This window comes from Actinomyces sp. 565 (genome assembly GCF_010365615.1).
In the GTDB taxonomy this organism is placed as follows: domain Bacteria; phylum Actinomycetota; class Actinomycetes; order Actinomycetales; family Actinomycetaceae; genus Actinomyces.
Window position 1 is genome coordinate 82,457 of sequence record NZ_PIZD01000058.1, and the last position, 45,672, is coordinate 128,128.

40 protein-coding genes and 1 pseudogene are annotated in these 45,672 nt (G+C 68.1%); 27 read left to right on the forward strand and 14 right to left on the reverse strand.

What is annotated here, in order from left to right; genetic code table 11:
- Positions 1-32: 32 nt before the first annotated feature.
- Together GZ997_RS09275 and GZ997_RS09280 are read right to left on the reverse strand one after the other, a co-directional pair.
- Positions 33-1,031: a sugar phosphate isomerase/epimerase gene (locus tag GZ997_RS09275; protein ID WP_162679664.1), complete on the reverse strand. Its 999-nt coding sequence runs from the start codon at positions 1,029-1,031 to the stop codon at positions 33-35.
- Positions 1,032-1,144: 113 nt separating this feature from the next.
- The gene (locus tag GZ997_RS09280) at positions 1,145-2,347 is read right to left on the reverse strand and encodes a Gfo/Idh/MocA family oxidoreductase (protein WP_161924702.1); all 1,203 of its coding nucleotides are present in this window, start codon (positions 2,345-2,347) and stop codon (positions 1,145-1,147) included.
- 383 nt (positions 2,348-2,730) lie between these two features.
- Here GZ997_RS09280 and GZ997_RS09285 point away from each other — a divergent pair, with 383 nt between their 5' ends.
- On the forward strand, positions 2,731-3,786 hold the full coding sequence (locus tag GZ997_RS09285) for a LacI family DNA-binding transcriptional regulator (protein WP_162679665.1): 1,056 nt from the start codon (positions 2,731-2,733) through the stop codon (positions 3,784-3,786).
- A 77-nt stretch (positions 3,787-3,863) separates the two neighbouring features.
- Here GZ997_RS09285 and iolG read toward each other — a convergent pair whose 3' ends face one another.
- From iolG to GZ997_RS09300, 3 genes are all read right to left on the reverse strand, one after another.
- Complete coding sequence (gene iolG, locus GZ997_RS09290) at positions 3,864-4,853, reverse strand: inositol 2-dehydrogenase (protein ID WP_162679666.1); 990 nt, start codon at positions 4,851-4,853, stop codon at positions 3,864-3,866.
- 209 nt (positions 4,854-5,062) lie between these two features.
- The gene (locus GZ997_RS09295; protein ID WP_162679667.1) at positions 5,063-6,139 is read right to left on the reverse strand and encodes a transaldolase family protein; all 1,077 of its coding nucleotides are present in this window, start codon (positions 6,137-6,139) and stop codon (positions 5,063-5,065) included.
- Between the two features lie 322 nt (positions 6,140-6,461).
- The gene (locus GZ997_RS09300; RefSeq protein WP_162679668.1) at positions 6,462-7,208 is read right to left on the reverse strand and encodes a GntR family transcriptional regulator; all 747 of its coding nucleotides are present in this window, start codon (positions 7,206-7,208) and stop codon (positions 6,462-6,464) included.
- Between the two features lie 257 nt (positions 7,209-7,465).
- Between GZ997_RS09300 and iolC the strand changes: the two genes are divergently transcribed.
- From iolC to GZ997_RS09350, 10 genes are all read left to right on the forward strand, one after another.
- Positions 7,466-8,455 carry a 5-dehydro-2-deoxygluconokinase gene (iolC, locus tag GZ997_RS09305; protein ID WP_162679669.1) on the forward strand — a complete coding sequence of 330 codons (990 nt, stop codon included), beginning with the start codon at positions 7,466-7,468 and terminating at the stop codon, positions 8,453-8,455.
- Positions 8,456-8,468: 13 nt separating this feature from the next.
- Positions 8,469-9,347 carry a deoxyribose-phosphate aldolase gene (locus GZ997_RS09310; protein ID WP_161924697.1) on the forward strand — a complete coding sequence of 293 codons (879 nt, stop codon included), beginning with the start codon at positions 8,469-8,471 and terminating at the stop codon, positions 9,345-9,347.
- Positions 9,344-10,243: a 5-deoxy-glucuronate isomerase gene (gene iolB / locus GZ997_RS09315; protein ID WP_162679670.1), complete on the forward strand. Its 900-nt coding sequence runs from the start codon at positions 9,344-9,346 to the stop codon at positions 10,241-10,243. Before GZ997_RS09310 ends, iolB begins: the two co-directional genes overlap by 4 nt.
- Before the next feature lie 100 nt (positions 10,244-10,343).
- Entirely contained in the window at positions 10,344-12,251 is a 1,908-nt protein-coding gene (gene iolD / locus GZ997_RS09320) for a 3D-(3,5/4)-trihydroxycyclohexane-1,2-dione acylhydrolase (decyclizing) (protein ID WP_162679671.1), read from the forward strand.
- A gap of 81 nt (positions 12,252-12,332) precedes the next feature.
- On the forward strand, positions 12,333-13,826 hold the full coding sequence (locus tag GZ997_RS09325; RefSeq protein ID WP_162679716.1) for a CoA-acylating methylmalonate-semialdehyde dehydrogenase: 1,494 nt from the start codon (positions 12,333-12,335) through the stop codon (positions 13,824-13,826).
- Between the two features lie 237 nt (positions 13,827-14,063).
- Positions 14,064-15,005: a sugar phosphate isomerase/epimerase gene (locus GZ997_RS09330; RefSeq protein WP_162679672.1), complete on the forward strand. Its 942-nt coding sequence runs from the start codon at positions 14,064-14,066 to the stop codon at positions 15,003-15,005.
- Positions 15,006-15,084: 79 nt separating this feature from the next.
- Positions 15,085-16,095 (forward strand): Gfo/Idh/MocA family oxidoreductase, encoded by a 1,011-nt coding sequence (locus tag GZ997_RS09335; RefSeq protein WP_162679673.1) that lies wholly within the window; start codon positions 15,085-15,087, stop codon positions 16,093-16,095.
- 37 nt (positions 16,096-16,132) lie between these two features.
- Positions 16,133-17,005 carry a sugar phosphate isomerase/epimerase gene (locus GZ997_RS09340; RefSeq protein ID WP_161924692.1) on the forward strand — a complete coding sequence of 291 codons (873 nt, stop codon included), beginning with the start codon at positions 16,133-16,135 and terminating at the stop codon, positions 17,003-17,005.
- Positions 17,006-17,282: 277 nt separating this feature from the next.
- On the forward strand, positions 17,283-18,737 hold the full coding sequence (locus GZ997_RS09345; RefSeq protein WP_162679674.1) for a sugar porter family MFS transporter: 1,455 nt from the start codon (positions 17,283-17,285) through the stop codon (positions 18,735-18,737).
- A 627-nt stretch (positions 18,738-19,364) separates the two neighbouring features.
- A complete protein-coding gene (locus GZ997_RS09350; protein WP_162679675.1) occupies positions 19,365-20,981 on the forward strand; it encodes an MFS transporter in 1,617 nt (538 codons plus the stop codon).
- 145 nt (positions 20,982-21,126) lie between these two features.
- Here GZ997_RS09350 and GZ997_RS09355 read toward each other — a convergent pair whose 3' ends face one another.
- Positions 21,127-22,143: a LacI family DNA-binding transcriptional regulator gene (locus tag GZ997_RS09355; protein ID WP_162679676.1), complete on the reverse strand. Its 1,017-nt coding sequence runs from the start codon at positions 22,141-22,143 to the stop codon at positions 21,127-21,129.
- Between the two features lie 305 nt (positions 22,144-22,448).
- Here GZ997_RS09355 and GZ997_RS09360 point away from each other — a divergent pair, with 305 nt between their 5' ends.
- Positions 22,449-23,603, forward strand: a complete 1,155-nt coding sequence (locus tag GZ997_RS09360; RefSeq protein WP_162679677.1) for a zinc-binding dehydrogenase — start codon at positions 22,449-22,451, stop codon at positions 23,601-23,603.
- Positions 23,604-23,621: 18 nt separating this feature from the next.
- On the opposite strand, the gene GZ997_RS09365 is transcribed toward GZ997_RS09360, so the two are convergent.
- The 4 genes from GZ997_RS09365 to GZ997_RS09380 all read right to left on the reverse strand — a co-directional run bounded on the left by GZ997_RS09365 (position 23,622) and on the right by GZ997_RS09380 (position 27,609).
- Entirely contained in the window at positions 23,622-24,128 is a 507-nt protein-coding gene (locus tag GZ997_RS09365) for a pre-mRNA-splicing factor (protein ID WP_162679678.1), read from the reverse strand.
- A gap of 73 nt (positions 24,129-24,201) precedes the next feature.
- On the reverse strand, positions 24,202-25,128 hold the full coding sequence (iolE, locus tag GZ997_RS09370; protein WP_162679679.1) for a myo-inosose-2 dehydratase: 927 nt from the start codon (positions 25,126-25,128) through the stop codon (positions 24,202-24,204).
- 75 nt (positions 25,129-25,203) lie between these two features.
- The gene (locus GZ997_RS09375) at positions 25,204-26,400 is read right to left on the reverse strand and encodes a Gfo/Idh/MocA family oxidoreductase (RefSeq protein WP_162679680.1); all 1,197 of its coding nucleotides are present in this window, start codon (positions 26,398-26,400) and stop codon (positions 25,204-25,206) included.
- Between the two features lie 201 nt (positions 26,401-26,601).
- Positions 26,602-27,609 carry a LacI family DNA-binding transcriptional regulator gene (locus GZ997_RS09380; RefSeq protein WP_308807177.1) on the reverse strand — a complete coding sequence of 336 codons (1,008 nt, stop codon included), beginning with the start codon at positions 27,607-27,609 and terminating at the stop codon, positions 26,602-26,604.
- A 331-nt stretch (positions 27,610-27,940) separates the two neighbouring features.
- On the opposite strand from GZ997_RS09380, the gene GZ997_RS09385 reads away from it, so the two are divergent.
- Positions 27,941-28,204, forward strand: coding sequence for a mandelate racemase (locus tag GZ997_RS09385; protein ID WP_162679681.1), 264 nt, complete (start codon positions 27,941-27,943; stop codon positions 28,202-28,204).
- Between the two features lie 164 nt (positions 28,205-28,368).
- Here the strand turns inward: GZ997_RS09385 and GZ997_RS09390 are convergent, their stop codons facing one another.
- Positions 28,369-29,742: an MFS transporter gene (locus tag GZ997_RS09390; protein ID WP_162679682.1), complete on the reverse strand. Its 1,374-nt coding sequence runs from the start codon at positions 29,740-29,742 to the stop codon at positions 28,369-28,371.
- 100 nt (positions 29,743-29,842) lie between these two features.
- Here GZ997_RS09390 and GZ997_RS09395 point away from each other — a divergent pair, with 100 nt between their 5' ends.
- The 7 genes from GZ997_RS09395 to GZ997_RS09425 all read left to right on the forward strand — a co-directional run bounded on the left by GZ997_RS09395 (position 29,843) and on the right by GZ997_RS09425 (position 36,317).
- Complete coding sequence (locus tag GZ997_RS09395) at positions 29,843-30,580, forward strand: sulfite exporter TauE/SafE family protein (protein WP_162679683.1); 738 nt, start codon at positions 29,843-29,845, stop codon at positions 30,578-30,580.
- Positions 30,581-30,713: 133 nt separating this feature from the next.
- Positions 30,714-32,312, forward strand: a complete 1,599-nt coding sequence (gene guaA / locus GZ997_RS09400) for a glutamine-hydrolyzing GMP synthase (protein WP_162679684.1) — start codon at positions 30,714-30,716, stop codon at positions 32,310-32,312.
- Between the two features lie 258 nt (positions 32,313-32,570).
- Positions 32,571-33,566 carry a glutamine-hydrolyzing GMP synthase gene (gene guaA, locus GZ997_RS09405; RefSeq protein ID WP_162679685.1) on the forward strand — a complete coding sequence of 332 codons (996 nt, stop codon included), beginning with the start codon at positions 32,571-32,573 and terminating at the stop codon, positions 33,564-33,566.
- Positions 33,567-33,692: 126 nt separating this feature from the next.
- Positions 33,693-34,511: a Fic family protein gene (locus tag GZ997_RS09410; RefSeq protein WP_203234154.1), complete on the forward strand. Its 819-nt coding sequence runs from the start codon at positions 33,693-33,695 to the stop codon at positions 34,509-34,511.
- Between the two features lie 28 nt (positions 34,512-34,539).
- Entirely contained in the window at positions 34,540-34,770 is a 231-nt protein-coding gene (locus GZ997_RS09415) for a hypothetical protein (protein ID WP_162679687.1), read from the forward strand.
- 195 nt (positions 34,771-34,965) lie between these two features.
- Positions 34,966-35,430: an Rrf2 family transcriptional regulator gene (locus GZ997_RS09420; protein ID WP_162679688.1), complete on the forward strand. Its 465-nt coding sequence runs from the start codon at positions 34,966-34,968 to the stop codon at positions 35,428-35,430.
- A complete protein-coding gene (locus tag GZ997_RS09425) occupies positions 35,427-36,317 on the forward strand; it encodes an NADP-dependent oxidoreductase (protein ID WP_162679689.1) in 891 nt (296 codons plus the stop codon). The genes GZ997_RS09420 and GZ997_RS09425 overlap by 4 nt, the downstream gene beginning before the upstream one ends.
- A gap of 171 nt (positions 36,318-36,488) precedes the next feature.
- Here GZ997_RS09425 and GZ997_RS09430 read toward each other — a convergent pair whose 3' ends face one another.
- Together GZ997_RS09430 and GZ997_RS09435 are read right to left on the reverse strand one after the other, a co-directional pair.
- Entirely contained in the window at positions 36,489-37,127 is a 639-nt protein-coding gene (locus tag GZ997_RS09430) for an SDR family oxidoreductase (RefSeq protein ID WP_162679690.1), read from the reverse strand.
- 47 nt (positions 37,128-37,174) lie between these two features.
- A complete protein-coding gene (locus GZ997_RS09435; RefSeq protein ID WP_162679691.1) occupies positions 37,175-37,510 on the reverse strand; it encodes a nuclear transport factor 2 family protein in 336 nt (111 codons plus the stop codon).
- A 195-nt stretch (positions 37,511-37,705) separates the two neighbouring features.
- Between GZ997_RS09435 and GZ997_RS09440 the strand changes: the two genes are divergently transcribed.
- Positions 37,706-37,981 (forward strand): helix-turn-helix domain-containing protein, encoded by a 276-nt coding sequence (locus GZ997_RS09440; protein WP_203234155.1) that lies wholly within the window; start codon positions 37,706-37,708, stop codon positions 37,979-37,981.
- 778 nt (positions 37,982-38,759) lie between these two features.
- On the opposite strand, the gene GZ997_RS12795 is transcribed toward GZ997_RS09440, so the two are convergent.
- Entirely contained in the window at positions 38,760-39,173 is a 414-nt protein-coding gene (locus GZ997_RS12795; RefSeq protein ID WP_238994386.1) for a hypothetical protein, read from the reverse strand.
- Positions 39,174-39,417: 244 nt separating this feature from the next.
- Here GZ997_RS12795 and GZ997_RS12800 point away from each other — a divergent pair.
- The 6 genes and pseudogenes from GZ997_RS12800 to GZ997_RS09475 form a co-directional block, all read left to right on the forward strand.
- Positions 39,418-39,654, forward strand: a pseudogene (locus GZ997_RS12800) (ATP-binding protein); the annotation flags it as partial.
- A complete protein-coding gene (locus GZ997_RS09455; RefSeq protein WP_238994387.1) occupies positions 39,600-40,319 on the forward strand; it encodes a DUF4143 domain-containing protein in 720 nt (239 codons plus the stop codon). The pseudogene GZ997_RS12800 and the gene GZ997_RS09455, both read left to right, overlap by 55 nt.
- A gap of 100 nt (positions 40,320-40,419) precedes the next feature.
- A complete protein-coding gene (locus GZ997_RS09460; protein WP_162679695.1) occupies positions 40,420-40,794 on the forward strand; it encodes a zinc ribbon domain-containing protein in 375 nt (124 codons plus the stop codon).
- Between the two features lie 439 nt (positions 40,795-41,233).
- The gene (locus GZ997_RS09465; RefSeq protein ID WP_162679696.1) at positions 41,234-42,493 is read left to right on the forward strand and encodes a DUF4143 domain-containing protein; all 1,260 of its coding nucleotides are present in this window, start codon (positions 41,234-41,236) and stop codon (positions 42,491-42,493) included.
- Between the two features lie 171 nt (positions 42,494-42,664).
- Positions 42,665-43,675 (forward strand): aldo/keto reductase, encoded by a 1,011-nt coding sequence (locus tag GZ997_RS09470; protein ID WP_162679697.1) that lies wholly within the window; start codon positions 42,665-42,667, stop codon positions 43,673-43,675.
- A gap of 408 nt (positions 43,676-44,083) precedes the next feature.
- The gene (locus GZ997_RS09475; protein WP_162679698.1) at positions 44,084-45,574 is read left to right on the forward strand and encodes an ATP-binding cassette domain-containing protein; all 1,491 of its coding nucleotides are present in this window, start codon (positions 44,084-44,086) and stop codon (positions 45,572-45,574) included.
- Positions 45,575-45,672 lie beyond the last annotated feature (98 nt).

A 45,672-nucleotide genomic window follows, 5' to 3' on the forward strand; every position in this document is an offset into this window, starting at 1 on the left:
GTTCTTGGGCGGTCGTGTTTGGCTCTCGGTGCTCAGAGCTTGGCGGCCGCCGCAAGCAGGTTGGTGGCCGACAGCCGCAGGCCCTCGACGTTGCCGTACTCGGCGTCCTCGTGCTCGATGTTGACGTTCATGTCTGGGTTCACCGCCGCGATGGCGCGCAGGAACTCGGCCCAGTAGTCCGTGTCATGCCCCAGGCCGAAGGCGACGAAGCGCCAGGCGGGATCCTGCGGCCAGGCGGTGGTCCAGTAGCCGTAGGCCACCGGCGTCTTGTTCTCCGCCTCGGCGGGGACGTGCCCGAAGTCGGTGTCCAGCACCCCGCGGTAGGCCACACCGGGGAACACCCTGGTGTCCTTGGCGTGGACGTGGCCGACCAGGTTCCCCAGCCGCTTGGTGGCGGCGATCGGGTCCATCTGCTGCCAGAACAGGTGCGAGGGGTCCATGTTCACCTTAATGTTCGTGGCCCCGGTCTCCTCAATCAGCCGCTCGAAGGCGGGGATGTTGAACACCAGGTTGCGGGGGTGCAGCTCAAGGCAGACCTGCACGTCGTTGTCCCGGGCCAGGGCGTCAATCTCCTTGAAGAAGGGCACGACCACGCTCCACTGGTATTCGAGGATCTCCATGTCGATGCCGTTCCATGGGTTGACGACCCAGGTGGGGTACTTCGCCGTCGGGTCGGTGCCGGGCGTGCCGGACATGGTGACGATCTCCCCGACGCCGAGCAGGCCCGCCAGCTTGATGGCGTTGCGCAGGTCCGCGGCGTGCTTGATGCCTTCGGCGGGCAGCGGCGATGTGGGGTTACCAGAGGTGTTCAGGCCGGACAGCCGCATGCCGCGCTCGGCGAAGATGCCCAGGTAGTCCTCCCGGGCGGCCTGGGAGGCGAGCAGCGCGTCAACGGGGCAGTGGGGCGAGGGAATGAAGCCGCCGACGTTGACCTCGGCGCCGGTCAGCCCTGCCTCCTTCAGGACATCCAGGGCGGCCGGAAGCGGGCGGTCGGAAAGGCAGGCGGTGTAGGCGCCGTAGTTCAGTGCCATGAGGCTTTCTCCTTGTAGTTCTTGGGTGTGGCTCGTAGGTGTGGTTCTTGGGTGCGGCTCTCGGCTACCTGCGGTGAGGGCCGAGCCGCCTGGTGCAGCGGGCGTCCCGGGGATCACTTGTTGAAGGGGGTGATGTCGACGGCGGCGCCGCCATTGGCGGCCGAGGTGGCCACGGCGTCGGCGATGAGCATCTCGCGGTAGCCGTCGGCGAAGGTGGCGCACGGAGGCAGGGCGCCTTCGGTGACGCCGGCTACCTGCTGGAGGAAGGCGTAGGCCTGGTAGGTGAACTGCTCGATCTGGGTCAGGCCCACGCCGCCGAAGGCCATGGAGGAGCCGCGCTCGAAGTAGGGGAAGGTCGGGTTGACCAGCACCTGGCGGGCGCCGCCCAGGCCGGCGGGGGAGTTGACGTCGTCGACCTTGATCTCGCCGGCGCGGGCCAGGTCCCAGGAGGCCCGTCCCTTGGAGCCGAGCACGTCCAGCATCAGCGCGTTGGGCATGTTCCAGGCCACGCGCGAGCAGGAGAAGGTGCCCACCGCGCCGCTGGCGAAGTGCCCGGTGAAGGTGGCGACGTCGTCGTTGGTGACATCGGCCATCTCCACATCCGTGGTGTCCAGGGCGGTGCCGCGGGTGACGTGCCCCTTGGCTACGGGGCGCTGCTTGATGGAGGTCATCATGGCGCCTCCGGATACGGAGACCAGGGGGCCACAAATGGTCTCGGCGGTGTCGATCAGGTGGCTGCCGACGTCGCCGAGCGCCCCGGAGCCCATGGGGCCGGAGTAGCGCCAGGCCATGGGGGTGTTGGGGTCGACGCCGTAGTCGCACCAGTAGCGGCCCTCGAAGTGGTTGATCTCGCCCAGGTGCCCCTCCCGGACCAACTTGGCGATCTCGGCGATGGCGGCGTTGCGGCGGAAGGTGAAGCCGACGGAGGTGACGGTGCCGGCGGCCTTCTCGGCCTCGGCCATCGCCTTGGCCGACTCGAGGGTGTCCGCCAGGGGCTTCTCACACAGGACGTGCTTGCCGGCGCGGATCATGGCCTCGGCGATCTCGCGGTGCAGGGCGTTGCCCACCACGATGGAGACGATGTCGATGTTGGGGTCGTCGGCGATGTCGCGCCAGTCGGTGACGGCCTTCTCGTAGCCGTAGCGCTCGGCGGCGTCCTTGGCGAAGGGCTCGTAGGCGTCGGCGATGGCGGCCAGGCGGATCTTGGGCAGGCCCAGGTCGTAGACGGTGCCGACCTGGCGCCAGGCGTTGGCGTGGGTGGTGCCGGCCATGCCGGCGCCGATGACTGCGACTGACAGGGGTGAGCTGGAATTCATGGTTGGTGTCCTCGTTGACGGTGGTGGTGAAAGCGGGTGCTGCACCCTGTGCCGGCCGTGGGGCGCATGGCATGCCGTATCGCATGCGGTGCCGCACCGGACGCCGGCAGGCGGTCGGTGACGTCGGCCAAGGGAACGGACCCACATTAATTCACGCGCGTGAATTGGTGCCACAAGTGTGTTCTGCCCGCGCGTCGGAGTCAAGGGGGTGCGGGAAAGAAGTTCAAATTAGTCCGGACATTCGCCGGTATCGTGTGCGCGTGGAGTCTGTCGCCGCCGCTCCGGACGTGCGCCCCTGCCGGCTTCGGCCGACCCATAGAATGATGGCCGGGTGCCGCCGGTCGTGGTTGGCATCAGGGAAGTAGCTCGTGGAGAGGAGCCCTATGCCCGCCGGTGCCGTCTCGCGGGTGACCATCGCCATGGTCGCCGCACGCTGCGGCCGCTCGGTGTCCACGGTGTCCGCGGCGCTGAACGGTGCGCCGGGTGTGGCGGCCGCCACCCGGGAGGAGATCCTGCGGGTAGCCGACGAGATGGGCTACGTGGCCGATCCTCGCGCGCGCCTGCTGCGGCGCAGCCACTCCGGGCTAATCGGAGCGGGCTTCGCGGTGGGGCAGGCATTCCAGGGTCTGATCGTTGACGGCCTGTACCGTGCCTGTGCCGATCTGGAGCACTCGCTGGCGCTCGCGGCCGTGACCGCCCACCGTGACGGCGTGGCGGGGGTAAGGGCCCTGCTGGCCGATCACTGCGAGGGGCTGGTGCTGGTGGATCCGGCCATCCCGGACCATGAGCTCGGCCGCGCCGGCGCGCGGGTGCGGACCGTAGTCGTGTGCCAGACCACCGCGGTGGCGGGCATCGACGAGGTGCGCTCACGCGACGATGTCGGCATTACCGCCCTGATCAAGCACCTGGTCGCAACCGGACGGCGCCGCATCGTCTACCTTGACGGCGGTGCGCAGTCGGCCTCCGCGCCGCGCGCGGCCGCCTACCGCGCCGCCATGGCGGCGCACGGGCTGGCGGATGAGGTGCGCGTGGTTCCCGGCGGGGCGGATGAGGACGCCGGCGCTCGCGGCGCCGCGGCGCTGGCCGAGCTGCCTGAAGCGCTGGTGTGCTTCAACGATCATGCCGCGGTGGGCGCGCTTATGGAGCTGCGGCGACGCGGCGTCCGGGTACCGCAGGACGTGGCCGTGTGCGGCTATGACGGCATCCCCGTAACCGCCGCCACCGCATTCGACTTGACCACCGTGCGTCAGGATGCCGCCCTGATCGCCGAGGTGGCGGTGCGCACGCTACTGGCCCGGGTGCACCCGGAGCTGGCGGGGGTCCCGGCTGGGCAGGTGCCGGGGGAGCTGCCCGCCGGCGTCATCCGCGAGCCGCGCCCGCAGGGCGGTTGGGCCTACCTGGTGGCTCCTGAGCTGATCGTGCGCGAGTCCACGGCTTGACCCGGCCGCGCCCGAGGGGCGACCGGGTCAAGCGTGAGGCCGTGATGCGGGATAGGCGCCGGCGCGGGGCGGGAGTGTCAGGCCAGCCGCACGGGCTGCCCGGTGTGGGCGGACTCGGTGGCGGCCTCGGCCAGGCGCAGGGCGGCGACGGCGTCGGCGATGCCGGTCGGGGGAGTGGTGCCCGCCTCAACCGCCTCGATGAAGGCCGACAGCTCCAGCCGGTAGGCGTCGGCGTAGCGCTCCAGGAAGAAGTCCAGGTAGGGCTCCTGGGCGTCGGTGACCTCCGCGTTGGACAGGCGCACCGTGTGGGCGCGCACGTTCTCCGCCAGCAGCGCGCCCTCTCGGCCGGAGGCCTCCAGGCGCTGGTCGTAGCCGGAGGCGCAGTGCCGGTTGTTGATGATCGTGGCCACCGCGCCGCTGGCGGCCTTGAGGGTGACGACGGCGGCGTCGAAGTCGCCGGTCGCGGCGATGGCCGGATCCAGGTGCTGGCCCACGGCGTGGACCTCGACGATGTCGCCGAGGAAGAAGCGGGCGGTGTCGAAGTCGTGAATGGTCATGTCGCGGAAGATGCCGCCGGAGACCTTGATGTACTCGGCCGGCGGGGCCGCCGGGTCGCGGGAGATGATGGTCAACTGCTCCAGCTCCCCGATCCGCCCCTGTCGCACTGCGGCGCGGACGGCGGCGAAGGACGGGTCGAAGCGCCGGTTGAAGCCGAACATGACGGGCGTGGTTACGGCGTCAAGCTCGGTGCGGGCGGAGTCGACGTCCTGCATGTTCAGGGCGATGGGCTTCTCGCAAAGGACCGCCTTGCCCGCCTTCGCGGCCGCCAGCAGGTGGGGGATGTGCAGCGGCGTCGGGGAGCCCACGACGACGGCGTCGACCTCCGGGTCGGAGAAGACCTCCTCGGCGTCCTTGCAGGAGCGGGCGCCGTACTGGGAGGCCAGTTTCTCCGCGGCGTCACCGAAGGGGTCGCACACCAGTGCGAGCTTCGCCTGCGGGTGTGCGGCTACGGTGCGGGCGTGGACGTGGCCGATGCGGCCGGCACCGATGATGGCGATGTTGAGCATCTGCGAACTTCCTTTGAGAGCTTCCTTGGTCGTGGGCGCGGGGTCGTGGGTGCGCGGCGGCGGCACTGTCTGAGCGCGCGCGTTAGCGACGGGTCTGCGGTGGCCCGGATGTGATTGAAGCGGGGTGTGAACCGGCGGTGCGGGAGGAGGTGGTGGCGCGAGCGCCGGTTCCGGGAACCGCCCGCGTTCGGCTCCCGGAACCGGTCGGCTCACGGCTGCGGCATGATGACGTCGCGCACCAGGGCCTCCAGGTCGGCGTCGGCCTGGAGGAACCCGCGCAGTGTGCGGCGCGTGGCGCCGTAGGAGTCGAACTCCTCCGGGGTCATGCCGTCCGGCTCGTAGGCGCGCACGAACTCGGGGATCGACATCAGCGTCTCCATGATCTCCGGGGCCACGGGCACGTCGATCCGGGGCTCAACCTTGTAGCCGGAGTCGTTGATGAGCTTCTGCCACTTGAAGGGCGGGGAGACCACCAGGTCACCGCCAACCAGCTCCGACCAGTGCATGACGTTGCGGAAGGCGGCCGAGAGCACCCGGGCGCGCAGCCCGCGGGACTGGAACTCCCGGTAGGCGCGCTTCAGGGCGGCTACGCCGCCCCACTCCAGGTGGCCGGGATCGATGAACAGGTTGTCCCGCTTGGCGACGATCTTGAGCCAGTCGTCCAGGCGGCCGCCCATGAGCGTGACGACCGGACCCATGGTGGAGGTGTCCTTGCCCTCGGCCTCGCGCCGCTTGAGACCGCGCTCAATCGCCTCGCCCGCGGTGACTGCCTGCGGCACGGAGAAGGACACGGTCACGTTCACGGACACTCCGCGGTAGGTGGCCTCCTCGATGGCCTTGATGCCGGTGGCGGTGGCGGGGATCTTGACGATGATGTTCTTGGCTAGCTTGGAGAACTCCTCCGCCTGGTCGGCCAAGGCCTTGGCGGAGCGGGCCAGGCGCGGGTCGGTTTGCATCGACAGGCGGCCGTTGCGCCCCTTGTGCTCCTCGAAGATCGGCTCCAGCAGCTTGGCGGCGTCAATGCTCAGCTCGCGCACCACCTGCCAGCCGATCTCGGACTCGCTGGCCTCGGGCATCTCCTCGGCGAGCTCGGCGATGCGGGGGAGCCAGCGCTCCTTCTTCTGGTTGATGCAGGTGTAGGCGATCGTAGGGTTGCAGGTGGCGCCTACGCCGCCGAAGGAGATGGACTGGCGCAGCTCGTCGGGGTCGGCGGAGTCGTTCCACAGTGCGGTTGGGGTGGTGCGGGCGGCCTCGAGAAGGGGCCCGGGGGTGTATTCAGTGCTCATCGGCGTGCTCCTGGGTGAGGGGTGGGCCACCGGCGTCTTCGACTGTGTGGTCCGTTGGCTCAATTCAAGCGCTGAGCGCCGCCGCTGTCAAGCATTTGTAATGACAAATCTAGGGAGGTTTGTACTGGCAGTGCGATGGGTGCCGACTGGTGCCGGCGGGCGTCGGCAGGTCTTGGTGGCTGCGGGCGGCGTCTTGCGCGCCGCGGAGCTCGCGGGCACAGGTGGCCCGAACCGGTCACCGCCCGGCGCCAGGCGCCCCGTGGTGGCGGGGGCGGAGCTTGCGCGGCGCCGTCCCGGGGCGTGGCCAGAGGGCGGGGCGGCTTCAGCCGGTGAAAAGGGAGGTCTCGAAGGAGTAGCGCGAGGCGCGGTAGATGTGGTTGCCGTACTCGATTACCCGGCCCGTGGCGTCATAGGTGGTGCGCTTGGCGGTCAGCAGGGCGGCGCGGCGGCGCTCGTCGAGGGCATCGGCCTCCTTGGCGGTGGCGTTGCGGGCGCCGATCACCTGCTTGGCGGTTGCCGGCACGATTCCACGCGCGCGCAGGAGGTCGTACAGGCCCGCGTGCTCGAGCTCTTCGCGAGTCGGTGCGATGGCGGCCGGCAGCAGATTGTCCATCAGGGCGATCGGCTCGCCGTCGGCGCTGCGCAGGCGGCGCAGATGAGTGACCTCGGTGCCGGGGGCCACCTCAAGCTGCTCGGCCTGCTCCTCTGTGGCCGGCGCGGTGGTGTACTCCAGCAGCGTGGTCTCGACTCTGTGCCCGGCGGCAGTCAGGTCTGACAGCAGGCTGGACAGCTCCATGGGGCGGCGCACGTGCGGTGAGGCGACTACCGTGCCGGCGCCCCGCCGGCGGGAGACCAGGCCGCGGTCCGCCAGGGACTGCATGGCCTGGCGGGCGGTGGGGCGGGATACTTGCAGGCGCTTGGCCATGGAGACCTCGTCCTCGATGCGGGTTCCCGGCGCCAGCTCGCCCTCCAGGATCAGCGCGCCGAGAGCTTCCGCTATCTGGGCGTACAGCGGGAGCTCGCTGGAGCGATCAATGGTGATCTCTGGCTGAAAGGGCGTATCGGACATGCAGGCTCTCTGAAAGGACGATCGATAGACACATGGTACGGCGCCGGGGTGGTCTGCGGGTCGGGGGCTGGGGATCGACTTTGACTCGTTCGGGTCGCGGCTTTGCTGGCGCGGCCCGGGCGGACAGTCGAAACTGCTTCATTTTGTTCGGACAAACCGCTTGACTGGTGGAGCGGATCTGGGCCAGACTTCGAGCAGCGGGCCCTCGCGGGCGCCCGGATGCGCCCCGCCCCGATGATGTGGAAAGGGAGACCAACATGACCGCTTCGTCGAGCACGCCGCCGCTCGATGTACTGACGATCGGACGCTGTGGGATCGATATCTACCCGCTCCAGGTCGGCGTCGGACTGGAGGACGTGGAGAGCTTCGGCAAGTTCCTGGGCGGAAGTCCTACCAATGTGGCCGTGGCCGCGGCACGCTACCGGCACCGCTCCGCGGTCATAACCGGGGTGGGCGACGATCCCTTCGGGCGCTTCGTGTGCTCGGAGATGCGTCGGCTGGGCGTGTATGACGACTACGTAGTCACCAAGTCGGACTTCAACACCCCGGTCACCTTCTGCGAGATCTTCCCCCCGGACAACTTCCCCCTGTACTTCTACCGTGAGCCCTCCGCCCCCGACCTGGAGCTGACGGATAACGACATCCCGGGCGACGCCGTACGTGACGCCGCGATCTTCTGGATCTCCGCCACGGGCCTGAGCAAGGAGCCCTCCCGCTCGGCCCACCACGCCGCCCTGGACCTGCGCGGGCGCAAGCGGCACACCATCATCGACCTGGACTACCGGTCCATGTTCTGGAAGGACGAGGCCACCGCGCACCGGGAGGTAGCTGCGGTCCTGCCCAAGGTCACCGTCGCGATCGGCAACCGCGAGGAGTGCCGCGTCGCCGTCGGCCAGACCGAGCCGGACAAGGCGGCCGACGCCCTGCTGGAGGCGGGCGTGGAGCTGGCCATCGTCAAGCAGGGCCTGGAGGGCACGCTGGCCAAGACCCGGCAGGAGCGGGTGGAGATCCCCGTGACCCCGGTGGTCACCAAGAACGGCCTGGGGGCGGGTGACGCCTTCGGCGGCGCCGTCTGCCACGGACTGCTGTCCGGCTGGTCGCTGGAAAAGACGATCTACGCCGCCTCCACGGCCGGCGCGATCGTCTCCTCGCGCCTGGAGTGCTCCACGGCGATGCCGACCGAGCCCGAGCTGCTCGCCCTGATGCGCACGCACCGTGACCTGGTGCCCACCCTGCAGGACCTGTGAGGAGGGGATGAGCATGTCTGAAACGCCGCTGACCGACCGGATCGTTGAGATCCGCGCCCACGCCCCCGAGCGCATCGCCCAGGTCCTGGCCGACCGCCCCCGCGGCACCCTCCCCGAAGGGGACGGCAAGCTCATGATCATCGCCTGCGACCACCCCGCCCGCGGGGCGCTCGCGGCCGGTGACGACCCCATGGCCATGGCCTCGCGGGAGCAAGTGCTCGCCCGCTGCGTCACCGCCCTGTCGCGGCCCGGCGTGAACGGCTTCCTGGGCACCGCCGACCTGATCGAGGACCTGGCCCTGCTCGGCGCCCTGGACGGCAAGCTCGTCTACGGCTCCATGAACCGCGGCGGCCTTGCGGGCTCCGCCTTCGAGATGGATGACCGCTTCACCGGCTACGACGCCGCCGGGGTGGTGTCCGCAGGCCTGGACGGCGGCAAGATGCTGCTACGCATCAACTACTCCGACCCCGCCACGGCTGACACCATCGCCGCCAGCGCCAAGGCCGTTGACGCCCTGGCCGAGCGCGGCGTCATGGCCATGGTGGAGCCCTTCATCTCCCGCTGGGAGTCGGGACGCGTAGTCAATGACCTCAGCCCCGACGCCGTCATGACGGCCATGGCCATCGCCTCCGGCCTGGGACGCACTTCCGCCTACACCTGGTTGAAGCTGCCGGCAGTCCCGGAGATGGAACGGGTTGTCGAGGCCTCCACGCTCCCCGCCCTGATCCTGGGCGGGGCCGTCTGCGCGGACGCCGACGCCGCCCGTGAGTCCTGGGCCAGGGCACTCGCCCTGCCCACCGTCAAGGGGCTGGTCATCGGCCGCTCCCTCCTGTATCCGCCAGACGACGACGTCGCCGCCGCCGTCGACCACACCGTAGGACTGCTCTCATGAACACGACCGCCCCCAGTGCCGCCCCCAGTGCTGCAGACATTTACGTGCCCGCCGGTACCTCCGGCCATGACACCTTCACTGTCGACGTCGATCCCGCCCGCGCCGGCTGGACCTACTCCGGGCTGCGCGTATGCGTGCTCGCCCCCGAGCGCTCCACCACCCTGGAGACCGGCGGGAGCGAGCTGCTGGTACTGCCGCTGGAGGGAGCCGCCACCGTCCTGGTGGACGGTCGCAGCTACGAGCTCACCGGCCGCACCGGCGTGTTCGAGGAGGTCACCGACTACCTGTACGTGCCGCGCGGCAAGACCTTCACCATCACCTCCCACGGGCGCGGCCGCTTCGCCCTGCCGGCGGCCGTGGCCTCCCGCGACCTGCCGGTGGCCTACTACGGGCGCGACCAGGTGCGCACCGACCTGCGCGGTGCGGGGGACTGCTCCCGGCAGGTGAACAACTACGCCCTGAACAACGGCGTGGAGACCTCTCACCTGCTGTGCTGCGAGGTGCTCACCCCCGGCGGCAACTGGTCCTCCTACCCGGCCCACAAGCACGACGTCGCCTCCGCCGATGAGCGCGAGCTCGAGGAGATCTACTACTTCGAGATCCGCAACGCCCCGGATGGGACCGCCGGATTCGGGCTGCACCGCACCTACGCCTCCAGCCCGGAGCGTCCCATCGACCTGTGCACCGAGGTGCACCAGGGGGACGTCGCCCTGGTGCCGTACGGCTACCACGGCCCCTGCGTGGCCGCGCCCGGCTATGACATGTACTACCTCAACGTCATGGCCGGCCCGGCCGAGGACCTGGTCTGGCTCGCCCCGGACGACCCCGCCCACCACTGGATCCGGGGCACCTGGGAGGAGCAGGAGATCGACCCGCGGCTACCCATGACGCACTGACGTCCAGGCCGGCCTGCGTCCCGTGCGCCCCGCCGATAAGCCAATCAAGCAACCAGCAAGTAAACCAGCCAGCAAACCTGCACAGATTGAGAACCCACCCATGAGCAATGAAGCCTACGCGGGCACCATCCGCCTTACCGTCGCCCAGGCCACCATCCGTTTCCTGTCCAACCAGTACTCCGAGCGTGACGGCGTCGAGCAGCGCCTGATTGCCGGCGCCTTCGGCATCTTCGGCCACGGCAACGTAGCCGGTATCGGTCAGGCGCTGCTGCAGAACGAGGTCGCCCCCCTGGAGGGCGAGGAGCCGATGCCCTACATCATGCCCCGCAACGAGCAGGGGCAGGTGCATGCGGCCGCCGCCTTCGCCAAGACCAGGAACCGGTTGCAGACCTACATGTGCACCGCCTCCATCGGCCCCGGCTCGCTCAACATGGTCACCGGCGCCGCCCTGGCCACCACCAACCGCCTGCCTGTGCTGCTGTTCCCCTCCGACCAGTTCGCCACCCGCGTGCCCGACCCGGTGCTCCAGCAGCTGGAGGACCCCACCACGCTGGATGTCACCGTTAATGACGCCTTCCGGCCGGTGTCCCGGTTCTTCGACCGCATCAACCGCCCCGAGCAGCTCATCCCCTCCCTGCTGAACGCCATGCGCGTGCTCACCGACCCGGCCGACACCGGCGCCGTCACCATCGCCATGCCGCAGGATGTCCAGGCCGAGGCCCACGACTGGCCGGTTGAGTTCTTCCGCAAGCGCGTATGGCACGTGCGTCGCCCCGTGCCCGAGCCGGCCGCCCTGGAGCGCGCCGTAGCCCTGATCCGCGCCGCCAAGCGGCCACTGGTGATCGCCGGCGGCGGAGCGATCTACTCCGAGGCCTCCGAGGAGCTGCGCGCCTTCGCCACCGCCACGGGCATCCCGGTGGCCGACACGCAGGCCGGCAAGGGCGCCATCAACTTCGACCACCCCTGCGCCGTGGGCGGGGTCGGCTCCACCGGCGGCGACTCCGCCAACCACTTGGCGGACAAGGCCGACCTGATCATTGGCGTCGGCACCCGCTACTCCGACTTCACCACGGCATCCAAGACCCAGTTCAAGAACCCCGACGTCAAGTTCGTCAACGTCAACGTCGCCGCCTTCGACGCCGCCAAGGAGAGCGCGGAGATGGTCGTGGCCGACGCCCGCGAGGCACTGGTGGCGCTGACCGAGGCCCTGGCCGACTACCACGTGGAGCCCGCTTACACCGCGGAGATCGCCCGCGAGCGCGAGGCCTGGTTCGCCGTCACCGACAAGTGCTACCACCTGGACCACCAGCCGCTGCCGGCGCAGACGGAGGTATTCGGCGCCCTCAACGAGCTGCTCGGCGACGAGGACGTGGTCATCAACGCCGCCGGCTCCATGCCCGGCGACCTCCAGGCCCTGTGGCAGGCCAAGACCCCCGTCCAGTACCACGTGGAGTACGCCTTCTCCTGCATGGGCTACGAGATCCCGGCGGCGCTGGGCGTGAAGCTGGCACGGCCGGAGAGTGAGGTCGTCTCCATCGTCGGGGACGGCACCTACCAGATGCTCCCCATGGAGCTGGCCACGGTGGCCCAGGAGGGCATCAAGGTCATTTACGTACTGCTGCAGAACTATGGCTTCGCCTCCATCGGGTCGCTGTCCGAGTCCCACGGCTCCCAGCGCTTCGGCACCAAGTACCGCCGCCGCGGCCAGGGCGGCCACCTGCAGGACGAGGACAAGATCGCCGGGGTGGACATTGCCGCGAACGCCGAGTCCTGGGGCCTGAAGGTCTACCGGGTCTCCACGATTGCGGAGTTCAAGGAGGCCTACGCCCAGGCGCACGCCGGGGACGAGGCCGCCATGATCCACATCGAGACCGATCTGTACGGCCCGAACCCGCCGTCCTCCTCCTGGTGGGACGTGGTGGTCTCCGGCGTCTCCAACCTGGAGTCCACCCAGAAGGCCTACGAACAGTACGTCGAGGACCGCAAGCCACAGCGCCACTACCTGTGAGCGGCGGCCCCTACCTGAACGAACCTGAACCGAGAACACACGAAGGAGTCAGCGATGACACAGAGCACCTCAGCGTCCGACCTGCGGACGATCACCCACTGGGTTGACGGCAAGCCCTACGAGGGCAGCCCGATCGGCCGCTTCCCGGTGGAGAACCCGGGCACCGGCCAGGTGGAGGCCGAGTTGCTGCAGGCCTCGGACGCCGACCTCGACTACGCCGTCGAGGTGGCCACCCGGGCGCAGAAGGAGTGGGCCAAGTACTCCCTGGCCAAGCGCACCGCCATCATGTTCCGTATGCGGGACCTCGTCCTGGAGCACCAGGATGAGATGGCCCGGCTGATCGTAGCCGAGCACGGCAAGAACTACTCCGACGCCATCGGGGAGATCCAGCGCGGCCGGGAGACCCTCGACTTCGCCACCGCGATCAACCTCGCCTTGAAGGGGGAGTACTCCTACGACATCTCCACGGGTGTGGACATCCACACCCTGCGCCAGCCGGTCGGCGTGGTCGCGGGCATCTGCCCCTTCAACTTCCCGGCCATGGTGCCCATGTGGATGCACCCGATCGCCATCGCCACCGGCAACGCCTTCATTCTCAAGCCCGCATCCATGACGCCGTCGGCGGCCCTGCTGACCGCCCAGCTGTACAAGGAGGCCGGCCTGCCCGACGGCGTGTTCAACGTCGTCGCCGGCAACCGGAAGATGGTCACCAAGGTGCTGGAGCACCCGGGGATCAACGCCATCTCCTTCGTGGGCTCCACCCCGGTGGCCCACATCGTGCAGGACACCGGCGTAACCCACGGCAAGCGGGTGCAGGCCCTCGGCGGGGCCAACAACCACGCCATCGTCATGCCCGACGCCGACCTGGACTTCGCCGCCCAGCACATCTCGGCCGCCGCCTTCGGCGCCGCCGGCGAGCGCTGCATGGCGCTGCCCGTCGTCGTCGCCGTCGGCGGGATCGGTCCGGACCTCGCCCGGCGCGTCAAGGCGCACGCCGAGAAGATCAAGGTTGGCTACGGCATGGACGAGGGCGTGGAGATGGGGCCGGTCATCGACGCGAAGTCCAAGGAGAACATCATCGGGCTGATCAATGAGGGCGAGTCCAAGGGCGGTGACGTGGTCCTGGACGGCCGGGGGCTAGTGGTTCCCGGGCACGAGAACGGACACTTCCTGGGCCCCACCATTGTTGACAACGTGCCGCTGGACTCCGAGCTGTACCAGCAGGAGGTATTCGGGCCGGTGCTCTCCATCGTGCATGCCGACACCTACGAGGAGGCCATCGAGATCGTCAACTCCTCGCCCTACGGCAATGGCTCGGCGATCTTCACCAACGACGGCGGCGTCGCCCGCCGCTTCCAGCTGGACGTCGAGGCTGGCATGGTCGGCATCAACGTCCCGATCCCGACCCCGGTGGCCTACTACTCCTTCGGTGGCTGGAAGGAGTCCCTGCTCGGGGACACGCACATTCACGGTCCGGAGGGCGTGAAGTTCTACACCAGGGCCAAGGCGATCACCTCCCGCTGGCCCAGTGAGAAGACCTACGCGGCCACGATGTCCTTCCAGCGCGAGGAGTAGGCGAGGCTAGACGGCGCGGTCCCCGCGCGTGCGCCCCCGCAGTGCCGTGGCTGCGGGGGCGCACGGTGCGCGCCGGTCTCGCACCGCGTCGGGCCGTTCTCACCACCAAATTTGTCAGTACAAATCTCTGGTGTTTTCGGGTGCCGACCGTTACACTCGTAGTTGTCCGAAACGATTCGGACGCTCGGGTCGGCCGCCGCCGGTCCGAGCGATCCAGCTGAACTCCTAGGAGTGACAATGACGTCTACCGCCTCCAAGGCCGTCAACACCAACGACCCGAAGTACTCCAAGCTCACCATCGGAGTGTGTCCGGACCAGTGGGGTGTCTGGTTCGCCGACGATCCCAAGCAGATGCCGCCCCGCCAGGCGTGGGAGGAGATGGCCGAGGCCGGCTTCGAGGTCATCGAGACCGGCCCCTGGGGCTACTTCCCCACCGACCCCAAGGAGCTCCAGAAGTGGTGCGACGAGTACGGCATGCGGGTCGTCGCAGGAACCGGCTGGGGCATTCTGCACAAGGCCGAGGCCTGGCCCGAGACGGTCAGGCACTTCCGGGAGATCGCCGAGACCCACGCCGCCGTCGGCGCCGAGTACATGGTTCACCTGCCCCCGCTCTACCGCGATGACAAGACCTGGGAGTGGACTGACGACCGCGTCCTGAGCGACGAGGCCTGGAAGCTGTACGTCGAGCACGCCAACGCGCTCGGCCAGATGCTGCTGGAGGACTACGGCCTGAAGATGGTGCTGCACCCCCACGGCGACTCCCACATTGAGACGCCCGAGGAGATCGCCCGCATCTTCGACGCCACCGACCCCAGGTACGTCAACCTGTGCCTGGACTCCGGTCACGTGGTCTACGGCGGCGGCGACCCGGTGGAGCTGTGCAAGAAGTACCCCGAGCGCATCACCTACGTGCATATCAAGGCCTTCGATGAGGACATCACCCGTGAGGCCCATGAGAAGGACTGGCCCTTCGGCGAGGCAGTCACCAAGGGCGCCTCGGTCTGCCCGCCGGCGGGCCTGCCGGAGATGCACGCCTTCGTGGACGCGCTCGCCGAGCTGGACAAGCCGATCTACTGCATCTGCGAGCAGGACTGCTACCCCTGTGACCCGTCCTTCCCCAAGCCCAACGCCATCAACATGCGCAAGTACCTGGCCGAGTGCGGCCTGGGCCTGGCCTGAGCGGCGCGGCCGAGCCCGCCCGCAAAGCCTCAACCACAACGAAGCCTCAGCGAAGTCTCAAGGAAGAGAGAGAAGAGTAATGACTGTTCGCATTGGTCTCATCGGCGCCGGCGGCATGGGCCGCGCCCACCTCGCCCGCATCACCAACGACCTGTCCGGCGGCAAGATCGTCGCCGTGGCGGACATCAACCACGATGCTGCAGTGTCGGCCGCCGAGCCCTACGGGGCGAAGGCCTACCACACCTCCGACGAGCTGATCAATGACCCCGATGTCGACGCCGTCGTCATCGCCACCTTCGGCAAGGTGCACGCTCCTGACGTCATCAAGTGCATCGAGGCCGGCAAGTACGTCCTGTGCGAGAAGCCGCTGGCCACCACCGCCGAGGACTGCCTCAAGATCATGCAGGCCGAGCAGAAGGCCGGCAAGAAGCTGGTCACCGTCGGCTTCATGCGCCGCTTCGACGCCGCCTACAACGAGATGAAAGCCGTCCTGGATGCGGGGGAGAACGGGAAGGCGCTGCTGGTCCACAACCGCCACCGCAACCCGTCGGTGCCGGAGTCCTACACCTCGCGCATGGCCATAGATGACACCGCCATCCACGAGATCGACACCATGCGCTGGCTGCTGGGGGAGGAGATCGTCAAGGTGCGCGTCGAGCGCCCGAAGTCCACCACCCACCGCTTCGACCACCTGATCGACCCGGTCGTGGTGGTCATGTACACCGAGTCCGGCGTGCGCATCGACGACGAGGTCAACGTCAACCTGCAGTGGGCATACTCCATCGAGTGCGAGCTCGTGCTCGAGACCGCGGCGGTGCGCCTGGGCGACCAGGAGAAGATCCACATCCGCGACGCCTACGGCAACCGCAACGCCATGTGCCAGTCGCACATCGACCGCTTCCAGGGTGCCTTCAACCGCGAGTTCCAGGAGTGGATCAACGCCGTCGCCCGCGACGAGCACACCGGCTCCACCTCCTGGGACGGCTACGCGGCCACCTCCGTGGTCGACGCCGCCGTCGCCTCGCTGGAGGACGCCTCCTCACCTCTGGTTGACGTCACCCTCATCGACAAGCCGGACTTCTACGCCTGACGCTGGCCGGGACGCAACCACCGAAAGGAGAGGCCTCATGGTCGATATCGCCCTGGATCCGAACATGTACTACCTGAGCATGTCCACTGCGGACACCTTGCACAAGGCCGCGCAGCTAGGGTTCAAGTACGTGGAGCTCTCGCCTAACAACGAGTTCCACCTCTGGCACCACTACCCCAAGGCCGACCGGGCCTTCATCTCCGAGCTCAAGCAGGCGGAGAAGGACTCCGGCGTCAAGGTGCGCACCTTGAACCCGGTGTTCAACTGGTCCTCGCCCGATGAGGCCGAGCGCCAGGCGCAGGTGCGCAACTGGCGGCGCCTGCTAGAACTCGCGGACGCCCTGGACGTGCGCGACATCGTTTCGGAGTTCTCCGGCGACCGCAACCTCGCCAGCCGTTCCGAGCAGCAGTGGTACAAGTCCATTGAGGAGCTGATCCCGCACTTCGAGAAGTACGGCATCCGCCTGAACATGGAGGCGCACCCCTACGACTTCGTCGAGCTGCACGACCGGGCGCTCGAAATCGTCCGCTCGGTGGACAAGGACTGGCTCGGCTACGAGTACTGCTGCCCGCACACCTTCCACCTGTCCGACGGCGCCGGCGACGCCGACCGCATGATCCGCACCGCCGCCGCGGCGGGCAAGCTCCGTGAGGTGCACGTCTCCGACGGCTTCAACCACCGCATCAACGACGGCAACCGGTACATCATCAATCCGCCGGGAGCAGATGTGACCGTCCACCAGCACAATGCCATCGGTAACGGCGAGGTCCCCTGGGACCAGGTGTTCGGCACGCTGCGTGAGGTCGGCTTCGACGGTGTGGTATCCGTGTGCATCTTCGGCTGGCACGAGCGGGCCGACGAGTACAACAAGGCCGCGCTGGAGCGCCTGACCCAGGAGCTCGGCGGCTGATCCGGGGACGGCTGCTGCGCTGCGCGCCCAGCAGCCGCCCCGCCCGTGCCCCGCCCGTGCCCCGCAGTGTGCGGGGCTGCCGCCCGCTGCGGCGGCGCGGCCCAGGTCCGCTAGCGCCTGGAGGCACTGCGCCGACAGGCCGCCAGGCGCATATCTCAAATCCCTCATCAACCCGATCCTCACACGTGGGAAGATTCCCTCGCACAATTTGTCCTGACAATTTCGTGGTAATTGTGCTACCGTGAAGCCCACCGTATGAGTCGACAAAGGAGTCAACGTGTCACACAGTCCAACCGCCAGCGCCCCTCCCGGAGCGACTAAGCTGCCCCCGCTGACGCCGGGTCCCTACCGCGCCCGGCTGACTGTCGTCGCCCTGATCGCCACCCTGGGCGGTCTGCTCTTCGGCTACGACACCAGCGTCATCAATGGTGCCCAGAGCTTCATGGTCAGGCCCGATCAGCTGGACCTGACCGACTTCGGCCTGGGCATCGCGGTCAGTTCCCTGCTCTTCGCCAGTGCCGTGGGTGCGCTGACTGGCGGGCGCATCTCGGACATGATCGGCCGCAAGACGGCGATCACGCTCATGGCGTCAATGTTTTTAGTGGGCGTGGTCGTGGTCGTCACCGCAGTCAACCTGCCGATGCTGGCCTTCGGGCGGGTCATCCTGGGGCTGGCCGTGGGCTCGGCCTCCGTGGTGGTGCCGGTCTACCTGGCGGAGCTCGCACCCTATGAGATTCGCGGGTCGCTGGCCGGACGCAACGAGATGATGATCGTGACCGGCCAGCTGCTGGCCATCATCATGAACGCCATCATCGGCAACGTCTGGGGCAGCCAGTACCCGTGGGTGTGGCGGGCCATGTTTGCGCTGGCCGCTGTGCCGGCAATCCTCCTGCTGCTGGGGGTGACGCGTCTGCCCGAGTCGCCGCGCTGGCTCGCCGACAAGGGACGTGAGCAAGAGGCGCTCGAGATTCTCGACGACCTGCGGCCTGAGGGGCGCGCCAAGCCCGAGCTGGCTGAGATCCAGGCTGCCAGCAAGGAGGAGGCCAGCCGGGTCAACATGAGCGTTAAGGAGATCTTCTCCAACAAGAACCTGGTGCGCATCGTCCTCATCGGCTGCGGAATCGGCTTCTTCCAGCAGACCACGGGCATCAACTCCATCCTCTACTACGGGGAGCGGGTGCTGGAGGAATCCGGTTTCAGCACCGGGGCGGCCCTGATCGCCAATATCGCCCCGGCCACGATCTCGGTGATTGCCGCGGTGATCGCCCTGCAGATGATGGACCGCTTCTCCCGGCGCAAGACCTTCCTGTGGGGCTACGCGTTGGTTGCGATCACCCACGTGCTCATTGCGACTGCGGCGAGCGTGCTGCCGGAGAACGATGTCAAGCCCTTCGTGCTGCTGGCACTGATCGTGTTCTTCGTGGGATCGATGCAGCTGTGCCTGAACGTGGCGACCTGGGTGACGTTGTCGGAGATCTTCCCGCTGAAGATGCGCGCCTTCGGTATGGGGCTGTCGGTCTTCGTCCTGTGGATGACCAACTCCTTCCTGAGCCTGGCTTTCGCCTCGGTCATCTCGGCGATCGGGCTGTCCATGTCCTTCCTCGTATTCGCCGTGCTGAACGTCATCGCCTTCGTCTTCTTCTTCATGTTCGTGCCCGAGACCAAGGGCCGTACGCTGGAGCAGCTGGAGGCGGATGTGATCAGCGGTGAGCTCTTCAAGCGCCGCAAGTAGCGAGCAACCGGGATAACTGAATCCAGCGGCGGAGCGTCGGCGCTCTGGTGCCGCGACGTGACCCGCCCAACTGCGGGGTCGGCCACTGCCGGGTGCGGTGGTCGGCCCCGCATGCATGTGCATGCCGCGCGTGGTCGGGGCCGGCGGGTTAGGCATTTGCGCCGGGGCGGGCGGGTTTCTCGGGTCTGGGGCGTGGTGATCGTGCTCGGGGAACGCCTCCTCGGGCCGGCGAGATCGTATTCGTCGCGCGGAGGTCGTACTCGGGCCGGCGAGGTCGTATTCGCCGGGTGGAGGTCGTTCCCGGGGGCGCGGGTCGTCGCCGTGTCTGGTGGGTTGGCGCCGTTCCGCGCGGGTTGTGGGTCTGATCACACAAGTCGTCGTTGTGGCGGGCGAGTCCCAGCCGCGGCGGCGAAGCGCGTTGTGATCGGTGAGCCGTCAGACGCAAGCCACGAGTGTGGACCCCGCCGTGCGCGCCCGGGTCATCGCGCACGCGCCGCGCATGCCAACCACCACCCACCGCCTCCGTCTGCGAGCCGCGTCCAAAGGCACGAAGGGTCGTTAATCGCCTAGCATCTACGCGTCCTCTAACCTGCGTGCCTTGGCAGGTTCCCCAAGGAGTTATTAACAATGTCCACAACGACTCTGGCTGCCGGTGAGTACAGCCGCGCGAAGATTCAGGAGCTGGTCGACCAGACCCCGCCGTCGGGCAGGAAGCGCTCGCTGGGCGCGATCGCTGTCGTTGCCACCCTGGGATCCCTGCTGTTCGGTTACGACACCGGCGTGATCTCCGGCGCCCTGCCATACATGTACCTGCCGCGCACGGCGGACGGGCTGGCCCTAACCACCACGGAGGAGGGCTGGATCGGTGGGCTGCTGTGCATCGGTGCAGCGCTGGGCGCGTCCGTAGGCGGCAAGCTCTCCGACAAGTACGGTCGGCGCCACAACATCACCCTGCTGGCCATCATCTTCCTGTTCGGCGCCTTGGGCTGCACGTTCGCGCCCAACATCTGGATCCTGTACCTGTTCCGGGTGATCCTCGGATTCGCCGTCGGCGGGGCCTCAGCAACCGTGCCGGTCTTCCTCGGTGAGACGGCACCCAAGCGTATCCGCGGCACCCTGGTTGCGGTGGACCAGATGATGATCGTCTTCGGACAGTTCCTGGCCTACTCCATGAATGCGATCCTGGCCCGGATGTTCGGCGGCCCGGAGGTGACGGTTTCGCGCGATGTCGTCAACAGCGCGGGCAATACGGTTGCGCGGGCGGGTGATGCCGTCGCCTGGGAGAGCGTGCAGAACTTCGCCGACGTCATGGTCAGCTCCGGCAACGGCGTGACTTGGCGCTACATGCTGGTGCTGGCGTCCCTTCCGGCCGTCGCCCTGTGGATCGGCATTCGGCTCATGCCCGAGTCATCTCGGTGGTACGTGGCCAACCTGCGCATACCGGAGGCGATCGGCTCCCTCAAGCGCGTGCGCAACGAGGCCAAGGACGGCCCCATTGCCGAGGAGATCGACGAGATGCTGCAGATCCAGCGCAAGGAGGCCAACCAGGAGAAGTGGAGGCTGTCCCAGATCTGGAGCACCCGGTGGACGCGCCACCTGCTCATCATCGGCATCATCCTGGGTCTGGCCGATCAGCTGACCGGCATCAACACCGCCATGTACTACACCCCGAAGGTGCTAGCCGCCGCGGGGCTGCCGATGAGTGATGCCATCTCGCTGAACGTGGTGTCCGGAGGCGTGTCCTTCATCGGCTCGGCGGTCGGGTTGTGGCTGGTCACCAAGTTCGCCCGCCGGCACGTCGGCATCTACCAGGAGATCAGCATTGTGGTCTCCCTGGGGCTGTTGTCGGCGGTGTTCTTCTTCCTGATCCAGCCCTACCAGAACGCCGACGGCGACATCGTGGGCGCCCCGACCTTCGCGCCCTTCCTGGTGCTGATCATCGTGAGCCTGTTTGTATTCGCCAAGCAGTCGGGGACGGTCACCTGGATCCTGATCGCTGAGATCTTCCCCAGCAAGATCCGCGGCACCGCCATGGGGCTGGCAGTCGGTGCCCTGTGGATCGCCAATGCCATCGTCGCGATCGTGTTCCCGATCATGATGGACAGGCTCGGCGGCGCGGGCACCTACCTGGTGTTCTGCCTGATCAACGTGGTCTCGCTGATCTTCTACATCAAGTTCGTGCCCGAGACGAAGTACGACTCCCTGGAGGAGTTGGAGGAGCGCTTCGAGCGCGAATACAGCTGACCCCGCTGCCCCGGCCGGTCCCGGCACCACTGACGTGCCGGGATCGACGCCAACGACGTGCCCGGCTGCCCGTGCGCGCAGGAAGGCGCGAGTCGATCTTGTAGTCGTGGGTAGGCCGAGCGTTCGCGCCCCCGGAGCCGAGCACCTAGACGGTGGAGGAGGTGCGGACGACTAGGCGGCCCGCGACCTGAACGTCGTTGGGTGGGGGAGGTGCGTCGGGGTGCCGCGCGAGTGCGGCCGCCCGCTCGACGACGAGGCGCACCGCCGCCTCGGCCATCTGCTGGTCCGGCTGGTTCAGGCTGGTTAGGGCGAACTCTGAGCGGCGCGCCAGGTACGTGTTGTCGTAGGAGACCAGCGGAATGCGCCCCGCCCCTTGGCGTCCCAGTTCCCGCAGCACGGCGACGGCGTCGATGGCGAGCATGTCATTGTGCGCGATCAGCCCCATCTGCGGCGTGCCCACGCGCAGCAGACTGCGGATGGCGGCCCCGGCGTCATCGGCACTGGCCTCCTCGGTGGTAAGTGGCAGGCCCACGTCACCGGCGGCCCGGGCCAAGGCCTCCTCCCGGGCCAGGCGTGAGGCGTCGTCGCCGATGCGGGGGGCCACGTAACCCAGGGAGCTGACCCCGCGCGAGGCCAGGTGGGAGACGATCTGCCCGGCGGCCTGTCGCTCGTCGATGTGGACGGCGTCGACGTGTCCGCCCGGTGGGAGCCGACCGATCAGGCAGGTGGGCGCTTCCTGCCCCAGGGCGACCAGCTGCGCGTCGGTGAGCCACGGGGAGACCAGGATCAGTCCGAGCACCCGCACGCCCAGCAGGGATCCGATCGCGCGCCGCAGCCGGTCCTGGTCCTCCGCACCGACGGTGACGAAAACGGTTAGCCCCTGCGCGGCCGCGGCCTCGTCCAGCGAGCGGGAGACCTGCTCGAAGAAGGCGTTGCGGAGGTTGGGAAGTACCAGCCCAATCGTGGTTGAGCGCTGGCGCGCCAGCGCGGAGGCCGCCGTGTTGATGCGGTACCCGAGCGAGGTGGCCACTTGCAAGATATGGGTGCGCGTGCCCTCGGCAACCTTGGGCGAGCCGCTCAGCGCGAGGGAGACGAGGCTGCGTGATACCCCGGCAGCCGCGGCGACGTCGGACTGGGTGACGTCTTGACCACTGGTAGGCATGGTGTTCCCTCTCCTCCGCCAAGGTGCGGACGGGAGGGACTTTAGCGGACGAACGTGCTAGTGGGGCAGCGGTGCGCGCCTAACAAGGCGCATCTGCGCAAGAGGACGCCGTCCACCGGGCATGCCTCGATGGACTCCAGGTGTGGGCCGCCCGCGCCATGCGCTAGGCGCGCGTGGGGGAGTGCTTGCGGGAGCCGAGGACGCTTGGCCAATATGTCCTGACAAATGATTGTTGTGGTGCTAGGCTCGGCCTAGGCCAAGCGCCGGGGCGCGATCGTCGCGTCCGCTTCGAGAGGGATACCCACATGACGAGCAACGATGCAGTCCAGAACACCACCATCCCGGAAACCATGCGCGCCGCGGTGCTGCGCGATCCCGAGGTCGGCCTCCAGGTCGAAACCATCCGTACCCCCCACCCGAAGAGTGGGGAGGTGCTGGTCAAGGTTGCCGCGTGCGGCCTGTGCCACTCCGACCTGCACGTGATCGGCGGAGCCATCGCCTTCCCCAAGCCCGCCGTGCTCGGGCACGAGGTAACCGGCACCATAGTTGAGCTTGGGCCGGGTAATGAGCACACCGGCTTGGAGGTCGGCCAGAACGTCGCCGGCGGCTTCCTCATGCCCTGCGGCCAGTGCGAGGCCTGCGCGGCCGGTCATGACGAGCTGTGCGGGCCGTTCTTCGACCTCAACCGTCTCAAAGGGCTTCTCTACGACGGCACCACCCGCCTGGCCACCCTTGAGGGCGACCCCATCTACATGTACTCCATGGGCGGCCTGGCCGAGTATGCGGTCATCCCAGCCACCTCGGTGGCCCCCGTGCCCGACGCGCTCGACCTGGTCCCCGGAGCGATCCTCGGCTGCGCCGCCATGACCGGCTACGGGGCTGTGCGACGCGGCGCCGACCTGCGCTTTGGGGAGACCGTCGCCGTCGTCGCCACCGGCGGGGTGGGCACCAACATCGTTCAGGTCGCCCGCGCCTTCGGCGCCAGCCAGGTCATCGCCATCGACGTCTCCGATGAGAAGCTTGCGCCCATGCCCGGATACGGTGCCACCGCTGTGGTCAACTCCGTCACTCAGGACGCCCGCGAGGAGGTTCTGAAGCTCACCGGCGGCAAGGGCGTCGACGTCGCCTTCGAGGCACTGGGCATCCCCGCCACTTGGAAGACCGCCCTGGACGTGCTGGCCGACGGCGGCCGCATGGTCCCGATCGGCCTGGGCGCCGGCGTGCAGACCGCCGAGGTCGAGATCAACCGCACCGTGCGCCGCTCGCAGAAGATCCTCGGCTCCTACGGCGCCCGCACCCGCCAGGACCTGCCGGCCGTCGTCGACCTGGCCGCCCGTGGCGTCATCAATTACAAGGACGTCGTCTCCCGCCGCTTCTCGCTTGAGGAGGCGGGTGCCGGGTACGAGGCCCTGCGCAACCGCCAGATCCAGGGGCGTGCGGTTGTGGATATGAGCCTGTGAGATAGGCGCGGGAGGAACTCAGTCGATGCTGCGTTCCCCGGAGGCGGGTTGATTCACAGGGATGTTGTTGCGGCTGTGCCGCAGAGCGGCAGATGAGAATGCCAGTCCAACGAGTCCCAGTAGGATGAGGGCGCCTCCGGGGAATGTGATCTCCCAGAAGTAGTCCTGGGCGAGCGCAGGCGCTCGTGTTATGGACCAAACGCCGCTGAGGATCCCCAGGCTGCCGGCGCCGGCCAGTATGGAGACGCCGTGGATCGCGGTGCGCAACAGGCGTCGCGCTGACTCCCAGGGTGTGAAGATCTGAACGACGGGCAGTGCCAACCAGGCGGAGTATCCTGCCATGCACCACAATGCCGCCATGCGCAACGGGGAATGTGCCATTGCGCCAAGCAGGTGCCCCATGGCGAGCAGCACTACAGCGATCCATACTGCGGCGCAATAGGCGATGAGGAGGGCGTCATTCCTGGTGAAGCCCGTGGTGCTGCGGTTCCAGCGGGAGACGTCGGTGAAGAATCCGTGAATCATGATGATGGCGGCTCAGTACTGGTGCCGGGTCCGCTGCCCGTGTCGCGGGCCGCGGACCCGCCGAGGAGTGGGCTCAAACGCTGAACAGTACGGACTCGATGTAGGCGCGGGCCTTGGCCCCGTACTCGTGGGGGTTGGCGATGGCCGGGTCCTGCTCGGCCTCCACCAGGATCCAGTCCCGGTAACCGTGGTCGATCAGGAACTTGTAGGGCTCGGTGAAGTCGATCATGCCGTCACCGGGAACGGTGAACATGCCCGCCAGGAAGGAGTCCAGGAAGGACCGCTCCAGCTGCCTGGACTCCTCCAGCTTCTCCGGGCGCACGTCCTTGAAGTGCACATGCGCCACCCGGTCGATGGTGGCCTTAAGCAGGCCCATGACGTCGCCGTCGCCTACGAAGGCGTGGCCGGTGTCGAACAGGAGGGAGACCTTGTCCGGGTCAGTCAGCTCCATGAGCCTGACGGTCTCGGCCTTGGTCTGGATGACGGTGCCCAGGTGGTGGTGGTAGACCAGGGTGAGCCCGTGCTCCCTGGCGATCTCGCCCAGGCGGTTCAGGCCGGCGGCCAGCACCGGCCACTGCTCCTCGGTGAGCACCGGCTTGTTGGTGAAGATGCATACGTCGCGCTTGCCCTGCACGGAGCCGGTCTGCTCGGAGACGACCACACGGGTGGCGCCCAGGAACTGCAGGTACTCGCAGGTGGCGGTGAACTCCGGGATGACGGCGTCCACGCCGTCGCGCACGATGAAGGAGGAGAACCACTGGGCGACGATGGCGATGCCGCGGGCGTCGGCACGCTCCTTAGCTACCTCCTTGGCCGGGAACCAGCCGGCCACTTCGGTGCCGCGGTAGCCCAGGTCCGCCAGGTCCAGGAGCATGTCCTCCAGGGTGTTGAAGGCGCCGACCTCCTTGATGTCGTCGTTGCGCCAGGCGATGGGGTGCATGCCCCAGGTGATGCCGTGGGGGTCGTTGATGGCGGTGGCGGGGTCGAGGCGGAAGCTCATGAGCGATCTCCTTTGATGCGGTTGGGTTTGATGCGGTTGGGAACGTGTCTGTCTGGTTGTTGCGGTTGCTCGGGCTCAGGCGTCGAAGGTGGTGCGGCCCTGAACGCGGGCGACGTCGTGCCACTGCCCGTCGGCCGCGGAGGCGACGACGGCGGCGTCGACCTCGGCGGCGCACCAGGCGTCGGCGGCAGAGGGGGCGTGCTGCTCGCCGGTCAGGACGGACCGGACGAATTGGGCGGCCTCAATGGACTTCAGGTCGTCGAAGCCCATGGAGGTGCCGATGGCGGGCTGGTAGCGGTGCCACTCGCCCCAGGCGGGGCCGGCCATGGCGCGGCGGTAGCCGTGCGTGGGCCCGCCGTCCACGCCCAGGCAGACCTCGAGCTCGTTGAGCCGCTCGAAGTTCCAGCGGGCCGAGCCCTGCGTGCCGTAGACCTCCACCACGTACTCGGCGCGCGGCCCCACGCTCACGCGCGAGGACTCCATCGTGGCCACGGCGCCGCCTTCGAAGCGGGCGAGCATGCCCACGTAGTCCTCGTTCTCAACCTCGCCGACCTCGTCGCCGATCTCGAAGCCGGAGTGGCCGATGCCCATTTTGGTTGGTATGGGGCGCTCCTTGATGAAGGTGTCGGTCAGGGCGGTCACCGAGGCGATGCGGCCGATCAGGTACTGGGCCAGGTCCGCCCCGTGGCTCATCAGGTCCGGGACGACGCCGGCGCCCGCCTTCTCCCTGGAGGCGCGCCAGGTCAGCGGGCTGCGGGGCGAGGAGTTGTAGTCGGCGATGAACCAGATGCGGGCGTTGGTGATGCGGCCGAGCTTTCCGGAGCGGATGAGCTCGCGCATGTACTCAATCGCCGGCGCGTGCCGGTAGTTGAAGCCGACGGCGGTGACCAGGCCGGCGGCCTCGGCGGCGCGGGCTATGCTCTCCGACTGCTCGGCCGAGGTGCCCATGGGCTTCTCGATCCAGAACGGCTTGCCGGCCTCTACGGCGGCCAGGGCGATCTCCTCGTGGAGGAAGTTCGGAGAGGCGATGGAGACAATCGCAACCTCCGGATCGGCCAGCAGCTCGCGGTAGTCGGCGTAGGCGCGCTCGAAGCCCAGGTCCTCCACAGCGGCCCGCTGTGCTTCCTCGATCGGGTCGGCGGCGGCCACGAGGCGGGCCTCAACTTCCAGTTCCGGGAAGCGCTCGGACAGGGAGCGGTAGCTGCGGGCGTGTAGGCGGCCCATCCAGCCCAGTGAGATGACCCCGACTCCCAGCTTGCGTTTAGTGGTCATAGGTGACTCCTTTGTCGGTTGCCGCGACCGAAACGTCGTCAGCGCCCAAGGCAACCATTGAGGTAACGCGTGTCAGCAGCGGTGTACAAGCAGTCTATGGATGAGTATTTGTCCTGTCAAGCGCCGCTTTGTGGGGATGGCTTCGGGGTGAGGCCGGTGGGGTAGACGGGGTTGGTGCGAGTCGGTGGTCGGCGCGATGGCTCAGTGGCGTGCCGTGGAGGAGCGTTCAACCAGCCGGGCCGGCACCACGCGACGAAAGCCGGAGATGTCCCCCGGATTCAGTAGGGCCTCCAGCGCCCCGGCCGCCAGCATGTCCGGGTTCTGGTCGATGCTGGTTATGCGCAGTTCGATGCCCTCGGCCAGGGGGGTGTTGTCGTAGGAGGAGACTCCGAGCTGGAGGGGGATGCTTAGCCCGTGCCCCAGCCCCGCGGCGATGGCGTCAATCGCCAGTAGGTCGTTGTACGCGATCAGTCCCAGTGGTCCTGTGCCCACCTCCAGGGCTTGTGCGATGGCCGCGCCCACGCCCGCGTCGGCGCTGACCTCGGTGAGGCCCACCCCGGCCCGCGCCGCGGCCTTGCGGCACTCCTCAACCCGCTCCCCAAGGATCGTCTCCCGCAGCCGTGCGGCGGGGGAGAGGAAGGCCAGGCGGGTATACCCCTGCGAGGTCAAGTGCTCCACGGTCAATCGGGCGGCGTCGGCCTCGTCGAGCCGCACGGTCGCGATTCCTGCCGACTCCGGCAGGCTGCGGTCGATCACGCACAGACGGACTCGCCGACCCAGGTCCCGCAGCTCCGTGGCTGTCATGGAGGTGCCGGGGAGGATGAGTCCGGCCGGGCGCAGGGACAGGACGTCGTCGATGGTTGAGCTCTCCAGGTCCTCGCCCAGGTCTGAGGCCAGCGCAACCAAGGTGTAGCCGGCCTGCCTGGCCCGCCGCCGCAGTGCCCGCAGCAGCAGGCCGAAGAAGGGGTTGTCCAGGTAGGGCACCACCACCGCCAGGCGCCGGGACTGGCGGGCCGCCAGCTCGGCCGCCGCCGCATTGGGGTGGTAGTCAAGGCGCGCTGCGGCGTCCAGGATGCGGCGGCGCGTCTGCGGAGACATGCGGCCTCCGCCCTTGAGGGCCAGGGACACGAGTCCGCGGGACACGCCCGCCGCGGCGGCGACGTCCTGCTGCGTGGCGTGTGGTGACGCCGGGCGAGATGAGGCTGTCACGGCGTCACTCCTTGAGGTGCGGGGCCGGGAGGGGGTGCGGGAGGCGGTGTAGGCGGTGCCAGGATAGGCCGTGCACTGTGGCGGGTTGCGGGCGGGGCCGCCCTAGTGGTGGGTGCTGGCGCTGGGCGCGGGGTACCGGGCGTGCGGGCCGGGAGTGCCGGCGACGGCGTGAACGTGACGCGAATATCAGTGCTTTGTATTTACAAACCGTTGGGGAAGTTTCTATTGTTCGGGTTGCCGGCCAGACAGGTCGGCGCCGACCGCAGGGTCGGGCACACCGCTGTGCGGGCCGCCCGACCGGTTCCGCACAGGAACTGGAAGGAAAGCCAACATGAACGCACCCGTCGACGCCGCCACCGTCACCACCCCGCAGTCCGCCACCGCCCAGCCCACTACCGCAACGCGGGACGAGGCCGGCGCAACCGAGCTTCTGACGTTCCAGATCGCCCTGCTGGTTGTCGGCTCCGTGCTGCTCGTGATGACCGTCGTCGGCCTCATCGCGTCATCTGCTCCGCTGCTGATCGCCGCCGGCCTGCTCACCGCGGTTGCCACTTTTGTGAGCGTGTACACCGCTGTGAACATCCTGGCCGACTGAAGCATTGAACCGAACCGGAGGACGGGCCTGCGCCCTGCTCCTCCCGAGCTGCGCGGGCGACGCGGACCGCGCAGCACCTGCGCCGCCGGCGGGGCGCGTGCAGTGACACCGCCGCGAGCCAAGCGCCGAGCGCCGACCCCACGGGCCGGCGCTTTTTGCTGTACTCAGCGCATTGCCGCCAGGGCCCACGGCAGTGTCACCACCGCGATCAGAAGGCTGAGCACCTGGCAGCCCAGTACGACCCCGATCGCCGTAGGGGCGGGCACCAGCGCCAGCAGCAGCGCCGGAGCCGTCACGGAGACCAACTGCACCAGCGGCCTGAGCGTAGCGACGGCGCGCCGCTGCGAGCGCAGCAGCCAGGGCGGTACGAGCGGGTCGATGCTGCCCGTGCACGCGGGAGCCACGGCTAGGAACTGGCAGGCCACCAGCAGTGCGTCCACGCCGGCCAGCAGTGCCACCAGGCCGACGCCGTGGACCGTATCGGCTAGAGCCAGCAGCGTGATGCCGCAGGCGGAGGCGCCGATGCCCGCAAGAATCCAGGCGTAGGCGTAGCGGTCGCCGCGCCGCCTGGTGCCTAGCAGTGCAATAGCCGCCCAGGCAGCGGCTAGGACTGCGGCGATGCCGACCGGCAAGGTCGTCATCCCCGTCCCGGCGGCGTCGGCAGCGCCGACGGCCTGGGCCAGTAGGGACGGCCCCAGGCACAGGCTCGCCAGGCCCAACGGCAGGGCCTGTACGGCCTCAAGCAGTAGCCCGGCGACGACGGTGCGCCTAACACGCTTAATCGCGAGGTCGGAGCGGCCGATCGGGTGCTGCTCACCGCGCGTGCCGGTATCCATCATCACCCAGTCGATGCCGACGGCGGCCTCAAGCCCGCCCAGCATGCGCTGCAGCGCCGCGTAAGCGGCGTCCACGCGCCCCTGCGCGGCATACCACTGCGGCGTCTCCGGCAGGGTTAGCATCAGTAGTAGTGAGCCAATTGCTGCCAGCTGTGGAGTAGTCCAGGCGCAGGCCACGCCCTGTGCGGGGGACAGCAGTGCGCCCAGCGCGCCGGCCAGCACCGCCAGGCCGGCTCCGGCCGGGGCGGCGGCCCGCATCCGCGGCATCAGCCGACGGTGCCCGTGCTCGGCCAGCTCGTGGGCCAGCTTTGGTGCCACAATCGCGTAGCCGCCCACCCCCAGGCCGACCACACCTATACCGGTTACGCACAGGAATGACCTGTCCGCGGCTGCCAGCAGGCAGCCGAGCACGGTTAGGACCGCACACGTAAGCATCGCCGGGCGGCGTCCGCCGGCGCGGGAGACAAAGTCGAGGGCGGGCGCTCCCACGAGGGAGCCCAGCGGCAGGGCTGCGAGTGTCAGCAGTAGGGGCGCGAGCGAATCGGCGCCCGCGCTGCCGTGGGCGGTCAGTGCCGCCCTTGCTCCGCTGCTGCCCGCCAGGGTTGCGCCGACTGCGCCCCAGGCGGCCCCGGAGGCCAGTTCGGAGCCCAGGAGCAGGGCCCGCAGGCGCCTTTGCGGCGGGGTGCGCTTAGCGGTTGTCATCAATCGCCTTCCTGCCAGGAGGAGCTGCTTGCGGGCTGCGCCGCCCGAGATGCGACCATGGGCCCCGGTCGGCGGGGCGCACAGGTATTAGGATGCATTTGTGCTGACAATGTTGTCCACTCCGACATGGCTCATCCTCATCATCGCCGCCGCCGCCATCGGCCTGGCCAAGACCGCACTTCCCGGTGCGGCCACGCTCGCCGTCGCCCTGTTCGCCACGGTGCTGCCTGCCAAGGAGTCCACCGGCACCATGCTGGTGCTGCTGCTGGTGGGGGACGTGCTGGCGATCAGCATGTACCGGCGCGACGCCGACTGGGGCACGCTGCGTCGGCTCGTCCCCGGAGTGCTCGCGGGCGTGGTGCTGGGCGCGCTCTTTTTGCGCGTGGCCTCCGACGAGGTCACCAAGAAGTTCATCGGCGTGCTGCTGCTGGCACTGATCGCGGTCACCCTGCTGCTCATGCGGCTGCCGCGGCCCCCGCAGATCCAGGGCCGGGTGGGGCGCGCTGTCTACGGCACCCTGGCGGGATTCACCACCATGGCCGCCAACGCCGGCGGACCGGTCACCAGCATGTACTTCCTGGCGTCGCGCTTCCCGGTGGCGACCTTCCTGGGGACCACCGCGTGGTTCTACTTCATTGTCAACCTCGTAAAACTGCCCTTCTCGATCGGCTTGGGCATTATCCGGCCCGATACGCTGTGGCTGGACCTGGCGCTGGTGCCGGTCGTGGTGGTTGCGGCGCTGGGAGGGCGCTGGCTGGCCGGGCGCATGGACAACAAGATCTTCGATCCACTGGTGACTGTGCTGACGGTGCTGTCCGCCGCCTACCTGCTGGTGTGAGGCGGGGCGCACTGGCAGGCGGAGGGTGCTGGAAGCGCGCACGTCGAAGAGCGTTCGGGTGGCCGTGGTGCTCGGCCGTGGCGCTCGCGGGCGTCGTCGTCATCGCAGCGGCGGATCCCGCTATCCTGTGCCGGTGACGACATCTCCCCATGCCGCCACCGGGGAGGAGGGCCGGACCGGCCCCGTCCTCGTGGTGGACTTCGGCGCCCAGTACGCCCAGCTGATCGCCCGTCGCGTGCGCGAGGCGAGCGTCTACTCCGAGATTGTGCCGCACAGCATGTCGGCGGCGGGCATGCTCGCCAAGCATCCGGCCGCCATCATCCTGTCCGGCGGGCCCGCCTCCGTGTACGCCGACGGCGCCCCGGGCGTGGACCCGGCCCTGTTCGACGCGGGGGTGCCGGTGCTGGGTATCTGCTACGGCTTCCAGACCATGGCCCAGGCCCTCGGCGGCACCGTCGGGCGCACCGGCACCCGCGAGTACGGGCACACCGAGGCCGACGTCGACCCCGACTCCTGCCTGTTCGCCGGCACCCCCGCCCGGCAGGCGGTGTGGATGAGCCACGGCGACGCCGTGCAGGCCGCCCCGGACGGCTTCACCGTCACCGCCTCCACCGCGCAGACGCCCGTGGCCGCCTTCGAGGACCCCGCCCGGCGCCTGTACGGGCTGCAGTGGCACCCGGAGGTGATGCACTCGCAGTTCGGGCAGCGGGCACTGGAGAACTTCCTGCACGACGGCGCCGGCATTCCCGCCACCTGGACGCCGGGCAACATCATCGACGAGCAGGTCGAGGCCATCCGGGAGCGGGTGGGCGACGCCCACGTAATCTGCGGCCTGTCCGGCGGCGTCGACTCCTCCGTGGCCGCGGCCCTGGTGCACCGGGCCATCGGGGACCAGCTGACCTGCATCTTCGTGGACCACGGCCTGCTGCGCGCCGGCGAGCGCGAGCAGGTGGAGCACGACTATGCCCAGGGCATGGGCATCCGCGTGATCACCGTGGACGAGTCCGAGCGCTTCCTGACCGCGCTCGCGGGCGTGAGCGAGCCGGAGGCCAAGCGCAAGATCATCGGCAGGGAGTTCATCCGCTCCTTCGAGGCCGCCCAGCGGCGTGTGATTGAGGAGGTGGGCTCCGTCGGCGGGGAGATCAAGTTCCTGGTGCAGGGCACGCTGTACCCGGACGTGGTCGAGTCCGGCGGCGGCGAGGGCGCCGCCAATATCAAGAGCCACCACAACGTGGGTGGCCTGCCCGAGGATCTGGACTTCGAGCTGATCGAGCCGCTGCGCGCCCTGTTCAAGGACGAGGTGCGCGCCATCGGCCGGGAGCTGGGTGTGCCCGAGGGGATCGTGGCCCGCCAGCCCTTCCCCGGGCCGGGGCTGGGTATTCGCGTCATCGGCGAGGTGACGCGCGAGAACCTGCGCATCCTGCGGGCGGCGGACGCGATCGCCCGCGAGGAGCTGACGGCGGCGGGGCTGGATGGGGAGATCTGGCAGTGCCCGGTGGTGCTGCTGGCCGATGTGCGCTCGGTGGGTGTGCAGGGCGACGGGCGCACTTACGGGCACCCGGTGGTGCTGCGGCCGGTGAGCAGTGAGGACGCCATGACGGCGGACTGGACGCGGCTGCCCTACGACGTGCTGGCTCGCATCTCCACGCGCATCACAAACGCGGTCCCGGAGGTCAACCGCGTGGTGCTGGACGTGACCAGCAAGCCCCCGGCCACCATCGAGTGGGAGTAGCGACGGCCGCAGACTGCTGAGTGCGCGGCGGTATGTCCGAGGTGGAAGTGTCAATATTGATGACAAACCCTCCCGATGCCGACGAGAGCCGATCCGGCACCCGCATGATTCCAACGTTTTGTTTGCTGGCGCCAACGCCCCTGGACGCGTTTGTCATCGATTTTGACATCTTGGGTGCCCGCTCATCGTGAAGGGTCGGCTTCTTCCGCGCCGTCTCGGGGATGGCAGTAGAGTCGTCCGCGGAGCACGCACGCGACGATGAAGGAGACCGCAGTGGACTTCACCTCCAACCAGCGCCCCGACATGGAGCGCATCACCACCCCAGAGCTGGCGGACGCCTTCATCGCCGAGGCCGTGGAGGCCGTGCGCGCGCAGGTCGGCGACGGCAAGGTGCTGCTGGCGCTTTCCGGCGGCGTCGACTCCTCCGTCGTCGCGGCCCTGCTCATCAAGGCGATCGGCAAGCAGCTGATCAGCGTCCACGTCAACCACGGCCTGATGCGCAAGGGGGAGTCCGAGCAGGTGATCGAGGTCTTCCGGGACGGGCTGGGCGCCAACCTCATCTACGTCGACGCCACGGACCGGTTCCTGAACCTGCTGGCGGGCGTGGCCGACCCCGAGGCCAAGCGCAAGCTCATCGGCGCCGAGTTCATCAACGTGTTCGCCGAGCAGGCTGCGGGGCTTGAGGGTGTCGGCTTCCTGGGGCAGGGCACCATCTACCCCGACATTCTCGAGTCAGCCGAAGGCGTGAAGGCCCACCACAACGTCGGCGGCCTGCCCGAGGACATGGACTTCGAGCTCGTCGAGCCCGTCAAGCTGCTCTACAAGGATGAGGTGCGCGTGGTCGGCCGCCGGCTCGGCCTGCCGGAGTCCATGGTGGAGCGCCAGCCCTTCCCCGGCCCGGGGCTGGGGGTGCGCTGCCTGGGCGCGATCACCCGCGACCGCCTGGAGGCGCTGCGGGAGGCCGACGCCGTCGTCCGCGAGGAGATCGAGGCCGCCGGCCAGGACATCTGGCAGTACTTCTGCGTGGTGCCGGATATGCGCGCCACCGGCGTGCGCGAGGGCAAGCGCGCCTTCGACTGGCCCGTCATCATCCGCTGCGTCAACACGGTCGACGCCATGACCGCCGAGGTGCCCGAGCTCGACTGGTCGCTGCTGCGGCGGATCACCACCCGCATCCTGGCGGAGGTTCCCGGCGTGTGCCGCGTGGCCTACGACCTGACCCCCAAGCCCATCGGCACCATCGAATGGGAATAGGCAGGTAGAGCGAGGGGCGCGCGACGGGCTACCCCAAGCAAGTGCAGCATGCCGCAGCCGGTCGGGAATCTGGCATGGAACCTTGGGCCGCCGAATAGACGGCGCCGGACCCTACAATCGTGTCCGATGACGACTGATGACGATGCGCCGGTGACGCGGCCATCACGCGCGGCGACGGCGCCCTTGCTGAATGATGCCGCGGAGCGCGTCAACGTGCCCGGATCGCCGCTACTGGCCCGGCTGCGAGCGGAGAAGGCGGAGAGGATTAAGGGCGGGATCTACCACCGCCTCCAGATCGACCTCACCTACTCCTCGAACCGGATTGAGGGCAGTCGGCTCTCCGAGGAGCAGACCCGCCTCATCTTCGAGACCCGTACGCTAGACGCCTCCGAGGGGCCGGTACGCGTGGACGACGTCGTCGAGACCTCCAACCACTTCCGCGCTATCGACGCTGTAATCGACCATGTGGGTGAGCCGCTCACCGAGGGTGCGATCAAGCGTCTGCATCGCATTCTCAAGGCGGCGACCGGCGACGCCGCCAAGGAATGGTTCGCCGTCGGCGACTACAAGCGCGTGCCCAACGAGGTCTCCGGGATGCCGACGACGCCGCCCGAAGAGGTGCCTGAGGCGATAGGTGCGCTCCTGACCCGCTATCGTCCGGCTCAGCGCCACACCCTGGAAGAGATCATTGACATGCACGTGTGCTTCGAGCGCATCCACCCTTTCCAGGACGGCAACGGCCGGGTCGGGAGATTAATCATGCTGGGTGAGTGTCTGGCGAGTGGCGTCGTGCCCTTCATCATCACCGACGACATGAAAGCCTTCTATTACCGGGGTCTGCGCGAATGGGATTCGCAGCCCGGATTCCTGTTGGAGACCTGCCGTGCAGCGCAGGACCGCTTCAAACAACACCTCGACTACTTCCGCATCCCGTACATCGGCTGAGCGTCCGGCCAGCCGCGGAGACCGGGTTTTGATCATCGAAGACGATGCAATCGCGATTCGGTCGCTGCGGCTCGAGGAGACGCCCCTGCTGGAGGACTTCCTGCTGGAGGCGGTCTACGTGCCCGAGGACTTCACCGGGCAGGTGCCGCGCATCCGCCTGTACGAGCGGCTGGGCTTCCGGATCGTGGGCGACGGCACGGACGAGACCGAATGGCTGATGGTGCGCGATCTCCAAGACGCGCCCGCTGACCCGCGATAGGACCGAGAACGCCGCCGGTCGGTACGGCGGCACCATGCAGTAAAACGTCGTAATTGCGGCGGCGATAGCCACAGCAACTGGTAGCGGGAAGCGGAAGCACGCGTTCGGCATGCCCGTGCTGCGAAACCGCGATCCCACCGTAATAGGGCATGCGTTACGCTGAACCTGTACTACTTGGTGATACAGGAGGTGACGATGGATACGCGGTTCTCAGTGGCGGTGCACGCCCTGGTACTGGTCTCGCAGGCGGAGGCGCCGGACGGGCCCATCACCTCGGCCAGGATCGCCACGAGCACAGGCACCAACGCCAGCTACGTGCGCAAGGTCATGGCCGGTCTCGCGCAGGCAGGAATCGTCGGCTCACACTCCGGGGCCGCCGGCTACCACATTCTCATGAACCCGCGCGACGTCACGCTCCTGGCGGTTCACGACGCCGCCTGCGGGCACCCGGTGCATGCCATCGACATGCACCGCAACCCCAACGACGCCTGTGTCGTCGGCCGCCACATCGAACCGGTGCTGACTCCAATGTTCGCCGAGGCGGAGGATGCGCTACGGCGCGCGCTCGCCTCCCGCACCCTCGCCGACTGCACCACCGCCATGCGCGCCCGGCTCACGCCTGCCGAACGCGCCGAACTCAACCATGGAGGAACCAGATGAAGGCAGCCGTTCTGATCCGCTACGGCAAGGCTCCCTACGCCGTGCAGGTCACCGATGTCCGCGACCCCGAGGTCGGACCGCGCGACGTGCTTGTGCGCGTGCGCGCCGCAGGAGTGAACCCCCTGGACACCATGATCGCCCGCAAGGAGGTCAGCCTCTTGGTCGGCTACCGCACCCCGCTGGTGATGGGCAACGAACTGGCCGGCGAGGTGGAGGCCGTCGGCGCCGAGGTGACGCGGGCGCGCGTGGGGCAGCGGGTCATGTGCCGGATGCCGCTGGACCGGATCGGCGCATTCGCTGAGTACGCCGTCGTCGACCAGGACGCGCTCGCCCCAATCCCGGACGCCTACTCCTTCGAGGAGGCGGCCGCCGTCTCGCTCACGGCGCTGACGGCAATGCAAGCCCTGGACCTGCTTGAGGGGGTCGGCGAGGGCGACTCCGTGTTCATCTCCGGCGGGACCGGGTCCCTGGGCGCCACTGCCATCCCGCTGGCCGCCGCCCGCGGCCTGCAGGTGATCACCTCCGGTAACGCCCGCCACGAGCAGCGGGTGCGGGAGCTGGGGGCCACGCGCTTCATCGACTACCGCACCCAGGACTACGCCGACGTGCTTCGCGACGTCGACTTCGTCATTGACTCTCTCGGCGGCCGCGAGGTGGATCGCCAGCTGGGCATCATGCGCTCCGGCGGCACCATGGTCTCGCTGCGCGGTGGCCCCAACGGCGAGTTCGCTCGGCGGGCGGGATACGGCCCCCTCAAGCGGGCGCTATTCACGCTGGCCGGCATCCGCGCGGACCGCGCGGCCGCCAAGCGCGGGCAGCGCTACCGCTTCGTCTTCGCCCACTCCGACGGTGCACAGCTGGAGCGGGCCTCGACGATCCTGGCGTAGCCGGGCGTACCCGTGCAGGTGGGGGCAGGTCCTGCCGCTGGCGCAGGTGTCCGTGGTGCTGGCGCGCGTCGACGCCGACGGAGCCTCGGGCAAGGTGGTGGTCACCCCCTGAGTCGGCCGCCGGTGGAGCCCGGTCGGCTCGCTCTTAGTTGGGGCGCCTCCGCGCGCAGATCAGGCGCGAGCCAGGGCGTCGGCGATGGGTTCATCGCCCCGCTTGATCGTGAGCACCTTGCCGACGGTGCTGGGCGTGTCGAGAACGCGGGCCAGGACCTCGGCGACGTCGGGGATGGGAATGCTCCCGTCGTGCTGCGGGTATAGCTCGATGAGCCCGGTGCCCGCCTCCTCCTCCAATACGCTCGGCTGTACCAGAGTCCACTCCAGGCCCGAGAGCCTGGTCAGCCACTCGTCGGCGAAGAACTTGGCGATGTTGTAGTCGGTGATGTTCTTCAGCGACGGCTCCTGTTCCCACTTCTCGGGCTGCAAGGAGAAGATCGAGCTGAGCATTATGAAGCGGCTGATGCCGGCCGCGGCAGCGGCCCGCATGAGTTTCACGGCACCGAACGCGTCGGTCTGCAGCAGGTCCTTGCCGCGCGAACCGGCGGTGAAGACTACGGCGTCGCTTCCGCGTACCTGGGCTGTCATCGTCTCGACGTCGGCATGGAAATCGAAGTCCTGGGCGACGACGCCCGTCGGCCACTGCCGGGACTCGGCATTGCGGGACGCGGCGATCACCTCATATCCGCGCGCCGCCAGGCGCGACACCAGCTCCTGACCCACGCGCCCGGACGCTCCTGCGACAAACACCTTCATGGCGATCTCCTTTCCCGTCATATTCCGTCTTCTCCGTCCGTCGGCGGTTACTTGTCGGTGAATACCTTCGCGGCGATCTTCCATCCCTGCTCGGTCTTCCTCAGTACGTGGAAGTCCACGTAGCCGGCGCCGTGGAAGTTCTCCATCGTTACGCGTACGGCGGCGATGTCATTCACGACGTCGAGCACGTCAATCTGCGCGGTCGACTCGCCGGGGCCGAGCTGGTCGACGGTGTCGAACAGGGTCTGGATGGGACCCCCATTGATGGTCGCGCCCTCCATGAAGGCGGGGCGCTGTGCATCACCGCTCACGTTGCCGCCCTCGGTGTAGATCTTCACGCAGTCGATGATGTCCTGGTAGTCGCGGATGGATGCGTTAGCCATGCCGGTGTCCTCTCTGGTCTGAGGGCGGAGCGCTGTGGGTGCCCGCCCCACGTGCGGCACTCTATTGCGCCGCCGGAGACCAGGCTAGTACTATTTTAGAAGACAGGTACCATCTCAGAAGAAAGTGCAAAGATGTCGGATCGCGGCACAAGCATTGCGGACGCGAAGTTCGAGGGCACCGGCTACAGCTACACGATGTCGCTCATCAGAGGTAAGCACAAGATGGCCGTCTTGTACTGCCTGATGGAGTTTCAGCCGGTTCGCTTCAACGAAATGCGGCGTTATCTGGGCCGGATCACGGACAAGACCCTGTCCGCGAATCTGAAGGAACTAGAAGCGGACGGCCTGGTGGCGCGCCAGGAGTATCCGCAGATTCCTCCGAAGGTGGAGTACTCGCTAACCGAGCTGGGGGAGTCGCTCATGGAGGTGCTCGACCAGCTGTGTACTTGGGGCGAGGCGCATATGAGCTGAGTCCGTCGCCTCGGCCTCGGCAAGCAGGGATGCTGACGGGTGGCGGTTCGGTCGACTGGCTCGTGTCTGCTTGGACTGCCGGGCTGCGCTTGGACCGTCCGGCTGCACTTGGGCCGCCCCAGGCGCACTCCCAGACGGTCCAACCGCGGAGATGCGGTCCAAGCAGGGCCCTGAGACCAGTAGGGGCCTGGGAAAGGTGCGGGCGCCGGGCCCGGCCTGCCTCGCCGCCGCCAGGCAGCGCGCCGGATGCAGGGCAGGGCCGCAAGCCCCGGGTGGACGGCTAACCAGCTGTGCCGCTCGCCGTCGAGTACGGCAATGCCTTGGAGAGTTGCGGGCGGGGCTCTTCCAGCTTCGGGGGCGTGGTGTTGGACTCCGGGGTGATCTCGGGTGCGCGGGTGGCCTTGTCCGCCCGCGGTGGCTCGCTGTTGGTGCTCGTTCCCGTGTGTAGCGGCCCGAAGTGTCCAGAAACGGCATAAACGACTCCGACATCGCCCTAGGACATGGGTAGAACGTTGGAATCATGCGGTTTTCAAATCGGTCCCAGCGGTCGTCGGTGGCCTTCGTGCCGAATTTGGACATTCCGCCCCACGGCGGTCGCTCGAGGCGCACACCACCCGCCAGCACCCAACCCACTAGGCCGGCAACAGCCATCACCCACTACACCCGCAGACCGGAAGAGTTCCTTCAGGCAGCTGATCCTGGAGAAGGGCTTCGCGGCAGTCACTGTTAAAGAGCTGTGCGAGCGGGCGCGCATCAACAAGAAGGCCTTCTACTGCCACTACCCAGCCATCGAGTACCTGCTGGCCGAGGTGCAGGCGCAGTACTCCCAGCCCGACATCGAGCGCATCGCGGGGCTGTCATTTCCAGAGAATGCCGAGGTGATCACCCGTGCCTTTTTCGAGTTCAGCGTCGCGCAGACGAGTTTTATGAGGCGGTCACCGTTGCTGGGCGGCACGACGCCATCCGTGAGCGGATGATGGCCGAGGTCCGTGAGGCGGATGGCAGCGGCAACATCCCGCACGGCTGGGATGCGGGCGAGCGGGAGTTGTACCTGGCTCATGTCACTTCGGCTCCGCTGCGCATCTACCAGGCGTGGCTTGAAGGGGGAAAGGCGGTCGCGCCACAGCGGATGGTGGAGATCGGCGTCGGCCTGGTGATGGATGGGGCTCGTGCCCTGAGCGATGGCGCGCATTGTTAGCAGCCTCGTGCGGCTGGTTGAGGCTTGAGATGACGCCAACTGCCTGGTTGGAAGGGTGCCAACTGCCGGGTTGGAATGATGCCAACTCTCGGGTTGGGGTTGGTCTTGCGGTGGATTGAGAAAGGCAGTCGATGACCGATACGAGCTACTGTCCTCGCGTCGTTGACGCACTGATAAGCGAGATCCTGGGCTATTCGGGCGGGCTTCTCATCGAAGGCGTGCGCGCTGCGGCAAGACCATGACCGGACGGCAGCATGCGGCATCCGAGGTCGCCCTGGACTCGGGTCTGCCCCAGATTCGAGCTGCGCTCGACCTCGATCCTGCGTTGCTGCTGGAGGGTGATACTCCTAGGCTGATCGACGAATGGCAGCTGGCGCCGGACCTGTGGAATGCGGTACGACGGGAGGTCGACTCCAGGCAATGCCCCGGACAGTTCATACTCACCGGTTCCTCGGTTCCCGCCGAGGATGCTACGCGGCATTCTGGTATCCACCGGATCTCCAGGGTGCGCCTGCGGCCGATGACCCTGTTCGAGCGGGGCCTGGGTACAGGGAAGGTCTCGTTGGCGGCACTGTTCGACGGCGAGGCGCCGCTGCCTGTACAACTCAGGTGCTCAGTGCAGATATCGCCGCGAACTACGTCAACGCCCTTAGGCGGCTCTTCATTGTCGAAGAGCAGCCCGCGTGGGCTCCGCACCTGCGCTCGCGCTACGCGGTGCGCACCTCATCAAAACTCCATTTCGTGGATCCCGCACTGGCTGCAGCCATCACCGGGACCTCGGCAGAGCGCCTGATGCAAGACCTGGATACCGCCGGGTTGTGGTTCGAGTCCCAGGTTGTGCAGCATCTGCGTACTTTCGCCGAGTTGCGGGGCGGGCGTGTCTACCACTACCGGGACAAGTCGGGAAAGGAGGCCGACGCCGTCGTCGAGTTCGATGACGGTCACTGGGCTGCTTTTGAGGTCAAATTGGGGCAGCGGCAGATAGCGAAGGCCCAGGACTCCCTGGCCGCGTTCGTGGCGGATATTGACACGCGACGTACGCCCGCACCGGTCTTCACCGCCGTCGTGACTGCGGACGGTCCCACTATGAAGCTTTCCGACGGCGTCCTCACCTTTCCCCTGAGGGCCTTGTGCCCATGATCGGCGATCGGGGTGGCGGTGCAACAACCCGTTGCTCGACGGGGCGTGTGCTGTTCTTATGTGGCGGCAGCGCTGGGAAGCCGCGGAAGAGGAGGCCGATATGGCAATCGGAGAAGTCATCGCCGAGGTCCGAGTGGAGCGGGGATTGACGCAGGACGAACTGGCGCAGCGGGTCATGGACACCCGGCAGGCGGTCTCGCGCCTGCTCGAGGCGCCACCCGGACCCCACTGCCAGAGCTGTGGCATGCCCATCCCGAAGGAGGAGCAGCACGGCAAGAAGATGGACGGCACCAAGTCCGAGGACTACTGCGCCTGGTGCTACCAGGACGGCGCTTTCATCGGTCCGGAGACGCTGGAAGAGGCGATCGAGAACAGCGCTCCGTACATGTCCGAGGGTGTGCACATTACCGAGGACGAGGCCATCTCCTACATGAGTGCGGTACTGCCCCACCTGCGGCGCTGGCAGAAGCGATAAGGCGCGAAGCTGTGTATTTGGGGTGCGGTGGCAGGCTCGTTCGCCAGGGCCTGGTGGAGGGCATGCCCCAGTGCGGAGGCAGAAATGTCCAGATTCGGCAGAAACGCCGTCGATGCCCATGCAGCCTGATGCGGCACCCGCATGATTGCAACGTTCTGCTCGCGGTTGCCTACGCGTCCGGCGCCGTTCGTGCCGTTCTCGGACATTCCGCCACGGTCTGCGCCGGGATCGGGCCGTCGCAACCGGCTGCCGCGATGCGCGCGCACCTGAACACCCTCGACCTTACCCGTCCGGCGCACTCTTGTACCGGAAGAGCCGGACTGGCGCCAACTTACGCAACGGATCTGGTCCAACTGACGCAACGGATCTGGTCCAACTGACGCAGTCGGGTAGGCTGGCGTCGGAAGGATGCGGGATTCGGAAGCTGGAGGAACGAGCCATGCGCTACCTGCCACGACTCGCAGACGACCTGCTTGGCGAGGCGCTGGCGATCAGCGGTGCGGTGCAGGTCAGGGGACCGAAGTGGTGCGGCAAAACCGCTACCTCCTTACAGCAGGCCGGCAGCGTCATCTACCTCCAGGATCCAGACCGCAGTCGGTCCTACCTCGCGCTCGCTGATGCAAAGCCCTCCGCGCTGCTGGAAGGTGAGACCCCGCGACTCATAGACGAGTGGCAGATGGCTCCGCAGCTGTGGGACGCGATCCGCTTCGCCGTCGACCGCCGCGGCGAGCCGGGGCAGTTCATACTCACCGGCTCATCAACGCCGACTGTACAGGGGATGCATTCCGGCGTCGGGAGGATTGCCTCCCTAGTCATGCGGACCATGACGCTCTTCGAGTCGGAGGAGTCCACTGGGCAGGTGTCTCTAAAGGCGCTTTTCGACGGAGAAACGGAGATCGCCGGCGTCGCCACGCTTGACGTGGAAGACATGGCACGGGTGCTCTGCCGCGGCGGCTGGCCTGCCGCCGTCACCGCAGGCGCAGCGGTGCCGGCCGGGCGCCTGGCAAGGAACTACGTTGAGGGCCTGGTCGACTCCGACGTAGCGCGCACGGATGGTGTCGCCCGAAACGCCACCCGCATGCGCGCACTCATGCGCGCCTATGCGCGCCACGTCTCCACTCAGGCCTCACAGGCCACGATCGCGGCCGACCTAGCGGTTGATGAAGCCTCCATGGCACCCAACACGGTAAGCGACTATCTCGACGCATTGTCGCGCGCCTACGTGATCGAGGACCTGCCTGCATGGAACCCCGCGCTGCGCTCGAAGACCGCGATCAGAACCAGCCCGACCCGTCATTTCGTGGATCCGTCGATCGGTGCTGCCGTCATGCGCTGGACTCCGGCTGACCTGTTAGGTGACTTCGAGACCTTCGGACTGCAGTTCGAATCGCTGTGCGTGCGCGACCTGAGGGTCTACGCCGAAGCCAACGACGGGACGCTCTTCCACTATCGCGACAAGACCGGCCTAGAGGCGGACGCTGTCATCGTCCTCGCCGACGGACGGTGGGCGCCGGTCGAGGTCAAGCTCGGTTCCGCGCAACTTGACGATGCTGCTGCCCACCTGCGCCGCCTGCGGGACCGTGTGGACTTGGACCGAATGGGCGAGCCGTCCTTCCTTGCGGTGATCACCGCCGGAGCCACCGCTTACCGCCGAGATGACGGCGTCTTCGTCATCCCCCTGGCCTGTCTGCGCAACTGACAACGCGGCGCCCTGCAGTCCGGTTGCTCGGCTCGACGTGTGTTCGGGGGGCACTGCCAGAACCTGGCTGTGTGGGCGAGGCCAGGGGCACGCTAAGGCCGGGGCGACGGCGCCGCCGCCCTGCGTGCCCGAACGCGCATACCGACTCACGAACTCTAGGAGACTCGGACAATGGAGTACACCAAGCTCGGAACCACGGACATCACCATTCCCCGGCTGTGCATCGGAGGCATGAGCTTCGGGAGGATCTTCCCCGACTTCCACCAGTGGGTCATTGACCAGAGCGCCACCCAGGCCGTCATCGCCCGCGCCCTGGAGCTCGGGGTGAACTTCATCGACACCGCCAACGTCTACGCCCACGGCACCAGCGAGGAGTTCATCGGCGCCTCCCTGAAGAACCTAGGCGTCAAGCGTGAGGACGTGGTACTCGCCTCCAAGGTCTACTTCAACGAGGGGCACCTGTCCCGGGAGGCGATCAACCGGGAGATCGAGGGGACCCTGCAGCGCCTGGGCACCGACTACCTGGACCTGTACATCATCCACCGCTTCGACTACGGCACCCCGGTTGAGGAGACCATGGAGGCCCTCGACTCGCTGGTGAAGGCGGGCAAGGTCCGCGCCCTGGGCGCCTCGGCCATGTACGGCTACCAGCTGCACAACCTGCAGGCGGCGGCCGACGCGGGCGGCTGGACCCGCTTCGCCTCTATGCAGAATCACTACAACCTGCTCTACCGTGAGGACGAGCGCGAGCTGATCCCCGTGTGCGAGCAGTACGGCATGTCGCTCACCCCGTACAGCCCGCTCGCCTCCGGTCACCTGACCCGCCCCACCTGGGACTCCGAGTCGGTGCGTTCGGCCACCGACGGCACCATGCGCGCCAAGTACGACCACGACCGCGAACTCGACCTGCCCATCATCGAGCGCGTAGCCGAGACGGCGAAGAAGCGCGGTGTGCCTATGGCGGATGTGGCGCTGGCCTGGCACTGGGCGCGGGGCGTGGCCGCACCGATCGTCGGCTGCTCGCGGCCGAGCCGGGTTGACGACGCCGTGCGCGCCCTGGACCTGAAGCTCACCGCGGAGGAGGTCGCCTACCTGGAGGAGCTCTACCAGCCTCACGAGCTGGTCGGCCCGCTCGCTCGCCCCGGCGACAAGCCCCTCGCCAGCGCAACTGCTAGCAAGTGACTGGATCATGATCGAGGTGCTCCGCCCCGGCAATGCTACTGGTCCTGCCGGGGCGGAGCTGCACCCTGCATGCTGACTGCGCACATGCGGTGGGGAGGACTGGCGAAGCCGGGACAAGCCATAGCTGGGCTGGACGAGCGCGCGCCAACCCAGTAGCGTCGGGCGCATGAGGAAGTAGCGATGCCCCACGGGCGCACGGAACCAGACTCAACACATGAGGCCGTGCCCGGGGTGCAGCATCGCTGACCTCCATACCGATGGGCCACCGGCCTGAGCTCGCGCCCCATCCGGCGCAGACTGAACCCGCCTCAGCGGGCGCTCTGCCCTCCGCACGAGTACGGCCTCATCGGACAGTCCTTATCGCGAACAGCCTGCACTGCCGCACGGCCCCCACCCCAGGAGGCCCGCATGCAGTTCACCCTGTCCGATATCCACTACACCTACCCCGGTGCCGCATCCCCGGCGCTGGTCGGCATCACGGTTACCTTACCGACCGGCTGGACCGGCGTCGTCGGCGACAACGGCTGCGGCAAGACCACCCTCGCGAGCATCGCCTGTGGAGACCTGAAACCCGACGCCGGCACGGTGGCTCCGCGGCTCGTGGCCCACTACTGCGCCCAGGACGCCACCGCGCCGCCACTGGCGCTGACGGACTTCGCCTGCGCCTACGACAAGGTCGCCATGCGGCTGCGGCGCGACCTCGGCGTCGATGACTGGGCCTGGCGCTACGACACCCTCTCGGGCGGACAGCGCAAACTGGTCCAGATCGCCTGCGCCCTGTGGGAACAACCAGACGTGCTGGTGGTGGACGAGCCGACCAACCACGCTGACGCCTCTTCCCACGCGGCCATACGCTCCGCCCTGGCGCGCTTCAGCGGGGTCGGCGTCCTCATCTCCCACGACCGCGCCCTGCTGGATGCGCTGTGCACCCAGTGCCTGTTCATGTCTCCCGGGAGCGCCGTCATGCGCCCGGGCGGCTATACCCAGGCCGCCACCCAGGCCGAGCTGGAGCGCGACACCGCCCTCCAGCGGCGTGAGGCGGCCAGGCGCGAGCAGCGGCGTCTGGCCCGGGAGACCCAGCGACGTCGCGAGGAGGCGTCCCGCACCGCCTCCCGCCGCTCCGGACGCAACATCGCCAAGCACGATAACGACGCGCGCTTCCGCCGCCGGTTAGCCGTGGTGAGCGGGCAGGACGGCAAGACGGGGCGGCTTGCCTCCCGTATGGAGGCCCGGCTCGCCCGCGCCGACGCCGAAGTGGAGGCTATTAGGATCGACAAGCGCTACGACGCCGATGCGTGGGTGGACGCCGCCCCGAGCCGAAGGCCCGTGCTGCTGCGCACCGAGCCGCTGGCCCTGCCCCTGGGGGAGGCGGTTACGCTGCACACCCCGGCCCTGCACCTGGACAGCCGCGACCATGTGGCACTCGTGGGTGACAACGGCACCGGTAAGACCACGCTCGTCGGCGCCCTACTGGGGCATCTGCCGCAGGACACCACCCGCCTGTATGTGCCTCAGGAGCCGGACCGGGCGACAAGACAGGCGACGCTGGCGCGTCTGGCCGGGCTGGGTACCGAACGTCGCGGCCGGGTGCTGTCGATCGTCGCCCGGCTCAACTCCTCACCGGAGCGGGTCCTGGAAGGGGAGGAAGTCAGCCCCGGAGAGATGCGCAAACTCATGCTCGCACTCGGAGTCCTCGACCGGCCTGAGCTGATCGTCATGGACGAGCCCACCAACTACCCGGACGTCGGCTCCATCCGGGCGCTGGAGGCGATGCTGGCGGCATTTCCTGGGGCGCTGCTGCTCGTCTCCCACGACGCCGCCCTGGTGGAGGCGACCACCTCCACCACCTGGCGGATTCGCCGGCAGGACACGGGAGAGCTGTGGCTGGCCGTGGATTAGGCGAGCGTTGCCCGGTCGCCGTTGCCAAGTCATTGCAGGCCGCGACCGCAGTGGAACAGGCGTGGGGGCCGGGCGGCAACGCGCCGCCGGCCCCCACG

What these genes read in the sequence shown, in the direction of transcription:
- GZ997_RS09275 (WP_162679664.1), bottom strand. Translation starts at nt 1,031, where the DNA reads ATGGCACTGAACTACGGCGCCTACACCGCCTGCCTTTCCGACCGCCCG.
- GZ997_RS09280 (WP_161924702.1), bottom strand. Translation starts at nt 2,347, where the DNA reads ATGAATTCCAGCTCACCCCTGTCAGTCGCAGTCATCGGCGCCGGCATG.
- GZ997_RS09285 (WP_162679665.1), top strand. Translation starts at nt 2,731, where the DNA reads ATGCCCGCCGGTGCCGTCTCGCGGGTGACCATCGCCATGGTCGCCGCA.
- iolG (WP_162679666.1), bottom strand. Translation starts at nt 4,853, where the DNA reads ATGCTCAACATCGCCATCATCGGTGCCGGCCGCATCGGCCACGTCCAC.
- GZ997_RS09295 (WP_162679667.1), bottom strand. Translation starts at nt 6,139, where the DNA reads ATGAGCACTGAATACACCCCCGGGCCCCTTCTCGAGGCCGCCCGCACC.
- GZ997_RS09300 (WP_162679668.1), bottom strand. Translation starts at nt 7,208, where the DNA reads ATGTCCGATACGCCCTTTCAGCCAGAGATCACCATTGATCGCTCCAGC.
- iolC (WP_162679669.1), top strand. Translation starts at nt 7,466, where the DNA reads ATGACCGCTTCGTCGAGCACGCCGCCGCTCGATGTACTGACGATCGGA.
- GZ997_RS09310 (WP_161924697.1), top strand. Translation starts at nt 8,469, where the DNA reads ATGTCTGAAACGCCGCTGACCGACCGGATCGTTGAGATCCGCGCCCAC.
- iolB (WP_162679670.1), top strand. Translation starts at nt 9,344, where the DNA reads ATGAACACGACCGCCCCCAGTGCCGCCCCCAGTGCTGCAGACATTTAC.
- iolD (WP_162679671.1), top strand. Translation starts at nt 10,344, where the DNA reads ATGAGCAATGAAGCCTACGCGGGCACCATCCGCCTTACCGTCGCCCAG.
- GZ997_RS09330 (WP_162679672.1), top strand. Translation starts at nt 14,064, where the DNA reads ATGACGTCTACCGCCTCCAAGGCCGTCAACACCAACGACCCGAAGTAC.
- GZ997_RS09335 (WP_162679673.1), top strand. Translation starts at nt 15,085, where the DNA reads ATGACTGTTCGCATTGGTCTCATCGGCGCCGGCGGCATGGGCCGCGCC.
- GZ997_RS09340 (WP_161924692.1), top strand. Translation starts at nt 16,133, where the DNA reads ATGGTCGATATCGCCCTGGATCCGAACATGTACTACCTGAGCATGTCC.
- GZ997_RS09350 (WP_162679675.1), top strand. Translation starts at nt 19,365, where the DNA reads ATGTCCACAACGACTCTGGCTGCCGGTGAGTACAGCCGCGCGAAGATT.
- GZ997_RS09355 (WP_162679676.1), bottom strand. Translation starts at nt 22,143, where the DNA reads ATGCCTACCAGTGGTCAAGACGTCACCCAGTCCGACGTCGCCGCGGCT.
- GZ997_RS09360 (WP_162679677.1), top strand. Translation starts at nt 22,449, where the DNA reads ATGACGAGCAACGATGCAGTCCAGAACACCACCATCCCGGAAACCATG.
- GZ997_RS09365 (WP_162679678.1), bottom strand. Translation starts at nt 24,128, where the DNA reads ATGATTCACGGATTCTTCACCGACGTCTCCCGCTGGAACCGCAGCACC.
- iolE (WP_162679679.1), bottom strand. Translation starts at nt 25,128, where the DNA reads ATGAGCTTCCGCCTCGACCCCGCCACCGCCATCAACGACCCCCACGGC.
- GZ997_RS09375 (WP_162679680.1), bottom strand. Translation starts at nt 26,400, where the DNA reads ATGACCACTAAACGCAAGCTGGGAGTCGGGGTCATCTCACTGGGCTGG.
- GZ997_RS09385 (WP_162679681.1), top strand. Translation starts at nt 27,941, where the DNA reads ATGAACGCACCCGTCGACGCCGCCACCGTCACCACCCCGCAGTCCGCC.
- GZ997_RS09390 (WP_162679682.1), bottom strand. Translation starts at nt 29,742, where the DNA reads ATGACAACCGCTAAGCGCACCCCGCCGCAAAGGCGCCTGCGGGCCCTG.
- guaA (WP_162679685.1), top strand. Translation starts at nt 32,571, where the DNA reads ATGAAGGAGACCGCAGTGGACTTCACCTCCAACCAGCGCCCCGACATG.
- GZ997_RS09410 (WP_203234154.1), top strand. Translation starts at nt 33,693, where the DNA reads ATGACGACTGATGACGATGCGCCGGTGACGCGGCCATCACGCGCGGCG.
- GZ997_RS09420 (WP_162679688.1), top strand. Translation starts at nt 34,966, where the DNA reads ATGGATACGCGGTTCTCAGTGGCGGTGCACGCCCTGGTACTGGTCTCG.
- GZ997_RS09425 (WP_162679689.1), top strand. Translation starts at nt 35,427, where the DNA reads ATGAAGGCAGCCGTTCTGATCCGCTACGGCAAGGCTCCCTACGCCGTG.
- GZ997_RS09430 (WP_162679690.1), bottom strand. Translation starts at nt 37,127, where the DNA reads ATGAAGGTGTTTGTCGCAGGAGCGTCCGGGCGCGTGGGTCAGGAGCTG.
- GZ997_RS09435 (WP_162679691.1), bottom strand. Translation starts at nt 37,510, where the DNA reads ATGGCTAACGCATCCATCCGCGACTACCAGGACATCATCGACTGCGTG.
- GZ997_RS09440 (WP_203234155.1), top strand. Translation starts at nt 37,706, where the DNA reads ATGTCGCTCATCAGAGGTAAGCACAAGATGGCCGTCTTGTACTGCCTG.
- GZ997_RS12795 (WP_238994386.1), bottom strand. Translation starts at nt 39,173, where the DNA reads ATGCGCGCCATCGCTCAGGGCACGAGCCCCATCCATCACCAGGCCGAC.
- GZ997_RS09455 (WP_238994387.1), top strand. Translation starts at nt 39,600, where the DNA reads ATGCCCCGGACAGTTCATACTCACCGGTTCCTCGGTTCCCGCCGAGGA.
- GZ997_RS09460 (WP_162679695.1), top strand. Translation starts at nt 40,420, where the DNA reads ATGGCAATCGGAGAAGTCATCGCCGAGGTCCGAGTGGAGCGGGGATTG.
- GZ997_RS09465 (WP_162679696.1), top strand. Translation starts at nt 41,234, where the DNA reads ATGCGCTACCTGCCACGACTCGCAGACGACCTGCTTGGCGAGGCGCTG.
- GZ997_RS09470 (WP_162679697.1), top strand. Translation starts at nt 42,665, where the DNA reads ATGGAGTACACCAAGCTCGGAACCACGGACATCACCATTCCCCGGCTG.
- GZ997_RS09475 (WP_162679698.1), top strand. Translation starts at nt 44,084, where the DNA reads ATGCAGTTCACCCTGTCCGATATCCACTACACCTACCCCGGTGCCGCA.